The sequence below is a fragment of the Atlantibacter sp. genome, assembly GCF_032062175.1.
GTDB lineage: Bacteria > Pseudomonadota > Gammaproteobacteria > Enterobacterales > Enterobacteriaceae > Atlantibacter.
The window spans coordinates 1-57,671 of sequence record NZ_DAMBQK010000012.1 but is presented as its reverse complement, the minus strand read 5'-3'; the positions used below and the strand labels follow the sequence as shown (position 1 = coordinate 57,671).

The 57,671-nt window shown below is 55.7% G+C and carries 49 protein-coding genes (1 of these 49 running past the window's edge); 13 read left to right on the top strand and 36 right to left on the bottom strand.

Annotated features, from left to right (window positions below):
- Positions 1-547, top strand: the final stretch of a protein-coding gene (gene ppk1, locus RT120_RS12520) for a polyphosphate kinase 1 (protein ID WP_312982945.1). 1,514 nt of this gene lie to the left of the window's left edge; 547 of the gene's 2,061 nt are visible here — the last part of the coding sequence; its start codon lies beyond the left edge, outside the window; its stop codon occupies positions 545-547.
- 3 nt (positions 548-550) lie between these two features.
- Positions 551-2,098, top strand: coding sequence for an exopolyphosphatase (ppx, locus tag RT120_RS12515; protein ID WP_312982944.1), 1,548 nt, complete (start codon positions 551-553; stop codon positions 2,096-2,098).
- Here the strand turns inward: ppx and RT120_RS12510 are convergent.
- Entirely contained in the window at positions 2,095-4,332 is a 2,238-nt protein-coding gene (locus tag RT120_RS12510; protein WP_312982943.1) for an EAL domain-containing protein, read from the bottom strand. The genes ppx and RT120_RS12510 overlap by 4 nt on opposite strands.
- Before the next feature lie 352 nt (positions 4,333-4,684).
- Here RT120_RS12510 and RT120_RS12505 point away from each other — a divergent pair, with 352 nt between their 5' ends.
- A complete protein-coding gene (locus tag RT120_RS12505) occupies positions 4,685-4,876 on the top strand; it encodes a YfgG family protein (RefSeq protein WP_312982942.1) in 192 nt (63 codons plus the stop codon).
- 478 nt (positions 4,877-5,354) lie between these two features.
- Here RT120_RS12505 and guaA read toward each other — a convergent pair whose 3' ends face one another.
- Positions 5,355-6,932: a glutamine-hydrolyzing GMP synthase gene (gene guaA / locus RT120_RS12500; RefSeq protein ID WP_312982941.1), complete on the bottom strand. Its 1,578-nt coding sequence runs from the start codon at positions 6,930-6,932 to the stop codon at positions 5,355-5,357.
- 68 nt (positions 6,933-7,000) lie between these two features.
- On the bottom strand, positions 7,001-8,467 hold the full coding sequence (gene guaB / locus RT120_RS12495) for an IMP dehydrogenase (RefSeq protein ID WP_125294129.1): 1,467 nt from the start codon (positions 8,465-8,467) through the stop codon (positions 7,001-7,003).
- A gap of 169 nt (positions 8,468-8,636) precedes the next feature.
- Between guaB and xseA the strand changes: the two genes are divergently transcribed.
- The gene (gene xseA, locus RT120_RS12490; RefSeq protein WP_312982940.1) at positions 8,637-10,019 is read left to right on the top strand and encodes an exodeoxyribonuclease VII large subunit; all 1,383 of its coding nucleotides are present in this window, start codon (positions 8,637-8,639) and stop codon (positions 10,017-10,019) included.
- Between the two features lie 4 nt (positions 10,020-10,023).
- On the opposite strand, the gene RT120_RS12485 is transcribed toward xseA, so the two are convergent.
- The 11 genes from RT120_RS12485 to RT120_RS12435 form a co-directional block, all read right to left on the bottom strand.
- Positions 10,024-10,239, bottom strand: a complete 216-nt coding sequence (locus tag RT120_RS12485) for a zinc ribbon domain-containing protein (RefSeq protein WP_312982939.1) — start codon at positions 10,237-10,239, stop codon at positions 10,024-10,026.
- A 44-nt stretch (positions 10,240-10,283) separates the two neighbouring features.
- Positions 10,284-11,756, bottom strand: a complete 1,473-nt coding sequence (gene der / locus RT120_RS12480) for a ribosome biogenesis GTPase Der (RefSeq protein ID WP_312982938.1) — start codon at positions 11,754-11,756, stop codon at positions 10,284-10,286.
- Between the two features lie 122 nt (positions 11,757-11,878).
- Positions 11,879-13,060: an outer membrane protein assembly factor BamB gene (gene bamB / locus RT120_RS12475; RefSeq protein ID WP_312982937.1), complete on the bottom strand. Its 1,182-nt coding sequence runs from the start codon at positions 13,058-13,060 to the stop codon at positions 11,879-11,881.
- A 10-nt stretch (positions 13,061-13,070) separates the two neighbouring features.
- Positions 13,071-13,691 (bottom strand): YfgM family protein, encoded by a 621-nt coding sequence (locus RT120_RS12470; RefSeq protein WP_312982936.1) that lies wholly within the window; start codon positions 13,689-13,691, stop codon positions 13,071-13,073.
- 35 nt (positions 13,692-13,726) lie between these two features.
- Entirely contained in the window at positions 13,727-15,001 is a 1,275-nt protein-coding gene (gene hisS, locus RT120_RS12465; RefSeq protein WP_312982935.1) for a histidine--tRNA ligase, read from the bottom strand.
- 105 nt (positions 15,002-15,106) lie between these two features.
- The gene (ispG, locus tag RT120_RS12460) at positions 15,107-16,222 is read right to left on the bottom strand and encodes a flavodoxin-dependent (E)-4-hydroxy-3-methylbut-2-enyl-diphosphate synthase (RefSeq protein WP_312982934.1); all 1,116 of its coding nucleotides are present in this window, start codon (positions 16,220-16,222) and stop codon (positions 15,107-15,109) included.
- Positions 16,223-16,249: 27 nt separating this feature from the next.
- On the bottom strand, positions 16,250-17,269 hold the full coding sequence (gene rodZ, locus RT120_RS12455) for a cytoskeleton protein RodZ (protein WP_312982933.1): 1,020 nt from the start codon (positions 17,267-17,269) through the stop codon (positions 16,250-16,252).
- Positions 17,270-17,645: 376 nt separating this feature from the next.
- On the bottom strand, positions 17,646-18,812 hold the full coding sequence (locus RT120_RS12450; RefSeq protein ID WP_312982932.1) for a bifunctional tRNA (adenosine(37)-C2)-methyltransferase TrmG/ribosomal RNA large subunit methyltransferase RlmN: 1,167 nt from the start codon (positions 18,810-18,812) through the stop codon (positions 17,646-17,648).
- Between the two features lie 162 nt (positions 18,813-18,974).
- On the bottom strand, positions 18,975-19,406 hold the full coding sequence (ndk, locus tag RT120_RS12445; RefSeq protein WP_125294119.1) for a nucleoside-diphosphate kinase: 432 nt from the start codon (positions 19,404-19,406) through the stop codon (positions 18,975-18,977).
- Between the two features lie 161 nt (positions 19,407-19,567).
- Complete coding sequence (gene pbpC / locus RT120_RS12440; RefSeq protein ID WP_409515047.1) at positions 19,568-21,889, bottom strand: peptidoglycan glycosyltransferase PbpC; 2,322 nt, start codon at positions 21,887-21,889, stop codon at positions 19,568-19,570.
- 10 nt (positions 21,890-21,899) lie between these two features.
- The gene (locus RT120_RS12435) at positions 21,900-26,861 is read right to left on the bottom strand and encodes an alpha-2-macroglobulin (protein ID WP_312982931.1); all 4,962 of its coding nucleotides are present in this window, start codon (positions 26,859-26,861) and stop codon (positions 21,900-21,902) included.
- A 220-nt stretch (positions 26,862-27,081) separates the two neighbouring features.
- Between RT120_RS12435 and sseA the strand changes: the two genes are divergently transcribed.
- The gene (gene sseA, locus RT120_RS12430; RefSeq protein ID WP_312982930.1) at positions 27,082-27,927 is read left to right on the top strand and encodes a 3-mercaptopyruvate sulfurtransferase; all 846 of its coding nucleotides are present in this window, start codon (positions 27,082-27,084) and stop codon (positions 27,925-27,927) included.
- A gap of 27 nt (positions 27,928-27,954) precedes the next feature.
- Here the strand turns inward: sseA and sseB are convergent, their stop codons facing one another.
- The 11 genes from sseB to trmJ all read right to left on the bottom strand — a co-directional run bounded on the left by sseB (position 27,955) and on the right by trmJ (position 36,742).
- Positions 27,955-28,734 (bottom strand): enhanced serine sensitivity protein SseB, encoded by a 780-nt coding sequence (gene sseB, locus RT120_RS12425; RefSeq protein ID WP_312982929.1) that lies wholly within the window; start codon positions 28,732-28,734, stop codon positions 27,955-27,957.
- Positions 28,735-28,741: 7 nt separating this feature from the next.
- Positions 28,742-30,028, bottom strand: coding sequence for an aminopeptidase PepB (gene pepB, locus RT120_RS12420; protein ID WP_312982928.1), 1,287 nt, complete (start codon positions 30,026-30,028; stop codon positions 28,742-28,744).
- A gap of 63 nt (positions 30,029-30,091) precedes the next feature.
- Positions 30,092-30,292 (bottom strand): Fe-S cluster assembly protein IscX, encoded by a 201-nt coding sequence (iscX, locus tag RT120_RS12415; RefSeq protein ID WP_002463684.1) that lies wholly within the window; start codon positions 30,290-30,292, stop codon positions 30,092-30,094.
- 13 nt (positions 30,293-30,305) lie between these two features.
- Positions 30,306-30,641: an ISC system 2Fe-2S type ferredoxin gene (gene fdx / locus RT120_RS12410; protein ID WP_002463685.1), complete on the bottom strand. Its 336-nt coding sequence runs from the start codon at positions 30,639-30,641 to the stop codon at positions 30,306-30,308.
- A 1-nt stretch (position 30,642) separates the two neighbouring features.
- Positions 30,643-32,493, bottom strand: a complete 1,851-nt coding sequence (gene hscA, locus RT120_RS12405) for a Fe-S protein assembly chaperone HscA (protein WP_312982927.1) — start codon at positions 32,491-32,493, stop codon at positions 30,643-30,645.
- A gap of 15 nt (positions 32,494-32,508) precedes the next feature.
- Positions 32,509-33,024, bottom strand: coding sequence for a co-chaperone HscB (gene hscB / locus RT120_RS12400; protein ID WP_312982926.1), 516 nt, complete (start codon positions 33,022-33,024; stop codon positions 32,509-32,511).
- 144 nt (positions 33,025-33,168) lie between these two features.
- Positions 33,169-33,492, bottom strand: a complete 324-nt coding sequence (gene iscA / locus RT120_RS12395; RefSeq protein ID WP_125294111.1) for an iron-sulfur cluster assembly protein IscA — start codon at positions 33,490-33,492, stop codon at positions 33,169-33,171.
- Between the two features lie 24 nt (positions 33,493-33,516).
- Positions 33,517-33,903 (bottom strand): Fe-S cluster assembly scaffold IscU, encoded by a 387-nt coding sequence (gene iscU / locus RT120_RS12390; protein ID WP_002463695.1) that lies wholly within the window; start codon positions 33,901-33,903, stop codon positions 33,517-33,519.
- Between the two features lie 28 nt (positions 33,904-33,931).
- Positions 33,932-35,146 carry an IscS subfamily cysteine desulfurase gene (locus RT120_RS12385; RefSeq protein ID WP_312982925.1) on the bottom strand — a complete coding sequence of 405 codons (1,215 nt, stop codon included), beginning with the start codon at positions 35,144-35,146 and terminating at the stop codon, positions 33,932-33,934.
- 238 nt (positions 35,147-35,384) lie between these two features.
- Complete coding sequence (iscR, locus tag RT120_RS12380) at positions 35,385-35,873, bottom strand: Fe-S cluster assembly transcriptional regulator IscR (protein ID WP_312982924.1); 489 nt, start codon at positions 35,871-35,873, stop codon at positions 35,385-35,387.
- A 125-nt stretch (positions 35,874-35,998) separates the two neighbouring features.
- Complete coding sequence (gene trmJ / locus RT120_RS12375) at positions 35,999-36,742, bottom strand: tRNA (cytosine(32)/uridine(32)-2'-O)-methyltransferase TrmJ (protein WP_312982923.1); 744 nt, start codon at positions 36,740-36,742, stop codon at positions 35,999-36,001.
- Between the two features lie 122 nt (positions 36,743-36,864).
- On the opposite strand from trmJ, the gene suhB reads away from it, so the two are divergent.
- Complete coding sequence (gene suhB / locus RT120_RS12370; protein ID WP_312982922.1) at positions 36,865-37,668, top strand: inositol-1-monophosphatase; 804 nt, start codon at positions 36,865-36,867, stop codon at positions 37,666-37,668.
- Between the two features lie 48 nt (positions 37,669-37,716).
- Here suhB and RT120_RS12365 read toward each other — a convergent pair whose 3' ends face one another.
- Together RT120_RS12365 and RT120_RS12360 are read right to left on the bottom strand one after the other, a co-directional pair.
- Entirely contained in the window at positions 37,717-38,697 is a 981-nt protein-coding gene (locus RT120_RS12365) for a nickel/cobalt transporter (protein WP_312982921.1), read from the bottom strand.
- Positions 38,688-39,323, bottom strand: a complete 636-nt coding sequence (locus RT120_RS12360; RefSeq protein ID WP_312983002.1) for a DUF1007 family protein — start codon at positions 39,321-39,323, stop codon at positions 38,688-38,690. Before RT120_RS12360 ends, RT120_RS12365 begins: the two co-directional genes overlap by 10 nt.
- A 137-nt stretch (positions 39,324-39,460) precedes the next feature.
- Here RT120_RS12360 and csiE point away from each other — a divergent pair, with 137 nt between their 5' ends.
- Positions 39,461-40,738: a stationary phase inducible protein CsiE gene (gene csiE, locus RT120_RS12355; RefSeq protein ID WP_312982920.1), complete on the top strand. Its 1,278-nt coding sequence runs from the start codon at positions 39,461-39,463 to the stop codon at positions 40,736-40,738.
- Here csiE and RT120_RS12350 read toward each other — a convergent pair.
- The 7 genes from RT120_RS12350 to glyA form a co-directional block, all read right to left on the bottom strand.
- Entirely contained in the window at positions 40,735-41,871 is a 1,137-nt protein-coding gene (locus RT120_RS12350; protein WP_312982919.1) for a 3-phenylpropionate MFS transporter, read from the bottom strand. The genes csiE and RT120_RS12350 overlap by 4 nt on opposite strands.
- 85 nt (positions 41,872-41,956) lie before the next feature.
- On the bottom strand, positions 41,957-42,418 hold the full coding sequence (locus tag RT120_RS12345; protein WP_312982918.1) for a GNAT family N-acetyltransferase: 462 nt from the start codon (positions 42,416-42,418) through the stop codon (positions 41,957-41,959).
- Positions 42,419-42,444: 26 nt separating this feature from the next.
- Positions 42,445-42,822: a carboxymuconolactone decarboxylase family protein gene (locus RT120_RS12340; RefSeq protein WP_312982917.1), complete on the bottom strand. Its 378-nt coding sequence runs from the start codon at positions 42,820-42,822 to the stop codon at positions 42,445-42,447.
- A 57-nt stretch (positions 42,823-42,879) separates the two neighbouring features.
- Positions 42,880-43,242 carry a MerR family transcriptional regulator gene (locus RT120_RS12335; protein ID WP_312982916.1) on the bottom strand — a complete coding sequence of 121 codons (363 nt, stop codon included), beginning with the start codon at positions 43,240-43,242 and terminating at the stop codon, positions 42,880-42,882.
- Positions 43,243-43,280: 38 nt separating this feature from the next.
- Positions 43,281-43,445 carry a hypothetical protein gene (locus RT120_RS12330; RefSeq protein ID WP_312982915.1) on the bottom strand — a complete coding sequence of 55 codons (165 nt, stop codon included), beginning with the start codon at positions 43,443-43,445 and terminating at the stop codon, positions 43,281-43,283.
- Between the two features lie 109 nt (positions 43,446-43,554).
- Positions 43,555-43,914, bottom strand: coding sequence for a hypothetical protein (locus RT120_RS12325; protein WP_312982914.1), 360 nt, complete (start codon positions 43,912-43,914; stop codon positions 43,555-43,557).
- Positions 43,915-44,114: 200 nt separating this feature from the next.
- On the bottom strand, positions 44,115-45,368 hold the full coding sequence (gene glyA, locus RT120_RS12320; RefSeq protein WP_312982913.1) for a serine hydroxymethyltransferase: 1,254 nt from the start codon (positions 45,366-45,368) through the stop codon (positions 44,115-44,117).
- 323 nt (positions 45,369-45,691) lie between these two features.
- Between glyA and hmpA the strand changes: the two genes are divergently transcribed.
- On the top strand, positions 45,692-46,882 hold the full coding sequence (gene hmpA, locus RT120_RS12315) for an NO-inducible flavohemoprotein (RefSeq protein WP_312982912.1): 1,191 nt from the start codon (positions 45,692-45,694) through the stop codon (positions 46,880-46,882).
- Positions 46,883-46,948: 66 nt separating this feature from the next.
- Here hmpA and mscK read toward each other — a convergent pair whose 3' ends face one another.
- Positions 46,949-50,302 (bottom strand): mechanosensitive channel MscK, encoded by a 3,354-nt coding sequence (gene mscK, locus RT120_RS12310; RefSeq protein WP_409515046.1) that lies wholly within the window; start codon positions 50,300-50,302, stop codon positions 46,949-46,951.
- A gap of 133 nt (positions 50,303-50,435) precedes the next feature.
- Positions 50,436-51,080 (bottom strand): multidrug efflux transporter transcriptional repressor AcrR, encoded by a 645-nt coding sequence (gene acrR / locus RT120_RS12305; RefSeq protein WP_312982911.1) that lies wholly within the window; start codon positions 51,078-51,080, stop codon positions 50,436-50,438.
- A gap of 143 nt (positions 51,081-51,223) precedes the next feature.
- Between acrR and acrA the strand changes: the two genes are divergently transcribed.
- The 5 genes from acrA to RT120_RS12280 all read left to right on the top strand — a co-directional run bounded on the left by acrA (position 51,224) and on the right by RT120_RS12280 (position 57,601).
- On the top strand, positions 51,224-52,420 hold the full coding sequence (acrA, locus tag RT120_RS12300; protein WP_312982910.1) for a multidrug efflux RND transporter periplasmic adaptor subunit AcrA: 1,197 nt from the start codon (positions 51,224-51,226) through the stop codon (positions 52,418-52,420).
- A gap of 22 nt (positions 52,421-52,442) precedes the next feature.
- The gene (gene acrB, locus RT120_RS12295) at positions 52,443-55,592 is read left to right on the top strand and encodes a multidrug efflux RND transporter permease subunit AcrB (protein ID WP_312982909.1); all 3,150 of its coding nucleotides are present in this window, start codon (positions 52,443-52,445) and stop codon (positions 55,590-55,592) included.
- Between the two features lie 472 nt (positions 55,593-56,064).
- On the top strand, positions 56,065-56,439 hold the full coding sequence (tomB, locus tag RT120_RS12290) for an Hha toxicity modulator TomB (protein ID WP_312982908.1): 375 nt from the start codon (positions 56,065-56,067) through the stop codon (positions 56,437-56,439).
- Positions 56,440-56,467: 28 nt separating this feature from the next.
- Positions 56,468-56,686 carry an HHA domain-containing protein gene (locus tag RT120_RS12285; protein ID WP_059040068.1) on the top strand — a complete coding sequence of 73 codons (219 nt, stop codon included), beginning with the start codon at positions 56,468-56,470 and terminating at the stop codon, positions 56,684-56,686.
- A 441-nt stretch (positions 56,687-57,127) separates the two neighbouring features.
- Complete coding sequence (locus RT120_RS12280; RefSeq protein ID WP_312982907.1) at positions 57,128-57,601, top strand: YlaC family protein; 474 nt, start codon at positions 57,128-57,130, stop codon at positions 57,599-57,601.
- The last annotated feature ends 70 nt before the right edge of the window (positions 57,602-57,671 follow it).

Below are 57,671 nucleotides of genomic sequence, written 5' to 3'. Positions count from 1 at the left end.
GCAGAACTCGCGGCGCCTGCTGTATGAAATGATCGACAAAGAAATTGCCAATGCCCAGAACGGCCTGCCTTCCGGCATCACCCTGAAGCTAAACAACCTGGTCGATAAAGGCCTGGTGGACCGCCTGTATGCGGCGTCCAGTTCCGGCGTGCCGGTGAACCTGCTGATTCGCGGCATGTGCTCGCTGATCCCCCAACTGGAGGGCATCAGCGATAACGTCAAAGTCATCAGCATCGTTGACCGTTACCTGGAGCATGACCGGGTTTACGTATTTGAAAACGGCGGCGATACAAAAGTTTTCCTCTCTTCCGCAGACTGGATGACCCGTAATATCGATTACCGTATTGAAGTGGCGACGCCGCTGCTTGACCCACGTCTTAAGCAGCGCATTCTCGATATCCTTGATTTGCTGTTCAACGATACGGTAAAAGCACGCTACATGGATAAAGAACTCAGTAACCGCTATGTTCCTCGCGGCAATCGCCGTAAACTGCGCGCCCAGCTAGCGATTTACGAATACATCAAATCACTCGAACAGCCAGAATAATCTATGCCGATAACTCAAAACGCTCCCCGACCGCAGGAGTTCGCTGCGGTCGATCTTGGCTCCAACAGCTTCCATATGGTGATCGCCCGCGTGGTGGATGGCGCCATGCAGATCATTGGCCGGCTTAAACAGCGCGTCCACCTGGCGGATGGTCTGGATGAAAACAATATCCTTAGCGAAGAGGCCATGGAGCGCGGCCTGACCTGTCTGTCGCTGTTCGCGGAACGTTTACAGGGTTTCTCTGCGGAGAACGTCTGTATTGTGGGTACGCATACGCTACGCCAGGCGCAAAACGCCGCGGATTTTCTTAAGCGCGCCAAAGAGGTGATCCCCTATCCGATTGAGATCATTTCCGGCAATGAAGAAGCGCGTCTGATTTTTATGGGCGTGGAACATACCCAGCCGGAAAAAGGCCGCAAGCTGGTGATCGACATCGGCGGCGGATCGACCGAACTGGTGATTGGCGAAGATTTCGAGCCCAGGCTGGTGGAAAGCCGCCGTATGGGCTGCGTAAGCTTTGCGCAAATGTTCTTTCCTGGCCGCGTCATTAGCCCGGAAAACTTCCACCGTGCGCGGCTGGCAGCGGTGCAAAAACTGGAAAACCTGGCCTGGCAGTTCCGCATTCAGGGTTGGAACGTGGCGCTTGGGGCCTCCGGCTCGATTAAAGCCTCTCACGAAGTGTTGCTGGCGATGGGTGAAAAAGATGGCCTGATTACCCCGGAGCGTCTGGAAATGCTGTGTGCCGAGGTCCTGAAGCATAAATCCTTTGACGCGCTGAGCCTGCCGGGCCTGTCGGAAGAACGCAAGACGGTGTTTGTGCCAGGCCTGGCGATTCTGTGTGGCGTGTTTGATGCGCTGGGGATCCGCGAGCTACGTCTTTCCGATGGCGCGCTGCGTGAGGGCGTGCTGTATGAAATGGAAGGCCGTTTCCGCCATCAGGATATCCGTAGCCGTACCGCGCAAAGCCTGGCGAACCAATACCATATCGATCGCGATCAGGCGCATCGGGTGCTGGATACCATCACGCTGATGTACGATCAGTGGCAGGCGCAGCAGCCTAAGCTTGCCGACCCGCAGCTCTCGGCGTTGTTGAAATGGGCGGCGCTACTGCATGAGGTAGGGTTGAGCATCAACCACAGCGGGCTGCATCGTCACTCCGCCTATATTTTGCAGCACAGCGATCTGCCGGGCTTCAACCAGGAACAGCAGATGCTGATGGCGACGCTGGTCCGCTATCACCGTAAAGGCATCAAACTGGATGAACTGCCGCGCTTTGCGTTGTTTAAGAAAAAGCAGTATTTACCGCTGATCCAACTGTTTCGGTTAGGCGTTTTGCTCAATAACCAACGCCAGTCGACAACCACCCCGCCGACGCTGGTGCTGGAAACCGACGACAACCACTGGACATTGCGCTTCCCTAACGGCTGGTTTAGCCAGAACGCGCTGGTCTTGCTGGACCTGGAGCGCGAGCAGCAGTACTGGGAATCCGTTACCGGGTGGAAATTGCTGATTGAAGAAGAACAGATTTCTGACGCGGCGGCAAACGGCTAACCCCCGTTTGCTTGCCCGTTAACCAGGCTTTCAATCGGCTGCGGTTTGCCAATTAAATATCCCTGCTGGTAATCAATACCCAGTGTCAGCAGGGCTTGTCTCACTTCTTCGCTCTCCACATACTCTGCCACCACCTGCATATTTTTCATCCGCGCCAGATTACAAATCGATGCCACAATCTGGTAATCCATACTGCTGGACAACAAATTACGGACAAAGCTGCCGTCGATTTTCAAAATGTCTGCGGTAACGTTTTTAAACCGCGCATAGCTGGCGTAGCCGGTGCCGAAGTCGTCAATCGCGATACGGCAGCCGAGGTTGCGTAATGCGGTCAGCGTGAGGCTGACCTGCTCAATATTCGACAGCGACTGGCTTTCGGTCACCTCAAAGATAAGCTGCCAGGGTTCTACCTTGTATTTCGCCAGCATCGTTTTAACTTCACCGGCAAACGGCACCCGGCAGACAGAAGACGGCGTTAAGTTTATGGCAAAGCGAAAGCCGGGCAGCAAGGCGCGATGCTGGTCAATAAAACGTAATGTCTTTTCCAGTACCCATAGGTCAATCCGCGACGATAAACCAAACTCATGCGCCACCGGTAAAAATTCCCCGGGCATAAAGGTGTTGCCGTTTTCATCCAGCATCCGCAGCAGCACTTCGTAATAGCAATCGCCGCGCACACCGTCCACGCGTTGGATCATCAAGGAAAAACGATCGTTATCCAGCGCCATCTGAAGACGGTTCATCATCTCAACTTTGATTTTTACCGCGCGCTGTAATTGATTACCACCCCGGCGCTGCAGGCTTTCGGGATGATGGGTGGAGAGTGATAAATCTGCAATGGAGCTCATTTCACCCAGCAGGATATGTAAATGATTAACCGGCGAGCGCAGAAAACAATAGCTTATCCCCACCTGCGGCTGGATCGGCATGCCATCCCAGATGAGACGGAACGCGTTCACTTTTTCATGCAGGATGGCGATGCGCTCCTCATGATTATGCGTGCTTAACCGAATGACTAAATCATGCCCCGACAGCTGATACGTAAGCTCGTCTTCGTTTAATACCTCTCTGAGCCAGGCGGCGAGCTGCTGTTTATAGTGAATACGCAAACTCACCCCGTAATGCCGCCCCAGCAACTCCAGTTCCGGCACCCGTAAAAAACACAGCATCGACCACGGATAATTGGCCAGATCGTGATTCAGTGCCCGCAGGTTTGGCATATGGACTAGCGGATCGATAAACGCCAGACGGCGGCCGCGGTTATGGATATTCCGCTGCCAGGTCGCTACCTTGCCCATCACCATAATCGTCAGTGAATAGACAAAGTAACAGGATGAACTGATCACGATTTGCAGTTCATATTCCGGCGAGGTGGGTAAATAACGTTCGTAATAGTGGCAAAGCAGAAGCAGTACCAGGCTCCAGACGACGGTAATAAACAGATAACCGAATCGAATCGCGCCCCACAGCATGACTGGCAGCAGTAAAGAGAGCGTATAGCTGGTGGTAAAGATGGAATTGTTGTCTTTTTCGGGCGCAGACAGAAGCAGAGAAACCAGACCAATCATCACGCAAAACCAGATAATGACTTCTGTCCGTTTTACGCGCGCATCGCATTGGCATTTCATTTGCGAATACCAGGCGCGCAGATAGCGTGGATGGCGCAGAGTACGAATCGCTAAATAGCACAGCGGCGCGCCCGTCAGGCAGCCGACCAATACCCCCTGATAATTTACCAACGCACGAATATTAAAGGGGTTTTCGCCTACCAGATTGGCCGTCGTATCATAAAGGCCGAAAAAGTTGGCGAACTGATAGAACATCATAAACACCGAGGCATTGCAGAATACCAGCCAGAACAGACGCTGAATATTCACATTGCCATTTCCATACGAGATGGCGAAACGGCGCGTCTCGAAAATGCGATAGCCACCCCAACTGATAAGGGTAGACAGCAAAAAATGAAAGGTTGTGACGGACAGATCCAGCAAACCGACGTTGTGATGGTAGTTAATCACAATCGCCAGAATCAATCCCGGTATCGCCGCCCAGCCGAAAAACAACATCAGGGTAATCATTAACGCCAGCGGCAAAAAATAGAGCACCACGATGCCCTCGCCTATCTGCGCATGTGTATTCGCTAACCGGGCGACAGGGAGCAATAGCAGAGGGAGAAACAGCGGTAAACACCACCATTTGTCTTTATAACGTTGATACCAGGTTAACAGGTGCATAGATGCCCGAAAAACGCTCCCATAATCCGAAGGGAAAAGAAGGCAGGCATCCAACCAACCGTTAACACTGCGCGCTGATTTTAATGCGGGCAGAAGAGACGCAAATTTTAGTTAGGTTAAAAAACTGAAAATTGACGTGAGTCAAATGACAGGAAAAAGTCCATTCAGAGCGTAAGTATTTTTTAGGAATTAGTCACTTATGATACACACGGTAAATATAATTATCACATAAATAACCAAGGTTAATCATAATGTCATAATTTTTACATGATGAATAATTGACCTCTTCTCGCGGCTATGACTTAATAAGCCTGTCGCCCGCGGTTGACGGGTAAACCTAAAGGAAAATGGCGTGAGTCAGGCCACCAGTATGCGAAACCGACACCGATTCAATAATCGAATGACTCGCATTATCTTGCTAATTAGCTTCTTGTTCCTCTTTGGCCGCTTCGTTTACTCCGCTATCGGCGCCTGGTACCACCATCAGGACAAAATCGAAACTCAGCAAATCAGCCTGAGTATTGATACCCCACATCAGCGCTAAATCACTTTTATGTGCCATCTGGCAAACAATACGTGGCCTCTGCGTCAGAAGACCACGCCGCTTACCTGGCGAACTATACCCGGAACACGCTGCCGATCCAGCCGGACGGCGGGTAACAGAGTAATATTCAGCTCTATTGCCTATCATTATCGCTAAGCGCCACGAATCCGCCTGGCTGTGCCGTGGAACCGCCGAGCATATCCTCGCCGCGCTAGCCGCGTACAGATGGCGTTTCGAAAAAGAGGCCGAGACAGTTCAGTTAGAGGTGTGCGGTCTGTTAATACTCAATGAATCGAGCCTGGCCCGGGCTGCGGTGATAAAAGTTTTATGGAGCAGGATGTGCTTGCCGACATTGAAGCGGGGGCTACGACGCTTACGCACCGGTAAACACAAAAAGAATCGGGTAGGAAATCCTACCCGATAGACAACAACTGGCGGTATTTTTTAATGGCAGGCTCTGCGCATGCCATGAAAAAACTTATTCCCACTCAATAGTCGCTGGCGGCTTACCGCTGATGTCATACACCACGCGGGAAATGCCATTCACTTCATTGATAATGCGGTTCGACACACGGCCCAGGAAGTCATAAGGTAGATGCGCCCAGTGCGCGGTCATAAAGTCGATGGTTTCCACCGCACGCAGTGACACAACCCAGTCGTATTTACGACCATCGCCCATCACGCCTACCGAACGCACCGGCAGGAACACGGTGAAAGCCTGGCTCACTTTGTCATACAGATCCGCTTTACGCAGCTCTTCGATAAAGATCGCATCGGCGCGACGCAGCAAATCGCAGTACTCTTTCTTCACTTCGCCAAGTACACGCACGCCAAGGCCTGGGCCCGGGAACGGGTGACGGTACAGCATGTCGAACGGCAGGCCCAGCTCAAGACCGATTTTGCGCACTTCGTCTTTGAACAGCTCTTTCAGCGGCTCAACGAGGCCCATCTTCATCTCTTTCGGCAAGCCGCCCACGTTGTGGTGCGATTTGATAACGTGCGCTTTACCGGTCGCTGAAGCGGCGGATTCAATGACGTCAGGATAAATAGTCCCCTGCGCCAGCCACTTCACGTCTTCCAGTCTCAACGCTTCTTCGTCAAACACTTCTACGAACACACGACCAATGATTTTGCGTTTGGCTTCCGGGTCGTTCTCCCCTGCCAACGCTTCCAGGAAACGTGCTTCCGCCGGAACATGAACGATGTTCAGGCCGAAATGGTCGCCGAACATGTCCATCACCTGCTCGGCTTCATTCAGGCGCAGCAGGCCGTTATCAACGAAGACACAAGTCAGGCGGTCGCCAATGGCGCGGTGCAGCAGCATGGCAGTAACGGAAGAATCCACACCGCCGGACAGGCCAAGGATCACTTTATCGCTGCCAACCTGCTGGCGAATGCGTTCTACCGCGTCATCGATGATTTTCGCCGGTGTCCACAGCGCTTCGCACTGGCAGATGTCGCGCACAAAGCGCTCTAACATACGCAGGCCCTGGCGGGTGTGGGTTACTTCCGGGTGGAACTGTACGCCGTAAAAACGTTTTTCTTCGTTCGCCATAATGGCAAACGGGCAGGTTTCAGTGCTGGCGACGGTCACGAAATCAGCCGGGATGGCGGTAACTTTGTCGCCGTGGCTCATCCACACGTCCAGCAGCGGTTTACCCTCTGCGCTCAGGGCATCTTCGATGCCGCGAACCAGGGCGCTGTCGGTTTTAACTTCCACCTGCGCATAGCCGAATTCACGCTCATCGGAACCCTGAACATGGCCGCCAAGCTGCATTGCCATAGTCTGCATACCGTAGCAAACGCCCAGAACCGGAACGCCCGCCTCGAACACGTACTGCGGCGCGCGCGGGCTGTTGTGCTCGGTGGTACTTTCCGGGCCGCCGGAAAGAATAATGCCGTTAGGATTAAATTCGCGAATCTGTGCTTCAGTAACATCCCATGCCCACAGCTCGCAATACACGCCCAGCTCACGCACGCGACGCGCTACCAACTGAGTATATTGAGAACCGAAATCGAGGATGAGAATGCGATGTTGATGAATATTGTCTGTCATTGACGCTTAGTCCGAGGCAAGTGAAACAGATTAAATAAATCGCCCGACGCGAGGTCGGGCGAAGAAAATCAGGAGCCCATACGGTAGTTCGGGGACTCTTTGGTAATGGTCACGTCGTGTACGTGACTTTCCTGGATACCCGCACCGCTGATGCGTACAAACTCTGCTTTGGTACGCAGCGCGTCGATAGTACCACAGCCGGTCAGCCCCATACAGGAACGCAGGCCGCCCATTTGCTGGTGGATAATCTCTTTCAGGCGGCCTTTGTACGCCACACGGCCTTCGATACCTTCCGGCACCAGTTTGTCGGCAGCGTTGTCGCTCTGGAAGTAGCGGTCAGAAGAGCCTTTGGACATCGCGCCCAGGGAGCCCATCCCACGGTAGGATTTATAAGAACGGCCCTGGTAGAGTTCAATTTCGCCCGGGGATTCTTCGGTGCCTGCCAGCATGGAGCCGACCATCACCGCGCTTGCGCCAGCGGCAATGGCTTTTGCGATGTCGCCGGAGAAACGGATACCGCCATCGGCGATAACCGGAATACCGGTGCCTTCCAGCGCTTCGACTGCGTCAGCCACCGCGGTGATTTGCGGAACGCCCACGCCGGTCACGATACGGGTAGTACAGATTGAGCCAGGGCCAATACCGACTTTCACTGCGCTCACGCCGGCTTCTGCCAGCGCGCGCGCGCCCGCCGCCGTCGCCACGTTACCGCCGATGATTTGCAGATCCGGGTATTTAGCACGGGTTTCGCGGATGCGCTGCAACACGCCTTCGGAATGACCATGCGAGGAGTCGATCAGCAATACGTCTACGCCAGCGGCAACCAGCGCGTCGATGCGCTCTTCGTTGCCCGCGCCAGCGCCTACTGCCGCGCCTACGCGCAGACGGCCCTGCTCGTCTTTACAGGAGTTCGGTTTACGCTCTGCTTTCTGGAAGTCTTTTACGGTGATCATGCCGCGCAGATGGAAGCTGCCGTCTACGACCAGCGCTTTTTCAACGCGTTTTTCGTGCATTTTCGCGAGCACGACATCGCGTGATTCGCCTTCGCGTACGGTGACAAGGCGTTCTTTCGGCGTCATATAAACACTGACCGGCTGGCTCAGATCGGTAACGAAACGCACGTCACGACCGGTGACGATGCCGACCAGCTCGTTGTCGGCGGTGACGACCGGATAACCGGCGAAGCCATTACGTTCGGTTAATTCTTTCACTTCACGCAGCGTGGTGGTCGGCAGCACGGTCTGCGGGTCGGTCACGACGCCACTTTCGTGTTTTTTAACGCGCTTGACTTCTTCAGCCTGGCGTTCAATCGACATGTTTTTGTGGATGAACCCAAGACCGCCTTCCTGCGCCAGCGCGATGGCCAGGCGAGCCTCAGTCACGGTGTCCATTGCTGCGGAGAGCATAGGAATATTCAGGCGGATGGTTTTGGTTAACTGCGTGCTCAGATCGGCAGTATTCGGCAGAACGGTAGAGTGAGCGGGAACGAGGAGAACGTCGTCAAACGTCAGTGCTTCTTTAGCGATACGTAGCATGGGCAATATCTCAACCTGGGTGAATGAGAACAGATAAAATATTGCCGCGGCATTATACAGAGCGTAACCGTTTGCATCTAGCATTTTTTAATAAAAATACTTGCTATCGTCTCTGACCGCGTTACTATCGATTGAATAACCTGCTGATTTAGAATTTGATCCAGCTCACATGTCGCTAAGCCAATCCCCCGCAATTTATACCGTCAGCCGATTAAACCAGACCGTCCGGATGCTACTGGAACAGCAAATGGGCCAGGTGTGGATCAGCGGTGAAATTTCTAACTTCACCCAACCTGCGTCCGGTCACTGGTACTTTACGCTGAAAGATGACGGCGCCCAGGTGCGGTGCGCGATGTTCCGCAACAGCAACCGCCGCGTTACGTTCCGTCCTCAGCACGGGCAACAGGTGCTGGTTCGCGCCAATATCACGCTGTATGAGCCGCGCGGCGACTATCAAATCATCGTTGAAAGCATGCAGCCTGCGGGTGTGGGCCTGCTGCAACAACAGTTTGAACAGCTCAAGCAAAAGCTCTCCCAGGAAGGGCTATTTGACGCCCAACATAAACAGCCCCTGCCCTCTCCGGCGCACCAGATCGGCGTGATCACGTCGAAAACCGGCGCGGCGCTGCACGATATTTTGCATGTGCTGCAACGGCGCGATCCGTCGCTACCGGTGGTGATTTACCCCACGGCGGTACAGGGCGACGACGCCCCGACGCAAATCGTGCGCGCCATTGAGCTTGCTAACCAGCGTGCGGAGTGTGACGTGCTGATCGTCGGGCGCGGGGGCGGCTCGCTGGAGGATTTGTGGAGTTTTAACGATGAGCGCGTGGCGCGAGCGATTTTCGCCAGCCGCATTCCCATCGTCAGCGCAGTCGGTCACGAAACCGATGTGACCATCGCCGATTTTATTGCCGACTTACGCGCTCCGACGCCGTCGGCGGCTGCGGAAGTCGTTAGCCGCAACCAGCAGGAGCTGCTGCGGCAAATTCAGGGCCAGCAGCAGCGCCTGGAAATGGCGATGGACTATTTCTTCGCGAATCTTCAGCAGCGCTTTACCCGGCTTCACCATCGCCTGCAACAGCAGCATCCGCAACTGCGTTTGGCGCGTCAGCAAACCACGCTGGAACGCCTGCGCCAGCGGCTGAACAATGCCGTTGAAAACCGGCTGCGCCAGGGAACGCAACAGCAGCAGCGCATGACGCAACGCCTGTATCAGCAGCAGCCCCAGGGGCGCATCCATCGCGCGCAAACCCGCATTCAGCAACTGGAATATCGGCTCTCGCAGGTGATTACCGCGCGGTTAGGCGGCACCAAACAGCGCTTTGGTACTGCTATTGCGCAACTCGAAGCCGTCAGCCCGCTGGCTACGCTGGCGCGCGGCTACAGCGTGACCACCGCAACCGACGGCAAAGTGCTGAAGAAAACCAAACAGGTGAAAGCGGGCGACGTACTGACTACGCGGGTGGAAGATGGCCTGGTTGAAAGCCAGGTGACCGGCATTCAGCCGGTTAAAACGCCGCGTAAGCGCAAAGCCCCTGTCAAAGACTAAGCCGTTAAACCGGTACGAATTCGACGCGTTTTTTCGAAATCAGCCCGTGGCCGTTCTGGCAAAAATAATCCACCGCGCCGCAGGCTTTCAGCACCTGTAACGGCTGATGGCAGTCGGGGCAGCGGGCTTCCAGATTGATCTCCTGCTGGCAGTGTTCACAGTGCGCAACGGTTGCAGTTACCTCAACCGGCTGCTGGCAGTGGGGGCATTGAATTTCCATCATCACTCCTCAATGACAAAACGGGGCCTTTCGGCCCCGCTCGGTTATTTACCTTTCTTGATGTGCTTAATCAGGCGCTTACGCTTACGCATCTGGTTCGGCGTCAGGGTGTTGCGCTTGTTAGCAAACGGGTTATCCCCTTCCTTGAACTGAATACGGATCGGCGTACCCATCACGTCCAGCGATTTACGGAAGTAGTTCATCAGATAGCGTTTGTAGGAATCCGGCAGGTCTTTCACCTGGTTGCCGTGGATCACCACAATCGGCGGGTTATAACCGCCCGCGTGAGCGTATTTCAGCTTCACGCGGCGACCGCGCACTAACGGCGGCTGATGGTCTTCCGCCGCCATATTCATGATGCGGGTCAGCATCGCGGTGCTGACCCGGCGGGTGGAGCTGTCATAGGCTTCACGCACCGATTCAAACAAGTTGCCGACGCCGCTACCGTGCAGGGCAGAGATAAAGTGCACCCGCGCGAAGTCGATAAAGCCCAGACGGAAATCCAGGGTTTCTTTAACCTGGTCTTTCACTTCCTGGCTCAGGCCATCCCATTTGTTGACCACGATAACCAGCGAGCGGCCGCTGTTAAGGATAAAGCCCAGCAGCGACAGGTCCTGATCGGAAATGCCTTCACGCGCGTCGATCACCAGCAGCACCACGTTGGCGTCTTCAATCGCCTGAAGCGTTTTGATCACCGAGAATTTTTCTACCACGTCGGTGATTTTGCCGCGCTTACGCACACCTGCGGTGTCGATCAGCACATATTCGCGCTCATCGCGTTCCATCGGAATGTAAATACTGTCGCGGGTGGTGCCCGGCATGTCGTACACCACAACACGCTCTTCACCGAGGATGCGGTTTGTCAGCGTGGACTTGCCCACGTTCGGACGTCCGACAATCGCCAGCTTAATCGGCAGATCCTGCGGGTTAAAGGCTTCTTCTTCCTCTTCCTCGCCCTCTTCCTGCCCTTCGAACTGCGCCCAGTATTCAGCGTCTTCATCCACCTCTTGGGGCGGATTGATGTCATCCATCCACGGCATCAGCACGTGTTCGAGCAGGCTGGTGACGCCGCGACCGTGTGAAGCCGCGATAGGATGAATTTCACCCAGGCCCAGCGAGTAGAAGTCGAGCACGGCCTGATCCGGGTCGAGACCATCGGTTTTGTTGGCAACCAGGAAGGTAGGTTTTTCACGGGAGCGCAGGTGTTTGGCGATGGCAATGTCCGCTGGCATCAGGCCGGCGCGGGCATCCACCATAAACAGCACCACGTCAGCTTCTTCAATCGCCAGCAGCGATTGTTCCGCCATACGGGTTTCTACGCCGTCTTCGGTGCCATCGATACCGCCGGTATCGATGCAGATAAATTCGCGGCCTTCCACCTCAGCACGACCATACTTACGATCGCGAGTCAGCCCCGGGAAATCCGCCACCAGCGCATCACGGGTGCGGGTTAACCGATTAAATAAAGTGGATTTTCCGACATTAGGGCGCCCGACAAGCGCGACCACAGGTACCATTGTTAAAGCCTCATTACGATAAATCAGTATAAAAACCCCCTGAAATCTCAACGGGTTCAGAAAACAGTAAACGGCCCCTGAGGGTTTCAGGAGCCGTTTAAGCGGTAAAACGCAGCGCGCCGTTAACGCGTAATCGCGTACAGGGTGCCGTCTTTCGCCTGGATCAGCAGCTTGCCATTTGCCACTACCGGTTCAGTCTGGAAACCGGAGCCGTCGACTTTTTGCTGCGCAACGAAACGTCCGTCGCTGGTATCCATCCAGTGCATGTAGCCTTCGCTATCACCGACCACCAGATTACCATTATACAGGACCGGCGAAGTCAGGTTGCGATACTGCAACGCAGGTTGCGTCCACAGCGTCACGCCGCCTTCGGTGTTCAGCGCCAGAACGCGGTCTGTTTGATCCACCAGGTAAATACGCCCGTTGTCGATCACGAAATCATTAACCGTACCCAGTTCACGTTTCCACATGATCTGGCCGGAACGCAGATCCAGCGCAGTCAGGTTGCCGTTGTAGGCCAGTGCGTAAACCACGCCATTCACTACGACCGGGGTGGTATCCACATCGCTCAGACGATCGATTTCCGTCGCGCCGGTGGCCTGGGAGATACGCTGTTGCCAAATCATCTGGCCCTGCTGCATCAGCACTGCGCTCACGCGGCCGTTATCACCACCGACAATCGCCGCACCAAAGGCAACCGCGGGTGCGGACTCCCCGCGCAGCGACAGCGAAGGCATATCAAGGCTCACGGTCCATTTCACCGCGCCGTCGCTTTCGTTAAGCGCCTGCAGCATACCGTTGCTGGTGTGAACCAGCACTAAACCGTCGCTAACAACCGGACGTGACAGCGCTTCGCCCGCCACGTTGGTTTGCCATACGATGGTGCCGTCCGCGTTATTCAGCGCATAGACCTGCGCTTTTTCGCTGGCGACATAAACGTGGCCACCCGCCGCCGTCAGGCCGCCAGAAAGCAGCGCCGAACGGTTCGCCGACAGGAAGCTGGTTTTTTCCGAAAGGTCGACCGACCATTGTTCTTTGCCATCCGTCAGGCTCACCGCTTTCACAATGCCACGGCGATCGGCGGCAAACACGGTGTCATCCTGGAAAGCGGGATGCAGATTCGAATAGAAATCGCCAATCCCATTGCCTACAGAGGTACTCCAGGCCGTTGATGGAGTGAACTGGTTTTCAACCGTCGGCAGCGGAGACATTTTCACGACATCTTCTTCACCGCTGAACAGCGAGCAGCCGCTCAGCAGCGTAACGGAAAGCAGCCCTGGCAGAAGTAATTTACGCAATTGCATCGGGTCCCTCTCAGACGGACAAATTATTAATTTTCATCTGCATCATTTCACGCAGCGCCGGAGAGGTATTGCTTTCCACCCCTTTGCTCCATGCATCGCGTGCGCCCTGCTTGTCGCCTTTGCTCAGCAGCGCTTCACCGCGCAGATCGGCAACGACGGCTACCCAGCCTTCGCCTTTGATGGCGTCGAGGGTTTTCAGCGCGGCGTCAGCCTGTTTCTGCTGCACCTGCACACGTGCCAGACGCAGATTGATCAACGCCTGCAAATTCTCGTCGCGGGTGTTTTTCAGACCCTGCTGCAGATTCGCTTCCGCTTTTGCCAGATCGTTTTTATCAACAAACTGCTGCGCGAGTTCCAGCGACGCCAGCGCGCCGTAGGTGTTCTGGTTTTCCGCCGCGAATTTTTCTACGGCGGTCAACGTTTCTGGCTTATCCGCACGGATGCCGGAAACCGCTTTCTCATAGGTCAGCGATGAGGTCCGCACCGAGTCATCCTGATGCCCGGTCCAGTAACGCCAGCCCACCAGCGCGCCAATGCCTAACACCACGCCGATAGCCAGCGCTTTGCCGTTTTCAGCAAAGAAACGCCTTACCGCATCGACCTGGTCGTTTTCATTCTCATAAATTTCCACGCAGCCCTTCTCCTTACGATAAATTCCCGGGGAAGTTAACCCAGTAGCGTTTGTAAGTGAGCAGCCAGGTCGCTTTGTTCGACCGTTTGCTGTTCACCGGAACGCAAATACTTCACTACCACCTGACGCGCAGCGACTTCGTTTTCACCCAGAACCAGTGCGATGCGCGCGCCCCACTTATCTGCCCGCGCAAACTGTTTCTTGAAGTTGCCGCCGCCGTAGTTGGTCATTAGCTTACACTCTGGCAGCGCATCGCGTACTTTTTCAGCTAACAGCATGGCTGCCGTTTGCGTATCCGCACCCGAAGCGACCAGGTAAATATCGACAACGCTTTGCGCTTTAAATTCAGGATTAACCGCCTGAACCAGTAAAACAAGTCGTTCAAGGCCCATCGCGAAGCCCACTGCCGGGGTGGAGCGACCGCCTAACTGTTCAACTAAGCCGTCATAGCGGCCGCCTGCGCACACGGTGCCTTGCGAACCGAGGCTGGTGGTGACCCACTCAAATACCGTGCGGTTGTAGTAATCCAGACCGCGCACCAGGCGCTGGTTAACGGTATAGGCGATGCCTGCCGCGTCCAGATACGCGCACAGCCCGGCGAAGTGTTCGCGGGACTCGTCATCCAGATAATCACCCAGCGCAGGGGCGTCGTTGAGCAGCGCCTGTACGTCCGGGTTCTTGGAATCCAGCACGCGCAGCGGGTTGGTGTACATCCGGCGCTGGCAGTCTTCATCCAGTTTGTCTTTATGCTGCTCCAGGAAGGCGGTCAGGGCGTCACGGTAATTTGCGCGCGCTTCCAGCGAACCGATGGAGTTCAGCTCCAGAGAAACATGCTCCGCGATGCCAAGCGCACGCCACCAGCGTGCAGACAGCATAATCAGCTCGGCATCGATATCCGGGCCCTGTAGGCCGAACACTTCCGCGCCCAGTTGATGGAACTGGCGATAACGCCCTTTTTGCGGACGTTCGTGGCGGAACATCGGGCCAACGTACCACAGGCGTTGTTCTTGATTGTACAGCAGACCATGTTCGATGCCGGCGCGCACGCAGCCAGCGGTGCCTTCGGGACGCAGCGTCAGGCTATCGCCGTTGCGGTCTTCGAAGGTGTACATCTCTTTTTCAACCACGTCGGTCACTTCACCGATAGCGCGTTTGAATAACGGGGTCTGCTCTACAATCGGCAGGCGGATTTCGCTGTAACCATAGCTGGCAAGCACTTGCTTCAGTGCGCCTTCAATACGCTGCCAAATGGCGGTTTCGCCCGGCAGGTAATCGTTCATGCCACGGATGGCTTGAATGTTCTTTGCCACGTTTATTCTCTTATTAAATACAAAAAATGAACCCGGAATCAGGCCGCACCCGAAAAATCGAGGCGGCGAGCGGGTTCAATCATACACGGGAAAGCCTGGCTTGCCCTATTTTTCCTGATGCACATCAATGCGACGGCTTTCGTCCAGCATACTGGCTTTGGCGCGGATCTTCGCTTCAAGCTGGGCGATCATATCGTCGTTATCGAGACGATCTTTGCGCGCGCCGTCTTCATAGAAGCCGCTTTTCTTATTGCCGCCGGTGACGCCCAGGGTCGAGACCAGCGCTTCGCCCGGACCATTGACCACGCAACCGATAATCGACACATCCATCGGCGTCAGAATATCTTCCAGACGCTGTTCCAGCGCGTTCACCGTGCCGATCACGTCAAATTCCTGACGCGAGCAGGTTGGACAGGCAATAAAGTTGATCCCGCGTGAACGGATGCGCAGCGATTTCAGGATATCGAAACCGACTTTAATCTCTTCCACCGGATCGGCAGCCAGCGAAATACGCAGCGTATCGCCAATGCCCTCGGACAGCAGCAGTCCCAGGCCAATCGCTGACTTCACTGCACCCGCGCGCGCGCCGCCCGCTTCGGTGATCCCGAGATGCAGTGGCTGTTCGATTTCTTTCGCCAGCAGGCGGTAGGATTCCACAGCCAGGAAGACGTCGGAGGCCTTTACGCTGACCTTAAACTGGTCAAAGTTCAGGCGGTTGAGATGCTCAACGTGACGCATTGCAGATTCCAGCAAAGCCTGCGGCGTCGGTTCGCCGTATTTTTCCTGGAGATCTTTTTCCAGCGATCCGGCGTTGACGCCGATGCGAATAGGGATATTTTTGTCGCGCGCGCAGTCAACTACGCTGCGGATGCGCTCTTCGCTGCCAATGTTGCCTGGGTTAATGCGCAGACAATCCACACCGTATTCCGCCACTTTCAGCGCAATACGGTAATCAAAGTGGATATCGGCCACCAGGGGCACATTGACTTGCTGCTTGATGAGTTTAAAGGCTTCAGCGGCGTCCATAGTGGGCACCGACACGCGTACGATATCGGCCCCGACACGCTCAAGCGCTTTAATTTGATTGACCGTTGCTTCCACATCGGTGGTGCGGGTATTGGTCATTGACTGAACGGCGATTGGCGCACCGTCGCCTACCGGCACATTACCCACGTAGATCCGTTTGGATTTTCTACGCTTAATGGGCGCTTCATTATGCATGAAAAATCTCCCCCGTTGCCCGTCTGCTTACTGCGCTACTGATTGTTCGGCATTGAGGGTCAAACGCGCAACCTGGTTGGTTCTGATAAAACGGCTTAAATCGACCGGTTTGCCCTGGTACTGGATTTGTACTGCGGCAGGCGCGCCGATTTTTAATTTGTACGGTGCCTGGCCCGCTAAGTTCAGGCTGGCGTCTTTACGCTGCAGGCCGCTGAACAGTTTTTTACCGGTAGCGTCGGTGACTTCTAACCAGCAATCGGCGTTGAAGTTCATCACCAGCGCATTCGGGTCGGCTGCCGGAGCCGTCGCTGCCTGGTCAACCGGCAGCGCGCTGGCGCTATCGGCAGTGGCCGGCGGCGTAACCGGCGCGGCGGTCGCGGTATCAACATTCGCCTGGCTCGGCGAAACAACCGCATTCTGCGACGCGTCAGGCGCGGTGGTCGTCGCCATGCCGTTGTCGGTGTTCACTTCAGCAGGCGCGGTCGCCGGTTGGCTGTCGTTATTGGCAAGCGCCGCGGCGGCGTCATCGCCCGCTGTCGGCTCGGTGGACAGCGGCACAGCCTGGCCCGCAGAAGAATTGGCATTCAATTCCGCTGTGGACTGATCGGCCATCGTGGTGATCTCTTCCTGCTGGGCTTTGTGGTTCTGCCACCACCATGCGCCCGTCAGGCCGACGACCACGAACAGCACCAGCCAGGTGACGCTCATCAGCCAGCCATCGCGTTTTTTACGGCGTTTGCCCAGAGCGTAACCCTGCATCGGCGCCACTTTCGCAGTTTTTACCGGTGCCTGCTGTGCCAGCATCGGCAGCAGTTCTTCTTCGGGAATATGCACCAGGCGGGCATAAGAGCGGATGTAGCCACGCAAAAACGTCGCCGCCAGTTCAGCGGGCGCTTTATCTTCTTCGATATCGCGGACAGTCGAGACTTTCAGGCATAAACGTTCTGCCACGACTTGCTGGCTAAGACCGAGTTGTTCACGCGCCGAACGCAGACGTTCGCCGGTGGTTTGTGGTGCATTGTGATCGTGAGTGGCTTCAGTATTCATTCGCTACAACTGCTGGAACTGTTTAAGTAAGGAACCAGGCGCTGGCAGGTCACCCTACCCGCACCGCGAAATCAATCTTTTAAGGCTGCAACGTTCAGCATTCGCCCAGTCAGGCCGACATGGTTTCACAATATCGACGCTTGAATGCCGTCTGGTCAGTTAAACATAGACACCTTTTGACCAACTGTCCGTGGCTGGCGACGCAATCCAGAATTCATGCGCGTCTAAACTGTTGTTGAGACGCTACATACTGCCTTAAAGCGAGAAGAAACGCACCGTAATTATTGAGAGAATACGTTTCTTCACGATTGGGTAACGGCGCGCCTTTTGTAGCCTGTGCCCAATTTGCCGATCGCAAACCAGACAACGATGCCACTCAGACTGCTTTCACCTCAATAGGTTCACCCTGCATACGCTTACGCATCGTACGCTTAGTGCGGTCGATCACCTCGCCTGCCAGCTGTCCGCAGGCCGCGTCAATGTCGTCACCGCGGGTTTTACGCACGATAGTGGTAAAGCCATATTCCATCAGCACTTTGGAGAAGCGGTCAATACGGCTGTTGGAGCTGCGGCCATACGGCGCGCCCGGGAAGGGGTTCCACGGGATCAGGTTGATCTTGCACGGCGTTTCTTTCAGGCATTCCGCCAGCTGATGCGCATGTTCCGTGCCGTCATTAATATGATCCAACAAAACGTACTCTACCGTCACGCGTCCCTGGTTGGCGTTGGATTTTTCCAGATAACGACGCACCGCCGCCAGGAAAGTCTCAATGTTGTATTTCTTGTTGATCGGCATGATCTGGTCGCGGATTTCATCTGTCGGCGCATGCAGAGAGATGGCCAGCGCTACGTCGATCATATCGCCGAGTTTATCCAGCGCCGGAACCACGCCCGAAGTAGACAGCGTCACGCGGCGCTTCGACAGACCGAAACCAAAATCATCCAGCATGATTTCCATGGCCGGCACTACATTATTCAGGTTGAGCAGCGGTTCGCCCATGCCCATCATCACCACGTTGGTGATCGGGCGCACGCCGGTTTTCTTCTGCGCGCCGATAATTTTCGCCGCACGCCACACCTGGCCGATAATTTCCGACACCCGCAGGTTACGGTTAAAGCCCTGCTGCGCGGTTGAGCAGAATTTACATTCCAGCGCACAGCCAACCTGGGAAGAAACGCACAGCGTGGCGCGGTCTTCTTCCGGGATATACACGGTTTCCACCAGCTGATCGGCAATTTTGATCGCCCATTTGATGGTGCCGTCTGCGGAGCGCTGTTCTTCAGCCACTTCCGGTGCGCGGATCTCAGCGATCTCTTTGAGTTTGTTACGCAATACCTTGTTGATATCCGTCATCTCATCAAAGTCATCGCAGCAATAGTGATACATCCATTTCATCACCTGATCGGCGCGGAACGGTTTTTCACCCAGATTGGCAAAAAATTCGCGTAGTTGCTGACGGTTGAGATCTAACAGGTTAATTTTTTCAGATTTAGCGGAAACGACGGTTACCGGCGTTTCGGAAGTGACAATTTGCTCAGACATAGTATTTTCCGGCCTCGTTGTTACACGTTATGGCCCATGGTGGGTTGAAAATAGAAGCGCCCCGGAACGTTAGCTCGTCCCGGGGCGCAGTATTGTACAAACTTCAGCGCCGTGATGCCACGACTGTAAGCGGCATCACAAAAATAAACTTTCGCGGCGTGATTAGCGGGTGCGCGGGCACACTTCGCCTTCACCGAAGAAGTAGGCGATTTCGCGCTCTGCGGATTCCACAGAGTCAGAACCGTGGGTGCCGTTTTCAGTCAGGCTGTCAGCGTAATCCGCGCGCAGGGTGCCGGCCAGCGCATTCGCCGGGTTAGTGGCGCCGAGGATTTCACGGTGACGACGCACCGCGTCTTCGCCTTCCAGCACAGTCACCACGATCGGCCCGGAGGTCATGAAAGCGACCAGACCATCAAAGAACGGTTTGCCCTGATGCTCAGCATAGAAGCCGCCCGCTTTTTCAGAAGACAGGTGCAGCATTTTGGTGCCGACGATTTTCAGGCCTGCTGTTTCAAAACGAGCGAAGATGTTGCCAATAACGTTTTTTGCCACCGCGTTAGGCTTGATGATGGAAAAAGTACGTTCAATTGCCATGATAACCTCTGTATGTTGTTCTGTTTGCGCCGGAAACCCGGATTTCGAATTGGCGGCGATTATAATGAGCATCCCTGGTATTGCATATGGGAATAAGTAACATTTTTTTAAAATAGTGCGACAGCTCGCAACACAATGCCATTCCGGCTATGGGATGTACACTACTGGACAGTAAAACGGGCCACGGCGGTTTGCCCTGACTCATCCATCACCAGCACTTGATAATCATCGGCTTTTTCAATTTCCAGCATCATTACATCCCCATGCCCCGATTGCACCACGCCGTTTAAGAACCACCAGCGCGGCCCTTCGCCCCCCTGAGTTGTTAACCGCAGCGGTAAACGGCTTTGCCCCGGTACGCGTTTGATGATGCCGCCGTCACGCACGCCGGTGAGCAACAGCGGCGTCGCACCGTCGTTGGATAACGGCGGGCATTCCGGCGACGCAGCGGGCAGCCGCGCGGCGCGACGTTCACCGGCAGGCAGCCAGGGCTCCAGCGGTAAAGGCCACAGAATACGGGTCTCGGCATGGGCATCCGGACAATCAGCGGCGACGCGTTGCCCCTGCTGGTTCACCCACAGCGGATATTGCGTTCCGGTCATACGCTCCTGCCCTTGCGCCAGCAGCGTGGGGGGCTGGCTGTCGTCTAATAGCCAGGTCGCCAGACGGCGGCGGCAGTTGGCGTCCCCTGCCGGAAGCTGCTGCCCGCCAGGCCAGCAAATGGTTCCTGCGGTGACCGACGCCGGGCGAGGATCCACCGGCAGCCGCGCTTGCTGCAATGCAGAGCTGGCCTGCACCAGATTATTCACCTGATTAAGCAGCGGCACCGCGCTGGCAAAGCCCGACTGCCCCGGCACCGGGGTGCCGTCCGGGCGGCCAGTCCAGACGCCGATGATATAGCGCGGGCTCATACCCACCGCCCAGGCATCGCGGTAGCCATAACTGGTGCCGGTTTTCCAGCCAAACGGCACCACCTGAGGCAACGTGCTGTCGGGCAAGGGCTGCGCTTCCCCCGCCAGAATGCGGCGGATAATCCACGCCGCGCCTGGCGACATGAGCGGGCGATCTTCCAGCGCATCGTTCGGCGTTAACCGCAGCTGCGCCGCCCTGCCCTGGCGCATAAAGGCGCTGTAGGCGGCGACGATATCGTATAAACGCGCCCCCGCACCACCGAGGATAATCGACAGGTTCGGCTCCGCGCCGCCGGGCAAGGTTAAGGTCAGCCCCACATTGCGTAATTTAGCCGCAAACCGCTTCGGACCGTAGGCTTCCAGCACCTGCACCGCCGGAAGATTCAGCGAACGTACCAGGGCATCGCTCATGCTGACCGGGCCGTTAAAGCCGCTGTCGAAGTTGCCGGGGCGATAATCCCCGAAGCGGCGCGGCACATCCTGTAGCAGCGAGGCGGGATGGATCAGCGCTTCGTCCAGCGCCAGGCCATAGACAAAGGGTTTGAGCACCGATCCCGGCGAGCGGCTGGCGAGTATCATATCCACATGCCCGAAGCGGTTCACGTCGGCGATATCCGCCGAGCCAACCCAGCCACGCACGTTCATGGTACTGGCATCCACCACCAGGATTGCCAGCGAGCCGCGCGGCGGCAGGCGCGGTTTCCAGTTCAGCGCCAGTTCTTCAAGCTGACGCTGGAGACCCGCGTCTAACGTGGTGACAATTTTGTTCTCGCGGCTGCGCGCCGCCAGATAGCGTGCCAGTAGCGGCGCAAGCTGCGGCATCTGGCGCGGTGCCAGCCAGACCGGTTCTTCCAGCGCCTCTTTCACCTCGCTCCGGGGCCAGACGTGATACTGCGCCAGGCGGCGCAGTACTTTATCGCGCGAGGCCTGGGCGCGTTCGGGCCAGCGGTCAGGGCGCAGACGGCTCGGTGCCTGGGGAAGTACCGCCAGCAACGCCGCTTCGGCAGGGGTCAGCGAGGCAGGCGATTTGCCAAAGTAAGCCCAGCTTGCCGCGCCAACGCCCTGTAACGTGCCACCGAACGGCGCGCGGTTGAGATAGAGCGTGAGAATTTCCCGTTTCGACAGATGCCATTCCAGCTGCATGGCGCGCCACACCTGGCGGCTTTTACCCAGAAAGGTGCGCGGATGCGGTTCGATTAGCCTGGCGACCTGCATGGTCAGCGTACTGCCGCCGGATACTACGCGCCCGGACGTCACGCCCTGCCAGGCGGCGCGGAGTATGGAAAACGGGTTGATGCCAGGATGTTTCCAGAACCAGCGGTCCTCGTAGTGGATTAGCGCATCCAGATAGCGGGGGGAAACCTCTTCCAGGGTAACGGGATAGCGCCAGATGCCTTCGTCATCGGCAAAGCGCCACAGCGGCGTCCCCTCTTCGGTTACCACTACCCTGGCGGGGTTGACCTCTTTGAGCGGTAGCGGCCAAATGCGGTCCGCCGCCCACAGCGCCAGCGCGAATAACAGTAATGCGCCTGCAATCACGCAGGCGCATTTTTTCAGTTTTGATCCGATCACAAAAGCCTACTCACGGCGCGATGGTTAACGTCCCTGCGCTGCTGCCCGTGGCACGCCATGACGGAATATACATAGACTCCACCTGCGGCACCGGCACGGTGTATTTGCCCGGCGTCACCGCCCGTGCCAGATACACCAGCGTGGCGTGTTCGCCCTCATTTACCGGCAGCGCCGCCACAAAGCGGTCATCACGGAATTCCACATGCTGAATATCCTGCTGCTGCATCCGGCTCACCAGGTCGCTGACCGTGCCGCCGGTTTCACCCAGGCTGGCGCTGGCGTTAGCCAGATTCTGGTTTTCCAGTTCCAGCCCTGCGGGCAGCAGATCGACTACCAGCGCATCCGGTACGGTTTTGCTGGCGTACACATCCAGCCACACCAGGACCAGCTCGCCGCTGCGCAGGTTATCGAGCGATTTGGTGGTGCCGTCACTGGCCAGGAAGTGGCGTTCAATTTTCAGCACGTTGCCGGATTGCTGCGGCGCACTCTGCGGGTAGCCCACGCTGTCGAGCCGCACCCACACCGGGCTGTCGCTGGTGTTAGTCAAATGCAACGCCGCCAGCTTATCCGCATTCAAATTAAACGCCTGGGCCTTGTCGCCCTGTAACGGTTCGCCGGACAGCGAGCTTTGCACTTGCCAGGCGGCAGGCTGGTTTTGCCAGCCGCGTCCTGCCAGGAACAGCGCGTTGCTCTCCTGAGTCGACAGCCAGCGCTGTCCGTAAGCCTGGTCGGACAGCGTTTGCAGTAACCCCGCCTGCTGCTGCGCCAGGAGTTTATTCTCTTCCAGCAAATTCAGGATCAGCGCACTGTCGCGTAACTCGCTGCCGTAATCGCCAATCCACTGAACGCGATCGTTACGCGGCGTCGCCAGGCCCGCATTAATCGCTTCCTGAGCGCGGTTGGCGTCGCCCATCAGTTTGAGCGCCACGCCGAGCTGCACCAACGGCAGACCGGAACTGGCGGCGTTATGTTTATTCCACAGTTCACGCAGTGCTCCCAGCGGCGCTTTTTGCTGCCGGGCCAGTACCAGGCCTGCGTAGGCCTGCACCGCGAATTTACTGGCGGCGCTGTTATCGCTGTAGCGCAGCGCCATCAGGCTCGGGTCCTGCAAATAACGCAGCAGGCGGTTGTTGGCGCGCTCCAGTGCGTCAGCCGGAACGCTGTAGCCCTGCTCGGTGGCCCGCACCAGGAAATCGGTGACATAGGCCGTGCCCCAGTACTCTTCCGGGCCAGTTTTATCCCACAGGCTGAATCCGCCGTCCTCGCGCTGCATCTCCAGCAGGCGGGCGATCCCGACATCAATCGCCATACGGCGCTGTTCGTCACTTTCGCCCTTGATACCCAGCGCTTTCAGCTGCGCCGCGCTGGTATACAGTGACGGGAACAGGCCGCTGGTGGTTTGCTCAAGACAGCCGTACGGATAGGCTTTCAGCTCGCTGATATAGCGCGCCAGGTTCAGGGGGGGACGGCCGCTCAGCAGCAGTCGTCCTTCCAGCGTGCCCGGCGAGAAGCCGTCAACGTGAGGCGCCGGAACCTGCCAGCTTTCGCCCGGATTAAGCATCACGCCGCTGTTCACGGTCTGTGACGGGAACGCCGGACGCACGCCGATTTTCCACTGTTTTTGCGACGGCGCGAAGGTTTCACCCGGCACGTTCAGGCCGCTGATTTGGGCGTTGATTTCACCATCACCGAAGCCTTCATGGGCGCGCACCGGAATAAACAGCGTTTTACGCGCCCCTGCTTTAAGGCTGACTTTCAGCTCCGGGCTGTCCAGCAGCGAAACCAGCCCGCTGGCGGTTAGGGAAACGGTAAGGTTTTGCGGGGTATCGGTCAGGTTGCTGACGTCCAGCGCCAGCCGCGATTCATCGCCGCCCGCCAGGAAGCGCGGCATACTGATGTCGGCAATCAGCGGCGCGGCAACGATAGTTTTGGTATCGCTGCTGCCGAAACTGTCTGCCGTCCAGGCCTGAGCCATCACCCGCAGTTCGCCGTTGAAATCGCCAATCGGCAACTGAACCGTGCCCTCGCCGTTTTCGTTAAGCACCACCGGCTGCGCCTGTTGCGCCACGATGGTAACGTGGTTAACCGGCGGTTTTCCGCCGCGATTCAGTTCATCGCCGTCGCCGCCAAAGCGCAGCGCCGCCAGCCGTCCCTGCCCTTCAATCACCTGGCCATAGATGTCGTAGATATCCGCGCCATAGGCTTTTTGGCCAAAAAACGCCTCCCACGGGTCTGGGGTTGCGTAATCAGTGATATTCAGCACCCCGCTGTCCACGGCGGAAACCAGCACGTTCACCTGCGCCGGGATGTTGCCCTGCGCGTCAGGTTTGACTTTCAGCTTCACATCCAGATTGCGGTCCGGGCGCATTTTCGCCGGGGCATCCAGCGTCACCGCCAGGCGGCGGTTTTCATCACCCAGCGGCAGATGCAGAATACCGACGGCGCGTTTCGGGGTCGCGGATTTGGATTTATCGCCGGGGCGGATCACCAGGGTGCTGACATAGAGATCGTGGCGCTGCCATTTGCTGTCCACCGGAATGTCGAGGTCCATACCGCCTTCCGGTACGTCGATAGCCTGCCACCACAGCGGGCCGTCGCTGGATTCAATCATGGCGTAGCCTTTCCCCGCGGCAGGCGCGGCGATATGCAGTTTGATGGTGTCGCCAGGTTTGTAAGACGGTTTATCCAGCTTCAGCGTCACACGATCCGGGCGCGGCGAACCGCTGCCGTCGCTGTTGTCCTGCCAGCTGTAACCCGCCCAGAAGCGGATGCTGCTGACGGTCTCATTCGGCGCTTTGACTTCCAGACGATAAGAACCCCAGTCCACCGGGAAACTCACTTTCCCGGTTTCTCCCGCCGCCAGACTCAGCGACTGTTCACCCTCAACCAGATCCTTTTGGTCGAACTGGGATTGCCAGCCGTCGCCTTCCGACCAGTTCCAGAAGTAGTCGCGGCGCTCGCGAATCAAGCGCACCTGCAAATCGTTTACCGCCAGCTTCTGGCCCTGAGCATCGGTATAAACAATGTCGAAACCGGCCAGGCTGCCTTCATCCACCATCGGCTGATTTACCGTGGTGTCGCTGCGGTAGTCATACACGGCTTTAGAGGCAAACTGCGGACGAATACCCGGCAGGCTGGCGGCGGGCCACACGGGTTGCTCGGCGCGACGGGTTATCGGGCGTCCGCCAGATTCCAGCAGGCTGGCCTGCAAAATGACTTTCAGCGGGGAGCGCGCGTCCTGCCACTGGCTGTCGAGCGTGACATCGTTACGGCCCTGTTCGTCCAGCGTTAGCTGGACTTCATCCAGGCTGCGGGTGAGGTTTTCCTCGGCGATATCACCGAATTCGAAACCGGGCAGCGCGGCGACCGCCTCACGCAGCGGGCGAAGAAATAACTGGCCCTGTAATGCGTTGCCAGACGCGGGCGCGCCATACAGATAATGGCCTTCCACCGGGATATTGAGCGGATCTTTTGGCGAAATCGGCGTTTTCTGCGGCGTCAGCGTTAGCGCCATGCGCTCCGGCATAAAATCTTCCACCTGGAAGCGCCAGTTGCGCGGCTGGTTATCGCCAATATTGGCGCGCATAGACCAGTTGCCCGTGGCGGCAGTCTGGGCCAGCGGCCAGCTAAACTGATACAGCCCGTTGTGGGATTGCACTACCTGAGTGCGCGCCACCTGGCCGTCGGGTTTCACCACTTCCAGCTTAATCGGCTGGTCATCAACCGGTTTGCCGTCGCCGTCGCGCAGCAAGCCGTTGAAGATCACCGTTTCGCCCGGACGATACAAATCGCGCGGGCCGAACATAAAGAATTGCCGCGCATACCCCGCCTCGCCGACGATATCGAACTCAGAAAGATCCAGCGCCGGAAGCTTGAGATCCAGTAGCGTAGTCTGCTCGCCGTTGCGTGCCAGCACCAGCGCCGCGTCTTTCGGCGTGTCCAGCGTGGCGTGACCGTCGCCGTCGGTTTTGGCCTGCGCCAGGGTCTGGCCTTTCTCGCTCAGCAACTGGATGTCAACGCTGCCCTGAGGCGCGCCGTTTTCCAGGCTTTGGGTGAAGATGTCGAGCCGGTTATGGAAGCGATGCAGCGACAGGCCAACATCACTTAAGGTAAACAGCGTGGCGGCATTGCTGTAGTTGTAGCGCCCTGCCTGGTTCATCACAGCGAGATACACGCCTGGCTGCTGGAGCGGTTTAATGTCCCCCAGCGGCAGCAGCAGTTTTTCCCGGGTATTACGCGCCGGGTTTAGATCGAAGCGGCCGGTATACACCAAATCCGCCAGTTGCAGCAGTTTGTCCGATTCCCAGTTGGTGAGCGAATTTCGGTACTCCCACTGGCTCACGAACGAGGCCAGGGATTCCGGCTTAATGCGGAAGAAATTCACATCCACATTATCAATATTCAGCGCCATGACCGGCAGGCCCTGCACCACTTTAGTGGGCAGCAGCGAACCCCGGCTGGCAAAGCCGACGCTGGGTTCTATGTCGCGGGTTTCAAGGGTCTTTTCCCAGTTGATGCCGAAAGTGGCTTCATTCAGCGCTTTCAGGTCGCTGTCTACGCTCACCAGTAAGGTACGGCTCGGCTCCAGATGGCGCATCCGCAGTTCTTTAAGATTGGGGGCCAGCTCCCAGGCGCCGTCCACTTTGCCGTTCTTTTTATCTACCAGATGAACGGTACGGGAGAAATCCTGATTGGGATCGAGAGGGATAGAGAAGGTTAGCACCAGCGTCGCCGCGCCATCCAACTGGACTTCTGAGGCGTCAATCAGCGTTAACGGTTTACCGGCGCTTTGCCCGGCAAGCTGGGCCAGTTTTGCGCTATCCGGTTTTGCGGCGACGGTCGCGGCCTGCGATTGTTGAGCGGGCGCGGGCTTAGGCTCGCTTGCCGCTTCACTCGGTTTATCATCGCAACCTGCCATTGCCAGAATGGCTAATAAGGCTGCCGCAAGCGCGGCGTGGCGTGCTCGTATCATTCTCAAATCCCTGGCCTTTCGGCCTTCCTGTTGTGAGGAAGCAAGTATTATGTGTTCGCTGCGGGAATACAAAGCAAGATTATCACCGGCACAGCAAACGGCAGATTTTCAGAATTATAGTGCTATTACGGGACTCGTATCGCGACTTGAGAGGCGGCCGCTTGTGACGCACACTAAAAACACCGACAATTTGCCCTCTCAGCACTGACACGGAGGCTCCATGTCCACCTCTTTTTTTGTTGCGGGCGACTGGCTCGCTGAGCACCTTTCCGATCCAGAAATTCAAATTCTCGATGCGCGTATGGCCCCTCCCGGTCAGCAGCAGCGCGACGTGGCGGGCGAATACCGTGAGGAGCATCTTCCCGGCGCGGTGTTTTTTGATATCGACGCGCTGTCCGATCGTACCAGCCCGCTGCCCCACATGATGCCGCGCCCGGAAGCGTTCGCGGTGGCGATGCGTGAACTCGGCGTGAGCAGCGATAAACATCTGGTGGTGTATGACGAGGGCGATTTGTTCTCCGCCCCGCGCGCCTGGTGGATGCTGCGCAGCTTCGGGGTGGAAAACGTATCGATACTGGCTGGAGGCCTGGAACGCTGGCAGCAGGAAGGCCGTCCGGTGGAGTCGGGCGACGTGACGCCAGAAGAAGGCGAATTTGAAGCCAAACTTAATCCTGAAGCGGTTAAACGCCTGACCGATGTGCTGTTGGCAAGCCACGAAGGCAGCGCGCAGATTATTGATGCGCGTCCGGCGGCGCGTTTCCATGCCGAGGCGGATGAGCCGCGCCCTGGCCTGAAGCGCGGCCACATTCCCGGCGCGTTGAACGTGCCCTGGGGCGAAGTGGTGCAGAACGGCGAGCTAAAAGATCCTGCCACGCTGCACGATATTTTCTTCCAGCGCGGGGTCGATTTTGAGCGGCCCATTATCGCCAGCTGCGGTTCGGGCGTAACGGCGGCGGTGCTGGTGCTGGCGCTCGCAACGCTGGAAGTGAACGGCGTGGCGCTGTACGACGGCGCATGGAGTGAATGGGGTGCCCGGCAGGATTTACCCATCGAGCCAGCGCAATAAAAAAGGGCCGCAGTAGCGGCCCTCAGATTAGATGATGCGATTGGTTTTGAAATCGCGCAGGAAACTTCCCCAGCGGCGTTCATAGAAGGGCGTAACGTGGGCCATGATAAAATGGCTGACGCCCTTCTCCCCTTCCGTGACCAGACAAATATCAATCGGCTCATCGCCCGGCAATGTGTCGGTGGCAACGCTGCCCGTCGCCTGGATAATGGCGTCGATATCCCCAATGGCTTCTATGCCGATCAACAGATTAGGTTCTGCGTCTGCGCGCTCTTTGATGGAGCACAGCCAGGCGCGCTTGACCGTCTTCAGGGTTTTAAACAGTGTGGTCAGCGAATCGACCATCTGTGCGGGCGGCTCGGCGACTTCGGAAAGCAGCAGCGTCTGGCCGCCTTCAATCACTTCCTGGGTACTGAGCGGGTTGCCTTCTTCACCCACCAGATGACTGATTTCACGCGGGGTGAACGCTTTACCGGTGGGCAGTTTGGCGTTCAAAAACAGCGTCTCGCCCAGGGTCATGTCGAACAGGGTACGCACCGGCATGACAACGAATGCCTGCTCTTCCTCTCCCATTGCCTGCTGCAACGCTTCCAGCGAAGAGAAAAACGGGATCACTGAAGTGCCGTCGTCTTTTTCCCAGTGCTGTAAATCCAGCGCGCTGTCCGCGTCTACCGCGTCATCGCTGGCAGAAGTGCCGGGCACCCACACGGTGGAGTCCAGCAGGGTGCGGAAAAACGCCGGGCGGTGCGCCGGTTCGGTGGCGGCTTTTTCCAGCAGGGCTTCTAACTCGTTTTTGGTTTCAGACATAACCATCTTATTGCGCCGTCAGCAGGTTAGCTAAGGTACGTACGCCGAGACCGGTCGCACCCGCCGCCCACTGCTCTACCGCGCCTTTACGGTAGGTGGCGGAACAGTCGATATGCAGCCAGCCCTGCTGGTAGTTTTCAACAAAGTGCGACAGGAAACCCGCCGCCGTGCTGGCACCCGCCGGGTACGAGGCGCTGGCGGTGTTGTTCAGCTCTGCGAAGTTCGACGGCAGCTGATTACGGTGGAACTCTGCCAGCGGCAGACGCCAGAACGGCTCGTTTTCCGCGCTGGCGCTCGCCAGCAGGCGGTTCGCCAGGCCATCGTCGAAGCTGAACAGCGCATGGTAGTCATTGCCGAGCGCGGTTTTCGCGGCACCGGTCAGGGTGGCAGCGTCGATCAGCAGTTCCGGGTTCTGTTTGCAGGCGTCAATCAGCCCATCCGCCAGGACCAGACGGCCTTCAGCGTCGGTGTTCATCACTTCCACGGTTTTGCCGTTGCGGTAGCGAATGATATCGCCCAGCTTGAAGGCGTTGCCGCTGACCATGTTATCGGCGCAGCACAGGTACAGTTTGACGCGTTTATCCAGGCCACGGGTGATGGCGAAGGCCAGCGCGCCGGTTACCAGCGCCGCACCGCCCATATCGGATTTCATTGAATCCATAAAGGTGCTTTGCTTGAGACTGTAACCGCCGGTATCGAAGGTGATGCCTTTGCCCACCAGGCAGGCGTACACCGGCGCGTCCGGGTTGCCAGTCGGGTTGTAATCCAGCGCCAGCAGTACCGGCGCGCGATCCGATCCGCGCCCCACGGTGTGGATCCCCATGTAGTTCTGCTCGCGCAGATCTTCGCCTTTGGTGATGCGATATTTCATGTTGTCGCAAGCGACGCTGCTTAGCAGATCCACCGCGCGCTGGGCCAGTTGTTCCGGCCCGAGTTCTTCCGCCGGGGCGTTAATGGTGTCGCGCACCCAGTCGATGATTTTCAGGCGGCTGTCCAGCTCTTTCTGCTGGGCTTCATCGAGGGTCGCCCATTCGACTTTACGGCTGCCTTTCGGCCCTTTGTAACCCTGCCAGAAAGCCCAGCTGCGATCCGCGTCCCAGCCATCGCCAGACAGCGCCACGTGCTTAATGCCCAGGCCGTCGATTTTACGGGCGGCGCGCTGGATCAACCCCAGGTCGTCCTGGTTATTCAGGTGCAGGGTGATGCCGTCGTGATTAATGCTATATGTCGCTTTTTCTCCCCAGCGGGCGTCGGCAGGCTGGGTGGAGAGCGTGATTTTCATGGCGTCAGTCATTCTGTTGTCCCTTTTGTTATCGCTCTTAGACATAAAAGGGCCGCCCGAAGGCAGCCCGTTTTTTTATTCAGCTTCGTCCAGCCACACTAACAAGATTGCCTCAAGGATCTTCTCGTTAGAGGCAGCCGGGTCGTCATCAAACTCTTCCAGCTCGCAAATCCACTGATGCATATCGGTGAAGCGGACGGTTTTCGGATCGAGATCCGGGCGGCTGTCGTACAGCGCCTCGCCGATTTCGCGGCTGTCGGTCCATTTCAGGCCCATACTCTACCTCCTGTTAGTGCTCGCGCGCATGGTTAATGGTGTAACGCGGCATTTCGACCACTAAATCTTCATCGGTCACACGCGCCTGACAGCTCAGGCGGCTTTCCGGCTCCAGACCCCAGGCTTTATCCAGCATGTCGTCTTCGTCTTCGGTGCTTTCCGGCAGTGAATCAAAACCTTCACGCACGATGCAGTGGCAGGTGGTGCAGGCACAGGATTTTTCGCAGGCGTGTTCAATTTCAATGCCGTTGCGCAGCGCAACGTCAAGAATAGTTTCACCGCTCTTCGCTTCCAGAACTGCGCCATCGGGACAAAGATCCTGATGAGGCAGAAAAACAATCTTAGGCATATTAAACCTCGTCGACGGAGTGGCCTTTCAGCGCCTGGCGCACGGAGGCATCCATACGGCGAGCGGCAAACTCCTGGGTCTGTTTATCTACGTTTTTAATTGCGTTTTCAATGGCGTCAACGTCATCGCCTTCTGCTGCTTGCGCCAGGGCAGTCGCAGCGTCATCGATAACCTGACGCTCTGCGGCGCTGAGCAGCGCGGCATCGGTCGCCAGTGCGCCCGCGAGGCTTTCCAGCACCCGGGCGGCTTCCACTTTTTGTTCCGCCAGCATACGCGCTTTGACGTCCTGCTCGGCGAAACTCATTGAATCTTTAATCATGGTGGCGATTTCATCGTCGGTCAGCCCGTAGGACGGTTTGACCTGAATCGAGGCTTCCACGCCGGTGGATTTTTCCATCGCGGAGACGCTCAGCAGGCCGTCGGCATCTACCTGGAAGGTGACGCGGATATGCGCGCCGCCCGCAAGCATCGCCGGGATACCGCGCAGGGCAAAGCGTGCCAGCGAACGGCAATCCTGCACCAGCTCGCGCTCGCCCTGCATCACGTGGATCGACATGGCCGTTTGCCCGTCTTTGAACGTGGTGAATTCCTGGGCGCGGGCCACCGGAATAGTGGTGTTGCGCGGGATCACTTTCTCCACCAGGCCGCCCATGGTTTCTAAACCCAGCGACAGCGGGATCACGTCCAGCAGCAGCATTTCGCTGTCCGGCTTATTGCCCACCAGGATATCGGCCTGCACCGCCGCGCCAATCGCCACGACTTTGTCCGGGTCGATGGAAGTCAGCGGCGTACGGCCAAAGAATTCGCCCACGCGCTCGCGCACCAGCGGAACGCGGGTAGACCCGCCGACCATCACCACATCTAACACGTCGCTCGCCTCAACGCCCGCGTCTTTCAGGGCGCGGCGGCAGGCTAACAGGGTGCGCTTGACCAGCGGCGCGATCAGCGCATCGAACTGTGCGCGGGTCACATTGCCCTGCCAGCCGCCGACGTCAACGGCGACGCTATCAGCATCGCTCAGGGCGATTTTGGCGGCGATGGCGGTATCCAGCAGTTCGCGTTGCAGATGGTTGTCGCTGCGATCGCTGAAGCCCGCCTGCTCGCGCAACCAGTCGGCTAACAGATGGTCGAAGTCATCACCGCCCAGCGCGGAGTCGCCGCCGGTCGAGAGGACTTCAAACACGCCGCGGCTCAGACGCAGTACTGAAATATCAAAGGTGCCGCCGCCGAGATCGTACACCGCAATCACGCCTTCCTGACCCGAATCCAGGCCATAGGCAATCGCCGCCGCCGTCGGTTCGTTAAGCAGGCGCAGCACGTGCAGGCCCGCCAGACGCGCGGCGTCTTTGGTGCCCTGACGCTGGGCGTCGTCAAAGTAAGCCGGAACGGTGATGACCACGCCGTCCAGATCGCCCGCCAGCGCTTCACTGGCGCGTGCGGCCAGCGCTTTCAGGATGTCGGCGGAGACGCGGATCGGGTTCAGCAGGCCTGCCGGGGTATCAATCTGCGGCAGGCCATTGGCGCTCGGCTGCAGGTTGTACGGAAGATGCGGGTAACGCGCCTGGATATCGGCAAGGGAGCGGCCCATCAGACGTTTTACCGAGCTGATGGTGTTCACCGGATCGGCGGCCGCCATCGCACGCGCGTCAAAGCCGATGGTCTGGCCCGTCGCCTGATAGTTCACCACGGACGGCAGCAGGTGTCGCCCCTGGTGATCCGGCAGGGTTTCCGCCTGCCCGCTGCGCACGGTGGCGACCAGGGAATTGGTGGTGCCTAAGTCGATGCCTGCCGCCAGTCTGCGCTGGTGCGGCGCGGCGCTCAGCCCAGGCTCGCTAATTTGTAATAAGGCCATGTTTAGCTTCCAGAATTAAAAACCAAGCAGCTTTTCTTCGAGTTGTTCTGTCTGGTGCTGCAATTTATCAAGAAAACGGAGTTTGCGAACGGTATCCGCCGCCTTTTCCCACGCCTGGCTATCCAGTTCGTGGACCATTTGCTGATGGCGCGAACGGTACAGCGCCTGAATGCGCGTGGTAAAACCCGCCAGGCGGCTTTCATCGCCCGCGTGTTCAATCTCGTCAAGCTCTTCACGCAGCTCAAGTTGCTCCATCAAAAACGCGGTATCGCGCACCGTGTGCTGTTCGTTGGCCAGATCGAAACCGTGCAGCAAAAGCATGTATTCGGCGCGGTTAAGGGGATGGCGCAGCGTTTGCCAGGCCTGATTGATGGTCGCGGATTGCTGGAGCGCGGCCAGTTGGTCGGCCTGAGGGTGGCTGGCGAATTTATCGGGATGGAACTGGCGTTGCAGATCCTGGTAACGCGCTGACAACGAAGTCATGTCAATCGTGTAGCCAACCGGCAAACCAAAGAGGGTGAAGTAATCCATAACGTTCTCAGGGTAATACCCACATGCGCAATAACGCGACAACCCGGTTCAATCAACTGCCCCGGCGCGCGTTATTGAGAAAGCAGGTATGCAAGGTTTTCTACCCTTCCCCGCCCTGCCGGGCGAAGAAGGTCATTGCGGGAACTACACGTTGAAGCTTTCGCCGCAGCCACACTCGTCTTTAACGTTCGGGTTAGTGAATTTGAACCCTTCGTTAAGGCCTTCTTTGACGAAATCTAACTGCGTACCATCCAGGAATTGCAGGCTCTTGCCGTCGATCACCACTTTTACGCCTTTGTCTTCAAACACGGTGTCTTCTGCCTGGGGCGCATCCACGAATTCCAGCACATACGCCATGCCAGAGCAGCCGGATGTCCGCACGCCGAGACGCAGGCCAAAGCCTTTACCACGGTTGGCCAGAAAAGTATTCACACGCGCAGCAGCGCTTTCGCTAAGGGTGATCGACATACAACAACCTCAATTCATCAATGATTATTTAGCTTCACGTTTGCTTTTGTAATCCGCAATCGCCGCTTTGATAGCGTCTTCTGCAAGGATTGAGCAGTGAATTTTAACCGGCGGCAGTTCCAGTTCCTCGGCAATATCGGTGTTCTTAATCGCCTGTGCTTCGTCCAGGCTCTTGCCTTTCACCCACTCGGTGATCAGGGAGCTGGACGCGATGGCGGAACCGCAGCCGTAGGTCTTGAAACGCGCGTCTTCAATGATACCGTCATTGTTGACTTTAATCTGCAACTTCATCACGTCGCCACAGGCTGGCGCGCCAACCATGCCGCTGCCTACCGAGTCGTCGCTGTTGTCGAAGGAGCCGACGTTGCGCGGATTTTCGTAATGATCGATAACTTTTTCGCTGTATGCCATGTTGATGTTCTCCAGAAATCTTGTCGAATTAGTGGTGCGCCCACTCGATGCTGTTCAGATCCACGCCCTGCTTAAACATTTCCCACAGCGGAGAAAGGTCGCGCAGACGGCCAATCGATTTACGTACCAGCTCGATGGTGTAGTCGATCTCTTCGACCGTGGTGAAACGTCCCAGAGAGAAACGGATCGAGCTGTGCGCCAGTTCGTCGTTCATCCCCAGCGCGCGCAGCACATAAGACGGTTCAAGGCTTGCAGAGGTACAGGCTGAACCGGAAGATACGGCCAGATCCTTGAGCGCCATAATCAGCGACTCGCCTTCAACATAGTTAAAGCTCACGTTCAGAATGGTCGGAACGCCCTGCTCCAGGTCACCATTCAGATACACTTCTTCGATATCTTTGATGCCGTTCCACAGGCGCAGGCGCAGGCCGCGCAGGCGTTCCATTTCGCTCGCCATCTCTTCTTTGGCGATGCGGTAGGCTTCGCCCATACCGACGATCTGGTGAACCGGCAGCGTACCGGAACGCATACCGCGCTCGTGACCGCCGCCGTGCATCTGCGCTTCGATACGGATACGCGGTTTACGACGCACGTACAGGCCGCCGATGCCTTTCGGACCGTAGATTTTATGGCCGGAGAAGGACATCAGATCGACTTTCATCTTGCTCAGGTCGATAGGCAGTTTGCCCACGCTCTGGGTGGCATCCACGTGGAAAATGATACCGCGCGCACGGCACAGTTCGCCGATGGTGTCGATATCCTGCACCACGCCGATTTCGTTGTTCACGTGCATGATAGAAACCAGGATGGTGTCATCACGCATTGCGGCTTCCAGCGCTTTCAGGTCGATGATGCCGTTGCTCTGCGGTGACAGATAAGTCACCTCGAAGCCTTCGCGCTCCAGCTGACGGCAGGTATCCAGCACCGCTTTGTGTTCGGTTTTACAGGTGATGATGTGCTTGCCTTTTTTCTGATAGAAGTTGGCCGCACCTTTAATCGCCAGGTTGTCGGATTCGGTCGCGCCGGAGGTGAAAACAATTTCACGCGGGTCCGCGCCCAGCAGGTCTGCAATGTGATTGCGGGCGACGTCTACCGCCTCTTCTGCCTGCCAGCCGAAACGGTGAGAACGGGATGCGGGGTTACCGAAGATCCCATCCATAGTCATATGTTGCAGCATTTTCTCGGCGACGCGCGGGTCTACCGGCGTAGTCGCAGAGTAGTCGAGGTAAATCGGTAATTTCATTGCTCTTAAGCTCCGTACATCTCAAATGCTCTGAATCAGGCAACCGGCGGGATGTATGCCGAAGGCGGCAGGGTGCGAGCACCCTGGCCTGATTCCGATATACCCTTCATACTTCGCACCGCAGGCGCGTTGCCTGCTCTCGCTCACCCCAGTCACTTACTGATGTAAGCTCCTGGGGATTCACTCGCTTGTCGCCTTCCTGCAATGCGAATTATTGTGGGTACAAAACTTTTTTTAGTTATGCGCGCAGTTTTACGTTGATTGCGTCCTGTGCGCGGGCCGGGCGATGCGCTTCAGTTTGTTGCCGGCCAGACACGTCGAGTACTTCCTGGTTGTTAACCAGTTCACCCAAAGTAATGTTGTTCAGAAAATCGGTCAGACGATCGCTCAGGTCGCGCCACAGTGCGTGTGTTAAACACTTGTCGCCGCCCTGGCAGCCGCCTTTGCCCTGACAACGGGTCGCGTCAACCGACTCGTCAACAGCGCTGATAACTTCACCTACTGCGATGGCGCTGGGATCTTTGCCTAACAGGTAGCCGCCGCCTGGACCACGCACGCTCGACACCAGTCCATTTTTGCGCAGACGGGAGAAGAGTTGCTCCAGATAGGAGAGTGAAATACCCTGTCGTTCTGAGATATCAGCCAACGGTACCGGACCCGCTTCGGAGTTAAGTGCAACGTCCAGCATTGCGGTTACGGCATAACGCCCTTTTGATGTCAGTCTCATGTCTTACTTAACCTCAACGTCGCCCCTCGAAGCGGGGGTGTTTATTTTAAAGTGGGGTGTTGCATAGCAGGCGCAAGTCTGACATTCCTGAGTAAATTGGTCAACTATTTACCTGAGTAATTTACTCAAGTATTCGGGTCCTTTTTATGCGTACTGTCAATGGACGCCAGCATGCCGCGCAGGATGTTAAGTTCCTGACTTTCCGGGCGTGCGCGGGTAAACAGACGGCGTAATTTGTTCATTACCTGGCCGGGGTGGTTGGCGCGAATAAAGCCGGTATTGAGCAACACCTGCTCCAGATGACCGTAAAAACGCTCTAAGTCATCCACCAGCGGATACGGCGCATCTTCGTTTTCCACAGGGGTCGTTTGCTGCGCCTCGGCAGCCAGCCAGGCCATACGCACTTCATAGGCGATCACCTGTACCGCCATCGCCAGGTTCAGCGAGCTGTACTCCGGGTTGGCGGCAATCGCCACGTGATAATGGCACTTTTGCAGCTCGTCGTTGGTTAAACCGACGCGCTCGCGGCCAAACACCAGCGCCACCGGGGCGTGAGCGGCTTCCGAAATACTCTTCAAACCGCACTCACGCGGATCGAGCATTGGCCACGGCAGGGTGCGCGAACGCGCGCTGGTGCCGACGACCAGGCTACAGCCGGATAACGCTTCATCGAGCGTATCGACAATAGTGGCATTGCCGATGACGTCGCTGGCACCTGCCGCCAGGGCGATAGCCTGGGAGTCGGGTTTAACCAGCGGGTTAACCAGCCAGAGATTGGTAAGGCCCATGGTTTTCATGGCGCGGGCAACGGAGCCCATGTTGCCGGTGTGAGAGGTCTCCACCAGCACGATACGAATGTTTTGCAGCATAGCGAACCGACACAATTTAATAATATGTTGGCATCCTATCATAAACCGGAGACATAATCCGATCTCCCTGCTATACTGCGCGCCGATTTCCTCGTTCTTTAACATCCAGTGAGAGATACCTGATGCATCCGATGCTCAACATCGCCGTGCGTGCTGCGCGCAAGGCCGGAAACTTTATCGCCAAAAACTACGAAACGCCGGACGCCGTAGAGACCAGCCAGAAAGGCAGCAACGATTTTGTGACTAACGTGGATAAAGGCGCAGAGCGCATTATCATCGACACCATCCGCCAGTCCTACCCGCAACACACCATCATTACCGAAGAAAGCGGCGAACACGAAGGCACCGACCAGGATGTGCAATGGATTATCGATCCGCTGGATGGCACCACCAACTTCATTAAACGCCTCCCCCATTTTTCCGTCTCCATCGCCGTACGCGTGAAAGGCCGTACTGAAGTGGCTGTGGTTTACGATCCGATGCGCAATGAACTGTTCACCGCAACACGCGGCCAGGGCGCACAGCTCAACGGGTATCGTCTGCGCGGCAGCAATGCGCGCGATCTGGATGGCACAATTCTGGCGACCGGTTTCCCGTTCAAAGCCAAACAGCACTCCGCTACCTATATCAATATCGTGAGCAAACTGTTCACCCAGTGCGCTGACTTCCGCCGCACCGGTTCCGCTGCGCTGGACCTGGCCTATGTGGCCGCGGGCCGCGTTGATGGTTTCTTCGAAATCAACCTGAAGCCGTGGGACTTTGCCGGTGGCGAACTGCTGGTACGTGAAGCGGGCGGTCTGGTGTGCGATTTCACCGGCGGCCACAACTACGTCATGACCGGCAACCTGGTTGCGGGTAACCCGCGCGTGGTGAAAGCGATGCTCGCCAACATGCGTGAAGAGCTGAGCGACGCCCTGAAGCGTTAATCGATTTTTTAGACTGCAAAATGCCCTGTTTCGACAGGGTATTTTTGTTTAGAAAGGCCGCAAGCCGCCGCCCGGTGGTTGAGCGCTGAGCCACATGATTGCCGCCGCCAGGATCAGGATCGCCCCGCCTGCCAGCGCGAGCGTCGTCCAGCCCACCTGCCGCCAGAGCACTGGCGTTTTATTGCCGCTTAGCCGGATCGCCAGCGTTCGGAAGCTGTGAACCAGCAGCGCCAGCGATGAAATCGTTAGCGAGGTTCCCGCCGCCATCGCCAGCGCCGCAGCGATTCCCCAGCCGAACACGCCAATCACCTTACTGAACAGCAGCACCATAATCGCGCCGGAACAGGGGCGCATGCCCATCGATAAAATTATCATCAGGCGCGCGCGCCAGTCGTCGCCCTGCTCCAGCTGTTGCTGAGTGGGCAGATGCTGGTGCCCGCAGCCGCAGTGCTCGCTATGGACATGATGCGGAGTGAAGACGCTAAATTTGGGACGGCGCAGTAACCCGTGCAGTCGGTTAATCGCCCGCCAGCACAGCATCACGCCCAGTATGCCCACCAGCAGGAAACTGCCCTTCTCCAGCCAGAAACTGCTCATATGCAACTGCCGCGCGGGTAAGGCCAACAGCGACAGCACCACCGCAACCAGACCAATCGCCACCAGCCCCTGCAATAACGAAGAGGCGAACGTCAGCCCTAAGCTGGATTTGAGTTTTGATGGGTGGGTCGCCAGCCAGGTGGTGATCACCACTTTACCGTGGCCCGGCCCCAGCGCGTGGAGTACGCCATAGACGAAGCTGAACAGCAGCAGCGCCCCGCCCGCCTGGCTGGGGTTTTCCGCCACGCGCTTGAGCAGTGCGCTCAGTTCCAGATTGACGCTGCGCTGCCAGACGATGCTTTGCATCATCAGCCTGGGCCAGTATTGCCAGAGCAGCAAACCGGCGGCGACCGCCAGCAGCAAAAACAGGCCCAGCGGCCATAGCTGTATCCAGCGTCGCGCGGGTTTCGGCATTGAAAACACTACTGACATTGCAACTCAACCTTCTGGGCAAATTGTTTCCCTAATTCCATATCCTCCGGCGGCGCGTCTTCTTTATCGAGCGAGATCGCAAAGGCCTGGGTATCCGCCGTGGGCGTCGGGGTGGTCATCGTCAGTTTACACTGCCCAGCGAGTGCGGCGGGCAGCGTGACGTCATGGGTCGCCTCGTAGCTCATATCGACATAATAGGTCGGGTCAAAGGTCGAGATGCTGTAGCGCTGCCCGGCCAGCGGCTGCGGCTTTGCCAGCGGCAGGATAAAGGTCAGCACCGCCTGATGATCTTCCCGCGCCATACCGTATTCGGGAGGAACCGGTAAAAAAGTCACCTTTTTGCCGTTGTGCCACACTTCGGTGAAATAGTGCTGCCCAATAACGTTCGCCATGACTTCCGCCGCCAGCTTCTTCCAGATTTCCGATCCCGGTTTGGCATCGCCCGCGTCATACAACAGGTCTGCTGATGTGATTTCGTCCATCAGCCAGCGCATTTGCAGGCCGGTAAACTGACCGTCCTTTTCGATGATTTGCGTTTTTAGGGTAATAAAACTGTGCGGATGCGCAAGGCTCGGCGTCGCGCAAACGAGCGTCAGCAGCGGCAAAGCGGGCAATATCCTTAACATCGTTGGGCGCATTATCTCTTCCATACAAAAAAATCTGTGAGCCAGACAGGATTACCAAATGAAAGTCCAGACCCGTTCTAACGATAGCTCATACTTTAACTACGCTTAGCTTTGATTAACCTAACTGGAACTTTTGGATGATGACACAGCTTTGTTCGCCGCCATCCGTGCTTTCCAGTCCGCAGCGCCGCTGCCAGATGCTGTTGATGCTCTATTTACCCGGTACCGTGACGCCGGAATTAATCGGGCAAATCAACGGCGTCGATGGTGGCATCGCCCGTCAGGATATTGTTGAAACCAGTTCTGAGATCCAGCGCTACCACCGGCTTTCAATTATGACCCACCCCGACGGCAGCTACCGGATTGAAGGCGCGCCACTCGATCGCAGGCTTTGCCTGCTCCACTGGCTGCGTCGCGCTATGCGCCTGTGCCCTCATTTTGTGCAGCAGCATTTTACGCCCTCGCTGAAAACCGAACTCCGGCAGCGCGGCATCCCCGTCGCATGCTATGACGATACGAATTTACACGCGCTGGTCAACCTTTGTGGACGTCGGCTTAACCGGCAGTTCGAATCGCGCGATACCCAGTTTCTGAGACTGTTCCTGCAATATTGCCTGATGGAACAACACAACGGCCAGTCGCCGGGCTTTAATGAGGTGCAAAATCTCTGGACCGCGCAGCGGGCGGAGTATCTGGCGGCGCAGGAAATTATGCGGCACTGGCAACGCCGGGTGCCGGTGCCGCCACATCAGGATGAACAGTTATTTCTGGCGCTGATGTTTATGATACTGCGGGTGCCGGACCCGCTGAAGGACAATCAGCCGCAGGATATCCAGCTGCGGCTGGCGGTAGCGGAGTTGATTAGTGCGTTTCGCACTCTTTCCGGCATGGCCTTCAGCGATGAAACGGGGCTGGCAACGCAACTCTATGTTCACCTCGCCCAGGCGCTGGACCGCTGTCTGTTCGGTATCGGCATTGATAATGCGCTACCGGAAGAGATCACTCGGCTATACCCGCGTTTGATGCGCACCACCCGCGCGGCCTGCGCCCAGCTTGAAACGCACTACGGCATTCATTTTTCCGATGAAGAGCTCGGCCTGATCGCTATTATTTTTGGCGCGTGGCTGATGCAGGAAAGTGATATTCAGGAGAAGCAGGTATTGCTGCTCACCGGCAATGATCGACAGCTTGAGGAGCAGATTGAGCATCAGCTACGGGAATTAACGCTGCTGCCGCTCACTATCAAATATCTGTCGGTGCATACCTTCCAGAAAGAAGGCGCCTCGAAGGAGGTGACGCTGATTATTACGCCTTACCATACCTCGCTGCCGCTGTTTTCCGCGCCGCTTATCCACGCTACGCTGCCGCTGGGGGAACACCAGCAGCAGCGTATTCGGGAGATTCTGGAAAGCTAGCGCGCTATCACGGCGGGGCGCAACGCGATAGCCGGCACCGCCAGTAGCGCCATGACCCAGAACATCCCGCCTTGCAGGTGCTGGAACAGGAAGCCTGCGAACATGGTCATGATGGCGATGCTGCCACCCATGGCCACGGCGGAATAGACGGCCTGGAGGCGAATCACTTCATTGCCCTGGCGCGCCGAGATATAGCGCATGGCGGCGAGGTGGCAGACGGTGAAGCTCCCGCAGTGCAGGATTTGCGCCACGATAAGCCACGGTAGATCGGTGGTCCAGGCCATCAGCGACCAGCGCACAATCCCGCTCAACGCCGAGAGCAGCAGCAAGTCCCGGGCGCTCCAGCGGCGGAACAGCTTGTTGCTGAGGGTGAATACCACGATTTCGGCAACCACGCCCAGCGACCATAAATATCCCACCACCGAAGCGGAATAACCGGCTTCCTGCCAGTAGATGGCGCTGAAGCCGTAGTAAGCCGCGTGCGCCCCCTGTAATAGCGAGACGCAGGCGAGGAACCGCCAGCTTTCAAGCACCAGTTTTCGCCAGGCAGACCAACCGGCGCTTTCGTTCTGGCGCGCCTGCCCTGCCGGCATAACCGAGGGGCGTAACATCATGCCGAGCAGCATGGAGGCCACGCCAATGCTCAGCATTACGAGGATCGCGTGGTAATCGAAAATGCTGATCAGTTTACCGGTGAGCGCCGATCCAATCACAAACGCCAGCGATCCCCAAACCCGCACCTTGCCGTAATCAAGGGTGATTTGCTTTTGCCAGGTTCCCGCCAGCGCATCGGTTAACGGCACCAGCGGCGAGAAGAACAGGTTGAAGCCAACCATCACGATCAACAGCCAGGCGGTGGTGGTGCCGAGCCAGAACGCGACGGCGAAAATAAGCGTCAGCAGCGCTAACACGCGCAGCGCGAATACCAGCCGGGAGGGATCGGTTACGCGCGGTGCCAGCAACAGGCTGCCAAGGAAGCGGGCGATTAATCCTGCGCCAAGCAGCAGGCCGATGGTCTCCGGCGCTAACCCGATGCCTTTGAGCCAGACGCTCCAGAAAGGTAAGAAAATGCCGTAGCTAAAGAAGTAGGTGAAGTAACTGAGCGCCAGCCAGCGCGTAGAGTGCAAAACCATGAATCCCTCCCGTTTTGGAGGCGATAGTCTGGCGGGTTATTGCAGCAGGTGCAAGGCGTAACATCGGGTTAACAACAAGAAAGCGCTAGATTAGACGCAGCGACATGTTATAGCCCGTAACCGCAAAGCCGCATTTTTCATACAACGTTTTCGCTGCAGGATTATTCGACGCCACCCGCAAGCCGATTTCATGAATATCCAGGGCGCTGAGCGTCTGTTTAAGTTGCGCCATCGCATCGCGCCCAAGTCCTTTACCGCGCCATTGCGGTAACAGGCAAAAATCATAAATCCACGCGACGCGCCCATTCAGGCTTACCCAAAAATAACCGATGGTGTGCTCTGAATGAGCAGGAGTAATACACCACAGCCGGCTGCCTTCTGTGTCCGGGCCGTCGGGAAGATAATTATCGATACTCTGGGCGGCATCATGGCGAGCCTCATCAATAACCCTGTGGCGTGTTGACGCTAAATCCTGGGCATACTCTTCGATAAAAAATGTCCGATATGCCGGGAATTGTTCGCGGGTCATACGCTGTATCGTTACCATTAGGCCTCCCTGATGCCGCCTTATTGTTATAGGTTTAGTTCCTGAAAAACCGTTTTCGCAGTGAACATGGCATTCAGCGCTGCCGGAAAGCCCGCATAGAGCGACATCTGGATAATGACTTCCACAATCTCTTCTTTCGTGCAGCCTACATTCAGTGCGGCGTGAATATGCACGGCCAGTTGCGGCTGCGCATGCCCCAATGCGGTGAGCGCACCGACGGTAATCAGTTCGCGAGTTTTTAGATCTAACCCCGGACGGCTATAGATATCGCCAAATCCAAACTCAATCACATAGCGCCCTAAGTCAGGCGCGACATCAGCCAGCGCGGTAATCACTTTTTCGCCTGCTGCGCCGTCAATTTCTGTCAGTCTCGCAAGCCCTGTTTCGTAGCGTGTCGTTGTCATAACGTTATCCTCTTTGATGTGATAAGAGGCACGTTAATCCTTCGAGTTAACTCCAGGTCAAGCGCTGTTTTTGATGAGTTCGCTATCGTAATGCGCCATCTTCGCTTTCAGGCGATCCAGATGTTGATGCTGCTCTGCCAGGCGCTGTTCAAGCCGTTCAGCATGCTGAGCTAATAATGCACGCCGTTCATTAACCGTTGCATTGCCCTGACTTCTTAACGCGGCATAACGCTGGATTTCTGAAAGCGGCATATCTGTTTCTTTCAGACGAACAATAAAAGCCACCCATTCGACATCGGCTTCCCGATAATCACGATGACCGCTGCTATTCCTGTCAGGGACCAGTAAACCCAATTTTTCATAATAACGAAGCGTATGCGCCGTGAGCCCGGTTAGTTGTGCGAAGTATTGGATACGCATGAGGCCTCTTTAACGATGATCAGAGGCCTCACGGGGCCTCAATAAGAAGAGTACACTTTAAGAGGTTGAGAGAAAACTTCACCTGCCTGCTCCGCTTTCTTTTTCGCCGCTAAAAATCGCTCGAACATTTCGATTTTTTGCATCTTGATAGCTTCATAATCAATGTTTTCATTCATTTTTTTGGCTTCTTTTTTGAATGACATAATAAGCTCCCTCTGTTTGTATATGCAGTTTTTTTAACAGGGCATACCGGTTAATAACCTTGTCATAAATGCGCTGAAGTTCATGGCTATACGCCTGAAAAATCATCACCTAAATGCGTTCAATCTCAGCGATTTGCAAAATGATGTCAATTAACGTCCTGTACAAATAAAGAGCTTCGGCAGCATTGAGATCCAGCGCGCCGGGCGGCTTATCAAACAGAGTTTCGCATTCAGAATTATCCATTGCCGCGACATTGCAAAAACTCACAACGCTAACTGTTAGCGATGCAAGGTCGCCAGAACCTATCTCGTAAAGCCATCTGGTTTTGTCATTTTCTTTACAAAAGATCAGCCTGAAAGTTATCTGTCGGAACGGTTCCAGAGAAAATGTAAAGCAGATATCCGTATATCTAAAAACATCAAACCCCTGCAATTTTTCATGCAAGATCTCATGCATATACCCTGGCATATCAGCATCTCGTCCTTCATCCTGGACGAAAGATTACACAAACGGTAGGTAATGGGGGGCAGCGTCAGCGTGTATAAATAAACGATCAATAAAACAATCGAAGAGAATTGCGAGACATCTTCATAACCCAACCCATAAAAAAACCCCCGACCAGGTCGAGGGTTTTCACCGCTTAACGCTTAACGCTTAACGCTTAACGCTTATGCATAAACCGGGTAGCGGGCGCAGATATCCAGCACTTTCTGCTTCACGCGTTCGATGGTCGCTTCGTCATTGATATTATCCAGCACGTCGCACATCCAGCCAGCCAGCTCTTTCGCTTCCGCTTCTTTAAAGCCGCGACGGGTAATAGCCGGGGAACCGATACGAATACCGGACGTCACGAACGGGCTCTTCGGATCGTTCGGTACGCTGTTTTTGTTGACGGTGATGTTTGCGCGGCCCAGGGCTGCGTCGGCTTCTTTACCGGTCAGGTTTTTATCAACCAGGTCCAGCAGGAACAGGTGGTTTTCAGTGCCGCCAGATACCACTTTGTAGCCACGGTTCAGGAACACTTCCACCATCGCTTTGGCGTTTTTCGCAACCTGCTGCTGGTAAACTTTAAACTCTGGCTCCATCGCCTCTTTCAGCGCCACGGCTTTCGCTGCGATAACGTGCATCAGCGGGCCGCCCTGCGCGCTAGGGAATACGGCAGAGTTCAGTTTTTTGTACAGCTCTTCGTCGCCACCTTTGGCGAGGATCAAACCACCGCGTGGACCCGCCAGGGTTTTGTGGGTGGTTGTGGTCACAACGTGAGCATGGGGAACCGGGTTCGGGTAAACGTCTGCGGCAATCAGACCTGCCACGTGCGCCATATCAACGAAAAGATATGCGCCGATGCTGTCTGCGATTTCACGCATTCTTGCCCAGTCAACCACACCAGAATAAGCAGAGAAGCCGCCGATGATCATTTTCGGCTTGTGGGTCTGGGCCTGCTTCGCCATGTCTTCGTAGTCAATTTTACCGGACTCATCAATGCCGTAAGGGATGATGTTGTACAGTTTGCCCGAGAAGTTAACCGGCGAACCGTGAGTCAGGTGACCGCCTTGCGCCAGGTTCATACCCAGAACGGTATCGCCCGGTTGCAGCAGCGCGGTATAAACCGCAAAGTTAGCCTGAGAGCCGGAATGCGGCTGCACGTTAGCGTAGTCCGCGCCAAATAGCTCTTTTGCACGGTCAATCGCCAGTTGCTCAACGATATCCACGTATTCGCAACCGCCGTAGTAGCGTTTGCCCGGATAACCTTCAGCATATTTGTTGGTCAGCTGAGAACCCTGAGCCTGCATAACACGCGGGCTGGTGTAGTTTTCGGAGGCGATAAGTTCAATATGTTCTTCCTGGCGAACCTTCTCCTGCTCCATAGCCTGCCACAGTTCGGCATCATAATCGGCAATGTTCATTTCACGCTTTAACATCCGCATCTCCTGACTCAGCTAACGGTAAACTTTTACGGCAATAAGGGGCCCTTTTTGGGCAACGGGCAACAGTGTAAACCGATTAACAGTGTGAAGATAGGTCTTGACAAAGGTTTTTACGCAAACGATTGGCTTCAGGCTACGCAAGGCTTCAGCGCCCTTCACAATCGCCACTTGTCACGGAATTCTTTTCAGGATCGTGATGCAGGTTTTTCATTAACACTCAATAACAAAATCTCAACAGAGACCCTTTACAGCGCAGGGATAAATTTATAAGATGCATTCAAAATGCATATTATAGACACCTGCAAAGGAACACCCTGATGTTAGACGCTCAAACTATCGCGACTGTAAAGTCCACTATTCCTCTACTGGCAGCAACGGGCCCGAAACTGACCGCCCACTTTTATGACCGGATGTTTGCTCATAATCCCGAACTCAAAGATATTTTTAATATGAGCAACCAACGCAACGGCGATCAACGTGAAGCGTTGTTCAACGCCATTTGCGCTTATGCTACCAACATCGAAAACCTGGCGGCGCTGTTGCCTGCGGTGGAGAAAATTGCCCAGAAGCACACCAGTTTTCATATCAAGCCTGAACAATACAACATCGTCGGCAGCCATCTGTTAGCGACGCTGGATGAGATGTTCAGCCCAGGCCAGGAAGTGCTGGATGCCTGGGGCAAAGCCTACGGCGTGCTGGCGCAGGTATTTATTAACCGTGAAGCGGAAATCTACCAGGAAAACGCCGGAAAATCTGGCGGCTGGGAAGGCACTCGTCCGTTCCGCATCACTGAAATCAAACAGCAAAGCGCGCTGATCACCAGTTTTGAATTTACCCCGGTAGACGGCGGTCCGGTGGCGGATTACAAGCCCGGCCAGTATCTGGGCGTGTGGATTAAACCTGAAAACTTCGAGCACCAGGAAATTCGCCAGTATTCCCTGACCCGCAAACCAAACAGCAAAAGCTACCGTATTGCGGTGAAACGCGAAGGCGAAGGGTTGGTGTCAAACTGGCTGCACGGCCATGCCAAAGTGGGCGATGTGATTAATCTGGTAGCCCCGGCGGGTGATTTCTTTATGGACGTGCCGCCGACGACGCCTGTGACGCTGATTTCCGCGGGCGTGGGCCAAACGCCGATGCTGGCAATGCTGGATAATCTGGCCGCCAATCACCATGAAGCGCAGGTAAACTGGCTGCACGCCGCTGAAAACGGTGATGTGCATGCCTTTGCGGATGAAATTGCCTTACACGGTAAATTGCTGAAGCATTTTGATTACCATATCTGGTATCGCGTACCGTCGCAGCGTGACCGTGAAAGCGGGCGTTTCCACAGCGAAGGGTTGATGGATCTGCTGAAGCAGGAAGGCGCGCTGAAGGTTCCGGATATGACGTTTTTCCTGTGCGGCCCGGTGGCGTTTATGCAGTTTGCGGCGAAACAACTGGTCAGCCTGGGCATTGACCCGGCAAACATCCATTACGAATGCTTCGGCCCGCATAAAGTACTGTAATAAAAAGGGGGATATTATCCCCCGATAATTCTTCTCAGGTGAGGGCGTTCTGCGCCCTCACCTTTTTTATGCCGCAGACGGGGCCGGGCCATTATTCAAATCGCGCTTCACTTCGGTGAACTGCTCGCCGTTCTTGTTATGCAGGTGCACTTCAAGCTGGTTGAACGCGATATTAATGTCGTTTTCACGGCACAGACGATCGATAGTGCGGTTCAGTTCATCCACGGTGTAGCTGCGATCGCGCAGTTCACGCACGTAAAGACGCAACTCGTGATCCAGCGTGCTCGGTCCGAAGGTAGTAAAGAACACCGATGGCTCCGGATCGTGCATGACTTTCGGATGTTCCATCGCGGCCTTTAACAGGAGCGCTTTTACCTTGTCCAGATCCGATCCGTAAGCCACGCCGAGGCGGATCACCACGCGGGTGATGGTATCGGTCAACGACCAGTTGATCAGCCGCTCGGTCACAAACGCCTTGTTCGGGATAATCACCTCTTTACGATCGAAGTCGGTGATGGTGGTGGCGCGGATACGGATTTTGCTCACCGTTCCCGAGAAGGTGCCGATTGTGACGGTATCGCCAATACGCACCGGACGCTCAAACAGGATAATGATACCGGAAACGAAGTTACCGAAAATCTCCTGCAACCCGAAGCCCAGGCCGACCGACAGCGCCGCTGCCAGCCATTGCAGTTTGTCCCACGACACCCCGAGCGAACCGAAAATAATCATCGCCCCCGCGCCGATAATCACGTAGTTGAGTATGGTGGTAATGGCGTATGACGTGCCCTGCCGCATATTGAGGCGCGACAGCACCAGCACTTCCAGCAGGCCCGGCAAGTTGCGGATCAGCGCCCAGGCGACCGCAAACGCGGCCAGCGCAAACAGCAGGCTCCCCATGGTGACGTGCTTCATCACCGCCGCCCCCGCTTCAGTGCCGTTGTAATTCCACAGCACCACGCTGTCGAGATAGGCGAAGACGGTGATTAAATCTGACCAAATTGCCCAGAACACCACGCCGAATAGCGCAAACATCGTCAGCATTGCCAGACGCAGCGTTTGCTGGTTGATCTGGTCAAGACCCAGCGGCGGCTCTTCTACCGGCTCGGCACCCTCGGCCCCCTCTTTGACCAGATTCTGGCGACGGGCGATAGCGCGGCGATAGGCGATACGGCGCGCCGCGACGCTTAACCCGCGCAGCACGGTCTGGTACAGCAGGTTCCAGACGATCACCAGATAAACGGTATCAATCCAGCGTCCAGCCAGGCGCAGTGTGGTGTAGAAGTAACCTGTCACCGTCAGCACCAGCAACATAACCGGCACAATCGCCAGCACGGTGATCGTGACCAAACGCATGGTGTGCGATTCTTTATCGCGCCAGCTTTCCCGGCACATCGGCCAAATCAGCGCGGCGATCACCAGCAGGTTGATGAAAATCATCGCCTGCCCCAGTACATCGTCCATGAGATTAAGCGGCGATAGCTCCGCAACCACCGACCAGAACAGCAATGGCAACAGCGCCAGGCTTACGCGCACAATCTGGCGACGCCAGTGGCTGGTGAGTTGCGCAGGCATATTGAAGTGGCTGACCGCCATGCCGTCTTTTTCCAGCACCCGCCAGCAAACCCCGAACACCAGCCAGAACATGGCAAGCTTTTTACTGAATTCCCACAGCAAATCGCTGATGTTGATCTGCATAAACAGCAGGATCAGCCCGCACGCCAATATCACCAGGCAGACCGGTAAGGCGCGGATAAAGTTAATCAGAATCGCTTTTGGCGTGTGTAACTGGCTGTCGTTACGTAACTGCCCCACTTCAGAAGCCAGTTTTGCCAGATACTGCCTTAACCAGCCGAATCGCCAGCGGATCAGCCCAGCGATCAGCAGCAACGGCAAACCGGCAAGAAACGCCACGGCCACAGACGGCCAGGCTTTTTTCCAGTTCACCGTGATTTTCATGGCCTTAATCTGATCGTGGATTGCGCCCGGGAAGGCTTTAATCCAGTCCCAGTCCATCGGACGGTTACTGTTTACCCAGAAGATTTGCTGGGTCAGCATCTGTTTGAGGTTTTTACTGACGCTCATTAACTGCTGCTGGTTGATTTGCAGGTTGATAGCCATCATCAATTGCGTGCCGAGCTGCTTGTTCAACTGATCGAGCAGTTCGCGGCGCATATCCACCAGCTGCAACAGGGTATCGTGCACCTCTGCGTTCACTTCGCCCTGATGCCCTTCTTCCAGCTTCGCCACAAAGGCGTCGTTCTGGAACAGCGCGTCACGCTGCTGGTTCAGGTCAAACTGTTCAAGACGCAAGTCGGCGATGCGGTTGGTCATATCCTCGAGTTCATCAGCGGAAGGCAGCGTCTGCTGTTGCTGATAAAGGATACGCGACAGCAGCAAGCTGCCTTTTAAAACCGAGATCTGCTCTTTCAGGGTCCGTTCAGATTGCAGCGCGCGATCGAGCCAGTTTTTAACTTTGATGTTTTGCTGCACCAGGGAGTTGCCGTTTTCCGTGGCGGTAATCAAACGCTGGCTGAGCTGGTGGTTAATATCCAGTTCCTGTTTGACCAGCGGGTTGTTTTGCAGACTGGACGAATCATCTGGCGTGACCGCTTCCTGGGCCGTTTTCTCCGTCAGTGACAGGCGTTTGGTATTTGCCGCTTCCTGCAAAAGCTGGAGCTGATGCTCTAGCTGATTGATATGGGCAGTGGTGTAATCACGCTGTTTTTGCAGGCTGTCCTGTAACGCGGTATTCCCTTCCAGGCTCTTACGCTGCTGATCGATTTGCGCATTCAGCAATGCCTGTTGAACCAGCATTAACGTTTGTTGCGAGGGCCGCAGCGCCGCCTCGCCCGGCGTGGTGCCGTTCAGGCGGTTTCTGAGCTGCTGCAATTCCTGCGAGGCGGTGTACATGGCGTTTTGCACCCGCTCCGGCTGAGTCTGCAACGACACCAGTTGGCTATTAAACGTGGAGAGATCGTTTTGCGCGCTCTGGAGTTCATCCACCATGCTGCTGGTGCGCGCTTCGAGCTGGCGTAATGACATCGCCTTGAATGTCTGGCGCAGACTGTCGTCGCTCTCCGGAGTACTTAACGCGTTCAGCGCCTCTGTCGCCTGGCGCATTTTTTCCGGCGCCTGGGCCACACGCTGGCGCAGTTGAGTGGTTTCTTGTTTTACCCGCTCGATTTTCTCAAGGGCTTCAAGGGTTTGGGTGAGATCCTGCTGAACCAGCTTATCCTGAGCAGAAAGCGTTTTTTGTTTACTCAGCGCATCCAGCTGGCTTTGAATATCAGCACGCGCCGGCAATTCGCCGTTAGAAGCGGCGTTCGCAACGCCTGCGGAAAGCAGAAATCCAGCCAGAAGAAGCCACACCAGCGCCATGACGCAGGTTATTTTGCGAAATTGAAGATCGTGCTGCATAGTTTTTGAATGAGTGATTAACGGGCCGAGAATATATCGGAGAAAGTTTGTGAGGCGCAGAATACCACGGGACTGAGGCGCAGAATAGCAAGGCGGTGGGGATAGAGAGAAATCCGACAACGGTGCCGGTTTTTTATGAGGCGGCGGGTTTTTGAAGCGTCGGGCAAAACTGATACATTTCAAGCAGGATTTCAACGAAGACGCGCGCTTCGGATTTTAAATCGAAGGTTTGCGGGGCGAATAGCCAGTTTTCCATTAAGCCAGTGATATAACTGCGCATCAGGATCGTGGCGCGGCGGACATTGAGGGTCTCGGGGATCATTCTGGCGGCTATACAGTTGTTTAGTGCCAGTTCGATGCGTTCATGGCTGGCCAGGCAATATTCGCGATGAAGCTGTTGCACCCGTGCCATTTCGCCAACAAACTCACATTTGTGAAAGATAATTTCCATCATCAACCGACGGCGCTCCTCTGAAACGGTAGCTTCAAGAATATAAATTAGAATTTCTCTTAAAACTGACAGTGGATCACCGGGGTATTTTGCCTGATACTCAGTTTCAAGATCCCCAAGACTGGACTCTGACAACTCCCAGATTTCACTAAATAAATCGGACTTGTTTCTGAAGTGCCAATAAATTGCACCACGCGTCACCCCAGCGGCCTGGGCAATATCTGCCAGTGATGTAGCCGAAACACCCTGCCGGGAAAACAGGCGAATCGCCACATCAAGGATGTGATTTCGCGTTTCCAGCGCCTGTTGTTTGGTTTTTCGTGCCATATGTTTGTGAATTTACAGGGGTCAGATTTACATACATTTATGAATGTATGTACCATATCACGACCATAATTTAAACGCAGCAATGGGTTTGTGGACGTTTGATCCATCAATCAATTTTGAAATCGGACACTCGAGGTTTACCTATGAACAAAAACAGAGGGTTAACGCCTCTGGCGGTCGTTCTGATGCTCTCAGGCAGCTTAGCGCTTACAGGATGTGACGACAAACAGCAGCAACAGCAGGCGCAGCATACGCCGGAAGTCGGCGTGGTGACGCTGAAAAGCGAACCTCTACCGATCACAACCGAGCTTCCCGGCCGCACCAGCGCATATCGCGTGGCGGAAGTTCGTCCTCAGGTGAACGGTATTATCCTGAAGCGTAATTTCGTGGAAGGCAGTGATATCGAGGCGGGTGTCTCCCTTTATCAGATTGATCCAGCAACTTACCAGGCCTCTTACGAGAGCGCAAAAGGCGATCTGGCGCGCGCCCAGGCCAGCGCCAATATCGCTCAGGTGACCCTGCGGCGTTACCAGAAACTGATTGGCACGAACTACATCAGCCAACAGGACTATGATGACGCTCAGGCCACGGCTCAGCAGGCCAACGCCGCTGTGGTTGCTGCAAAGGCTGCGGTTGAAACCGCGCGCATTAATCTCGCCTATACCAAAGTGACGTCGCCAATCAGTGGCCGCATCGGTAAATCCAACGTTACCGAAGGCGCGCTGGTGCAGAACGGCCAGGCCACGGCGCTGGCGACCGTACAGCAACTCGACCCTATCTATGTGGATGTGACCCAGTCCAGCAACGACTTCCTGCGTCTGAAACAGGAACTGGCCAGCGGCGCGCTGAAACAAGAGAACGGAAAAGCGAAAGTACAGCTGGTGACCTCTGACGGGATTAAGTTTGATCAGGAAGGCACGCTGGAGTTTTCTGACGTGACCGTCGACCAAACCACCGGCTCGATTACGCTGCGCGCACTGTTCCCTAACCCGAACCACACGTTATTGCCGGGCATGTTTGTGCGCGCGCGTCTCGAAGAAGGGGTTAACCCCAACGCGATTCTGGTGCCGCAACAAGGTGTAACCCGTACGCCACGCGGCGATGCATCCGCGATGGTAGTGGGCGAAGGCGACAAAGTTGAAGTGCGTCAAATCACGGCCACTCAGGCTATCGGCGATAAATGGCTGGTGACTGACGGTCTCAAAACAGGCGATCGCGTGATTATTACCGGGTTGCAAAAAGTTCGTCCTGGCGCTCAGGTCAAAGCACAAGAAGTTACGGCTGATGCGGATAAACAATCCACCGCAGCCAATGCCGCGCCAGAACAACCGAAGTCTTAACTTAAACAGGAGCCGTTAAGACATGGCTAAGTTTTTTATCGATCGCCCAATCTTCGCGTGGGTAATCGCCATCATTATCATGCTGGCGGGGGGTCTTGCGATCATGAAACTGCCGGTGGCGCAGTATCCGACGATCGCGCCGCCAGCTATTCAGATCACCGCCATGTACCCGGGTGCCGATGCGAAAACCGTACAGGATACGGTGACGCAGGTTATCGAACAGAACATGAACGGTATCGACAACCTGCTTTATATGTCCTCAACCAGTGACTCGTCGGGTTCGGTGCAAATCACCATTACCTTCGATTCCGGTACAGACGCCGATATCGCCCAGGTACAGGTGCAGAACAAACTGCAACTGGCGATGCCTTTGCTGCCGCAGGAAGTGCAACAGCAAGGCGTGAGCGTTGAGAAATCGTCGAGCAGCTTCCTGATGGTTGTCGGGATGATCTCTACCGATGGCTCAATGACCCAGGAAGATATTGCTGACTACGTGGGCGCAACGGTGAAAGATCCGATCAGCCGTACCACGGGTGTTGGCGACGTGCAGCTGTTCGGTGCGCAGTATGCGATGCGTATCTGGATGGACCCGAACAAACTCAATAACTTCCAGTTGACCCCGGTTGACGTGATCAACGCAATCAAAGCGCAGAACGCCCAGGTTGCAGCAGGCCAGCTCGGCGGTACGCCGCCGGTGAAAGGCCAACAGTTGAACGCCTCTATCATCGCCCAGACCCGTCTGACTTCTGCGGAAGAGTTCAGCAAAATCCTGTTGAAAGTGAATCAGGATGGTTCCCAGGTTCGCCTGAGTGATGTGGCGAAAGTGGAGCTGGGCGGCGAAAGCTATGACGTTATTGCCCGTTATAACGGCCAGCCTGCATCCGGTCTGGGTATTAAACTGGCAACCGGCGCTAACGCCCTGGATACTGCTGCGGCGGTGCGTGAATCCATTGAGAAGATGAAGCCGTTCTTCCCGCACGGTCTTGAAGTGGTTTACCCGTACGACACCACGCCGTTCGTTAAAATCTCCATTAACGAAGTGGTAAAAACGCTGATTGAGGCGATCGTGCTGGTATTCCTGGTCATGTACCTGTTCCTGCAGAACTTCCGGGCCACGCTGATCCCAACCATTGCGGTACCGGTGGTATTGCTGGGGACTTTCGCCATCCTTGCCGTGTTTGGGTACTCGATAAACACCCTGACAATGTTCGGTATGGTACTGGCGATAGGCCTGCTGGTGGATGACGCCATCGTGGTGGTGGAAAACGTTGAGCGTGTGATGGCGGAAGAAGGATTGCCGCCGAAAGAAGCGACGCGTAAATCCATGGGCCAGATCCAGGGCGCGCTGGTGGGTATCGCCATGGTGCTGTCGGCGGTATTTATTCCGATGGCGTTCTTCGGTGGTTCAACCGGTGCGATTTATCGTCAGTTCTCGATCACGATCGTTTCCGCAATGGTGCTGTCAGTGTTAGTCGCGCTGATCCTGACCCCTGCCCTGTGCGCCACCATGCTGAAACCGATCGCCAAAGGCGATCACGGCGAAGAGAAAAAAGGCTTCTTCGGTTGGTTTAACCGGATGTTCGATAAGAGCACTCACCACTACACCGACAGCGTAGGCAACATCCTGCGCAGCACTGGCCGTTATCTGCTGCTGTATCTGCTGATTGTTGGCGGCATGGCGTTCCTGTTCATCAAGCTGCCCAGCTCGTTCCTGCCGGAAGAAGACCAGGGCGTGTTCCTGACCATGGCCCAGTTGCCGGCGGGTGCCACCCAGGAACGTACCCAGAAAGTGCTGGATGAGGTGACCGATTACTACCTGACCAAAGAAAAAGCCAACGTTAACTCGGTGTTTACCGTAAACGGCTTCGGCTTCTCCGGTCGCGGTCAGAACACCGGCCTGGCGTTCGTTTCCCTGAAAAACTGGGATGAGCGTCCGGGCGATGAGAACAAAGTGGAGGCGATCACCGGTCGCGCCATGGGCCGTTTCGCACAGATTAAAGATGCGATGGTGTTCGCGTTTAACCTCCCGGCGATTGTTGAACTGGGTACGGCGACCGGCTTTGACTTCCAGCTGATCGACCAGGCTAACCTGGGCCACGAAAAACTCACCCAGGCGCGTAACCAACTGCTGGGCGAAGTGGCGAAGCATCCGGATCTGCTGACGGGCGTGCGTCCTAACGGACTCGAAGATACGCCGCAGTACAAAATCGATATCGATCAGGAGAAAGCGCAGGCGCTGGGCGTCTCTATCTCCGACATTAATACCACGCTGGGCTCGGCCTGGGGCGGTAGCTATGTGAACGACTTTATCGACCGTGGGCGCGTCAAGAAAGTGTACGTGATGTCGGAAGCGGAATACCGCATGCTGCCGGAAGATATCAATAACTGGTACGTGCGTAATACCGATGGGCAGATGGTGCCGTTCTCGGCCTTCTCTACCGCCCACTGGGAATACGGTTCGCCGCGACTGGAGCGCTATAACGGTCTTCCTTCCATGGAGATTCTCGGCCAGGCGGTTCCAGGCAAGAGTACCGGTGAAGCGATGAACATGATGGAAGAACTGGCCAGCAAGTTGCCGACCGGTATCGGTTATGACTGGACGGGGATGTCCTATCAGGAACGGTTGTCGGGCAACCAGGCGCCTGCGCTGTATGCCATATCATTAATCGTGGTGTTCCTGTGTCTGGCGGCGCTGTATGAAAGCTGGTCTATCCCGTTCTCGGTTATGCTGGTGGTACCGCTGGGGGTTATCGGCGCACTGTTGGCGGCCACGTTCCGCGGCCTGAACAACGACGTGTACTTCCAGGTGGGCCTGCTGACAACCATTGGCTTGTCGGCGAAGAACGCAATATTGATTGTGGAATTCGCCAAAGACCTGATGGACAAAGAAGGCAAAGGGCTGGTCGAAGCGACGCTGGAAGCGGTTCGTATGCGTCTGCGCCCAATCCTGATGACCTCGCTGGCATTTATCCTCGGGGTAATGCCGCTGGTTATCAGTTCCGGCGCGGGCTCCGGCGCACAGAACGCGGTGGGTACCGGCGTAATGGGCGGGATGATTACCGCGACAGTACTGGCAATCTTCTTCGTACCGGTATTCTTTGTGGTGGTTCGTCGTCGTTTTAATCGTAAAAACGAAGATACTGAACATACCCACACCATGAAACACTCCTGATAAATAGGCCGCGCAAGCGGCCTTTTTTATATATCTTATCTGCGCTTAAAAGCGTGGTTAAAACAGGTATTAAGTGTGCGCTATCACTATCGAGAACAAACAGCAATAGTAAACAAAGGTGCTTATTGGCGGCTTTTATTAAGATAAGTCCTGGGCATAAGCAATTTACTAAGGAATATTCCTGGAATTAACGTAAATTTTGAAAACGCCAGGCAGGTATAATGATGCCTCTTTTTATGCGCTATAATCAAAAAAGCTTCTTTTAATCTCACCTGAAAGTATTACCTTTTTGCGCTGCCTGTAACAAACTGCATTAATTGTAATTTTTCGTAATAGAAGAAGGTAAAAGACGTGGGGGTGATTTATAGTTAAATTAGATTGAAACTCGTATGGCGAACCCCCATTTATCTCAGAGTGTTACCCCTGTGATGTTAAGTTCATAAAATTTTTTCGTTAAAAAGGGGGATGCGTTATGGACGAATACTCACCAAAACGGCATGATATAGCGCAGCTAAAATTCCTTTGCGAAAATCTGTATCATGACTGCCTGACTACGCTGGGTGATAGCAATCACGGCTGGGTCAACGATCCAACCTCGGCCATCAACCTACAGTTAAATGAATTGATTGAGCATATTGCGAGTTTTGCGCTTAATTACAAAATTAAGTATGACGAAGACAATGCGTTGATTGAACAGATAGATGAATACCTTGATGATACCTTCATGTTGTTCAGCAACTACGGCATAAGCGCCCAGGATTTACAAAAGTGGCGCAAATCAGGTAATCGCCTGTTCAGGTGCTTTGTTAACGTCAGTAAGGCCAACCCAGTGAGCCTTTCTTTTTAAAATTATTACAATCACTTACGGTGAAATTATGTCAGAAAAGCCCTTAACAAAAATTGATTATTTAATGCGTCTACGACGCTGCCAGACTATTGATACACTTGAAAGAGTTATTGAAAAGAATAAATACGAATTATCGGATAACGAACTGGCGGTATTTTATTCAGCAGCCGACCACCGTCTTGCCGAACTGACGATGAATAAGCTATACGATAAAATACCGTCTTCTGTGTGGAAATTTATCCGTTAATTACCCGGATATTTCCTGGCAATTATAGTTGTGCTGACCTCAACCCTGTATTACCAGGGGCGATTGAAGCCCCACTTCTACAGTACACCTGCAAGACATAAGGGAATGAATCCCGAGATGCTGCTGCAATGCGTTGTGTTCACTCCTGGCCTCGAAGGGAACCCGTCATGAGTGAACAAAATCGCGCCGGGATCGCACAAGATCGTTATCCGCCTTAATGCACCTTGTCACGCTAGTTATTGTCTTGCGCACTCGTAAACTGCTTACCTTGCTGACAGAAGCCATACGGCGGTCGGGGCCAGTGAACCGCATCCCCCCAAATAATGTGAATAAAAGGTAAACTGTTATACCTTTTTTAAGACTTTCTGTTACTGTTTATGGTTATTACGGCTGATTACAATACAGTCGTCTTCCTTCCCGTTACTTTTTTGTAGGCCCAGAATGACGGAAATACAGCATCTGCTTCATCAAACTATTGAGCGATTAAACCGCGAAGAAAAGCGTGATAACCGCCCACGCTTCAGCATCAGTTTTATCCGCAACTATCCCGGCCTGTTTATCGCCATGTACGTGGGCTGGTTCGCTACGCTTATCGTGATGCTGCAATCGGAAACCTTAGTGGATTCAGTGTGGTTGCTGGTCGTCCTGTTTGTTTTAATGAACGGTTTTTTCTTCTTTGATGTTAATCCGCGCTATAAATACGAAGATATCGATGTGCTGGATTTACGCGTTTGCTATAACGGCGAATGGTATAATACCCGCCACGTCCCGGATTCGTTGATTAACGACATCCTGCATTCTCCGCGCGTCGAGCCTGAGAAAAAAACGCTGCTTAACGCTATGGTCAGCCGCAAAGGTAACCTCTCCTTTTACGATATTTTCTCACTCGATAAAGGCGCAAACACGGCGCGATAAAAAAGAGCCTGCAATGCACTGGGGAATCCCCAGTAATGTGCGGGTAAAAAAGGACGGGCATAGAGTTTTG

Excerpts from the sequence above, each read along its gene's own strand:
- ppx (WP_312982944.1), top strand. The coding sequence starts at position 551 with ATGCCGATAACTCAAAACGCTCCCCGACCGCAGGAGTTCGCTGCGGTC.
- RT120_RS12510 (WP_312982943.1), bottom strand. The coding sequence starts at position 4,332 with ATGCACCTGTTAACCTGGTATCAACGTTATAAAGACAAATGGTGGTGT.
- guaA (WP_312982941.1), bottom strand. The coding sequence starts at position 6,932 with ATGACAGACAATATTCATCAACATCGCATTCTCATCCTCGATTTCGGT.
- guaB (WP_125294129.1), bottom strand. The coding sequence starts at position 8,467 with ATGCTACGTATCGCTAAAGAAGCACTGACGTTTGACGACGTTCTCCTC.
- xseA (WP_312982940.1), top strand. The coding sequence starts at position 8,637 with ATGTCGCTAAGCCAATCCCCCGCAATTTATACCGTCAGCCGATTAAAC.
- RT120_RS12485 (WP_312982939.1), bottom strand. The coding sequence starts at position 10,239 with ATGGAAATTCAATGCCCCCACTGCCAGCAGCCGGTTGAGGTAACTGCA.
- der (WP_312982938.1), bottom strand. The coding sequence starts at position 11,756 with ATGGTACCTGTGGTCGCGCTTGTCGGGCGCCCTAATGTCGGAAAATCC.
- bamB (WP_312982937.1), bottom strand. The coding sequence starts at position 13,060 with ATGCAATTGCGTAAATTACTTCTGCCAGGGCTGCTTTCCGTTACGCTG.
- ispG (WP_312982934.1), bottom strand. The coding sequence starts at position 16,222 with ATGCATAATGAAGCGCCCATTAAGCGTAGAAAATCCAAACGGATCTAC.
- rodZ (WP_312982933.1), bottom strand. The coding sequence starts at position 17,269 with ATGAATACTGAAGCCACTCACGATCACAATGCACCACAAACCACCGGC.
- RT120_RS12450 (WP_312982932.1), bottom strand. The coding sequence starts at position 18,812 with ATGTCTGAGCAAATTGTCACTTCCGAAACGCCGGTAACCGTCGTTTCC.
- ndk (WP_125294119.1), bottom strand. The coding sequence starts at position 19,406 with ATGGCAATTGAACGTACTTTTTCCATCATCAAGCCTAACGCGGTGGCA.
- RT120_RS12435 (WP_312982931.1), bottom strand. The coding sequence starts at position 26,861 with ATGATACGAGCACGCCACGCCGCGCTTGCGGCAGCCTTATTAGCCATT.
- sseA (WP_312982930.1), top strand. The coding sequence starts at position 27,082 with ATGTCCACCTCTTTTTTTGTTGCGGGCGACTGGCTCGCTGAGCACCTT.
- sseB (WP_312982929.1), bottom strand. The coding sequence starts at position 28,734 with ATGTCTGAAACCAAAAACGAGTTAGAAGCCCTGCTGGAAAAAGCCGCC.
- pepB (WP_312982928.1), bottom strand. The coding sequence starts at position 30,028 with ATGACTGACGCCATGAAAATCACGCTCTCCACCCAGCCTGCCGACGCC.
- iscX (WP_002463684.1), bottom strand. The coding sequence starts at position 30,292 with ATGGGCCTGAAATGGACCGACAGCCGCGAAATCGGCGAGGCGCTGTAC.
- fdx (WP_002463685.1), bottom strand. The coding sequence starts at position 30,641 with ATGCCTAAGATTGTTTTTCTGCCTCATCAGGATCTTTGTCCCGATGGC.
- hscA (WP_312982927.1), bottom strand. The coding sequence starts at position 32,493 with ATGGCCTTATTACAAATTAGCGAGCCTGGGCTGAGCGCCGCGCCGCAC.
- hscB (WP_312982926.1), bottom strand. The coding sequence starts at position 33,024 with ATGGATTACTTCACCCTCTTTGGTTTGCCGGTTGGCTACACGATTGAC.
- iscA (WP_125294111.1), bottom strand. The coding sequence starts at position 33,492 with ATGTCGATCACCCTTAGCGAAAGCGCTGCTGCGCGTGTGAATACTTTT.
- iscU (WP_002463695.1), bottom strand. The coding sequence starts at position 33,903 with ATGGCATACAGCGAAAAAGTTATCGATCATTACGAAAATCCGCGCAAC.
- RT120_RS12385 (WP_312982925.1), bottom strand. The coding sequence starts at position 35,146 with ATGAAATTACCGATTTACCTCGACTACTCTGCGACTACGCCGGTAGAC.
- iscR (WP_312982924.1), bottom strand. The coding sequence starts at position 35,873 with ATGAGACTGACATCAAAAGGGCGTTATGCCGTAACCGCAATGCTGGAC.
- trmJ (WP_312982923.1), bottom strand. The coding sequence starts at position 36,742 with ATGCTGCAAAACATTCGTATCGTGCTGGTGGAGACCTCTCACACCGGC.
- suhB (WP_312982922.1), top strand. The coding sequence starts at position 36,865 with ATGCATCCGATGCTCAACATCGCCGTGCGTGCTGCGCGCAAGGCCGGA.
- RT120_RS12365 (WP_312982921.1), bottom strand. The coding sequence starts at position 38,697 with ATGTCAGTAGTGTTTTCAATGCCGAAACCCGCGCGACGCTGGATACAG.
- RT120_RS12360 (WP_312983002.1), bottom strand. The coding sequence starts at position 39,323 with ATGTTAAGGATATTGCCCGCTTTGCCGCTGCTGACGCTCGTTTGCGCG.
- csiE (WP_312982920.1), top strand. The coding sequence starts at position 39,461 with ATGATGACACAGCTTTGTTCGCCGCCATCCGTGCTTTCCAGTCCGCAG.
- RT120_RS12350 (WP_312982919.1), bottom strand. The coding sequence starts at position 41,871 with ATGGTTTTGCACTCTACGCGCTGGCTGGCGCTCAGTTACTTCACCTAC.
- RT120_RS12345 (WP_312982918.1), bottom strand. The coding sequence starts at position 42,418 with ATGGTAACGATACAGCGTATGACCCGCGAACAATTCCCGGCATATCGG.
- RT120_RS12340 (WP_312982917.1), bottom strand. The coding sequence starts at position 42,822 with ATGACAACGACACGCTACGAAACAGGGCTTGCGAGACTGACAGAAATT.
- RT120_RS12335 (WP_312982916.1), bottom strand. The coding sequence starts at position 43,242 with ATGCGTATCCAATACTTCGCACAACTAACCGGGCTCACGGCGCATACG.
- RT120_RS12330 (WP_312982915.1), bottom strand. The coding sequence starts at position 43,445 with ATGTCATTCAAAAAAGAAGCCAAAAAAATGAATGAAAACATTGATTAT.
- RT120_RS12325 (WP_312982914.1), bottom strand. The coding sequence starts at position 43,914 with ATGCCAGGGTATATGCATGAGATCTTGCATGAAAAATTGCAGGGGTTT.
- glyA (WP_312982913.1), bottom strand. The coding sequence starts at position 45,368 with ATGTTAAAGCGTGAAATGAACATTGCCGATTATGATGCCGAACTGTGG.
- hmpA (WP_312982912.1), top strand. The coding sequence starts at position 45,692 with ATGTTAGACGCTCAAACTATCGCGACTGTAAAGTCCACTATTCCTCTA.
- mscK (WP_409515046.1), bottom strand. The coding sequence starts at position 50,302 with ATGCAGCACGATCTTCAATTTCGCAAAATAACCTGCGTCATGGCGCTG.
- acrR (WP_312982911.1), bottom strand. The coding sequence starts at position 51,080 with ATGGCACGAAAAACCAAACAACAGGCGCTGGAAACGCGAAATCACATC.
- acrA (WP_312982910.1), top strand. The coding sequence starts at position 51,224 with ATGAACAAAAACAGAGGGTTAACGCCTCTGGCGGTCGTTCTGATGCTC.
- acrB (WP_312982909.1), top strand. The coding sequence starts at position 52,443 with ATGGCTAAGTTTTTTATCGATCGCCCAATCTTCGCGTGGGTAATCGCC.
- tomB (WP_312982908.1), top strand. The coding sequence starts at position 56,065 with ATGGACGAATACTCACCAAAACGGCATGATATAGCGCAGCTAAAATTC.
- RT120_RS12285 (WP_059040068.1), top strand. The coding sequence starts at position 56,468 with ATGTCAGAAAAGCCCTTAACAAAAATTGATTATTTAATGCGTCTACGA.
- RT120_RS12280 (WP_312982907.1), top strand. The coding sequence starts at position 57,128 with ATGACGGAAATACAGCATCTGCTTCATCAAACTATTGAGCGATTAAAC.